Raw genomic sequence first — 57,671 nt, 5'->3', positions numbered from 1 at the left:
AGCGCGTCGACGCGGCGCTCGCGGATCGAGGCATGGGCCTCCTGGCGGGCAGCACGGTCGGCAGAATCTGCCGCTGCCACGCGTACGCGCTCGCCAATAACGCCGGCATTTTCGGGGGCGGCCGTCAGCGACTCCTCAAAGGTAATGCCCTCGTCGCCAAAGGTGAGCTCCATCGACTCGCGCGCTCCGCGGTCGGGAATGGCAAACACGCAGGCATAGCGCTTGCCCACGACTTCCTGAACGCGCGTCATAAAGCGGTTGTCCGAGCCTGCGATAGCCGGCTGCTCAATCTTGAGCTCTGCCGTAACCGCACCGCCGGCGCGGATCAGGCTCACGTAGTTCAGGCGCTGCTGAGCACCAAAGTCGAGCTGCTGGGCGCGCACGTACAGGCCGTCCAAGCGGTCAATCCCCGCCTCGCCGGCGCGCGCCTCGATATCCTCGTAGGCACGCAGGCAGTCGTCGAACAGCGAGCGCGGCTCGGACAGGACCACAAGCGCCTTGCCGCTCACGTGCGCCAACGGGCTCACGGTCTGGCCGTACATCACCGGCAAAAAGCGGTCGAGCTCGGGTGTGACGATACGCGCATCAACCATCTCGAGCAGTGCCGCCAGCTTGCTGTCGCTCTGGCTTGCGCGATAGAGCGCCACGTGCATGTTGTGAACGGCTTCGTCGGTAAGCGCCAGCTCGCGGCACGGGAAGATCTCGATGCTGTCCTCGTTGCCGATGGTTTGGCCCGTGGAGCTCACCATACGGCGAATGCGATCAATTTCGTCGCCAAAGAACTCAATGCGCACGGGCGCTTTCTCTTGTGCAGGGAATACCTCGACGGTGTCGCCGTGCACGCGGAACAGGCCGGGTGCGTCGGCGGCGCCGGCATTGGTGTAGCCCATGCCCACCAGGCGCTGCGGCACTTCGTCAAAAGGAATCTCCTCGCCCACCGCAAAGGTCGTGGACTCCCAGTAGCGGCTCTCGACTGGCGGCACGCAACGCAGCAATGCACGGGCCGAGGCAACCATGATGCAGTTGTCCCCGCGCACGATACGCCCCAGAGCCTCGCAGCGCTGCGCCACCACGGCATCGTCGGGCGCCTGCTCGCGCCACGGATAGTCCTTGCGCTCGGGAAAGCGGCACACGTGCGCCAGGCCCACGTAGGCGGCCAGGCTGCGCGCGGCGCGATCGGCCGCGTCCTCGCCGCTCACAATGTAGACCGTAGGGCGCGGGCGGCGCGCAAACTGAGCAGCCGCCATAAGCGTGCGGCCCGACTGCGACACGGCCAGCGTCACATCCTCGCCGGCGTCGAGCCCGGCCTCGACGGTTTGCAAGGCCTCGGCAGTGTAGAGCTGCGCGGCTATACGGTGAATGAGCATGCTGTTCCTCCGGCATCGCAACGCCAAAAGCCCGCCGAGGCAAGCTCGGCGGGTCGTGCGTCAAAAGTATTGATTATCATGGTAGCGCATGAGGTGAACACGCCAGCGCACGCCAAACAGCTACCCCAAAACGCGCATGCTCGGGCAAAGGTCTGCCAGTGGGCACTCGTCGCACTTGGGTTTGCGGGCATCGCAGATCTCGCGGCCAAAGGTGATCCACTGGTGGTTGACCGATTCCCAATACTCGTGCGGCAAAATCTTGAGCAGATCCTGCTCGGTCTTGAGCGGCTCTTTGGCGTGCGTCTTGGGACTCAGCATCAGACGGTGCGCGATGCGGTTGACGTGCGTATCCACCGCGATGCCTTCGACAATGCCAAACCCAACGTTGAGCACGATGTTCGCCGTTTTGCGTCCCACGCCCGGCAGCTTAACGAGTTCCTTCATGTCGGCCGGCACCTCGCCGCCGTAATCGGCGACGATCATCTGTGCGGCCTCCACGGCATGCTTGGCTTTGCTCTTATAGAAGCCGAGCGACTTAATGGTATCTGCCACATCGGCAACGCTCGCCCCCGCCATGGCCTCGGGCGTGGGCCACTGGGCAAACAGCTTCGGCGTCACCTTGTTGACCTGCGCGTCGGTCGTCTGCGCCGAGAGCAACACTGCTATGAGCAGCCTATAGGGATTCTCGTGGTCCAAAAAGCACTCAACCGGGCCATAGCGACGGTTAAGGCGCTCGCACACCTCAACGGCGCGCTCGCGCTTGGCGGCATTGGTCTCGCGTGGCATAACGACTCCTCGGATTGGCGGCATAATTACCTATGGGCACGATTGTCCCACGTATGGGGTCTTTACGCCTCCAAAAATGCGCCGGTCTGGCGGCCCCACAAGCTTGCGTACTCGCCACCCGCCTCGACAAGCTGCGCATGCGTACCGTCCTCGACAATCTCGCCGTCCGCCAGCACCACGATGCGGTCGAGCGCCGCCACGGTGGACAGGCGATGTGCCACCACAATGGAGGTACGGCCGCGCATCAGGTTCTCAAGCGCCTCCTGCACCAGCGCCTCGGACTCGCTATCCAGGGCAGAAGTCGCCTCGTCGAGCACCAGAATCGGCGCGTCGGTGAGGATGGCACGGGCGATGGCCACGCGCTGGCGCTGACCGCCCGAAAGCTTAACGCCGCGCTCGCCCACCATGGTGTCAAAGCCCCGGGGCAGGCGGTCGATAAACTCCAGGGCATTGGCCAAGCGGGCCGCTTCGCGGATCTGTTCGTCGGTGGCGTCGGGGCGGCCGTAGGCGATGTTCTCGCGAATGGAGCGGTGAAACAGCAGCGCCTCCTGCGGCACGTAGGCAACCTGGCGGCGCAGGCTCTGCTGCGTGCAGCGCGAGACATCCTGACCGTCCACGAGTACGCGACCGCCCTGTACGTCGTCCAGGCGCAGCAGCAACTTGGTGAGCGTCGTCTTGCCCGAGCCCGATTTGCCCACCAGGCCCACGCGCTGACCCGCCGCCACATGGAGCGTCAGGTCGTCGAACACGCTCTCGCCCGCCGCGGCGTCGCGGTATGCAAAGCTCAGGTGCTCAAAATCAATCGCGCCCTCGCCCACCTTGAGCTCGGGAGCGTTCTCGTCGTCTGCCACCAGACGCGGCTCGTCCAGCACGCGCGTCATCTCGGCCGCATCGCCCAGCGCGCGGTTAATGCGCTGCATCATGGAGCTTACGTAGTTCAGACGCATGGTGAGGTTGTACGTATAGGTAAAGATCATGACGAGCGCGCCGGCAGAGATGCCAAACCACGCGTTACCGCCCGCGACGAACACGCTCACTACGGCCATGGTGATGACGATAAGGCCCGAGGTCGTAAAGTTGCGCTGCATCATGGCGTGCATCGAAACCGTCTCGGCGTCGCGCGCAGCGCGGTCGGCAGCATCGAACAGGTCGCGCTCAAAGTCTTCGCGCCCACAGGTCTTGACGGCCAGGATGTTCGTGACGGCGTCGGACAACACGCCCGACAGCTTGTTCTGCGCGGCGGACGTCGCGGCCGAAAGCGGCATGATGCGCTTATACATGAGCCAGACAAACGCGATGTAGACGACCATAATGCCCACCAGGATCACGGTAAACGTCGGCACCACCGGAGCGAGCGCCGCCACCGTGCAGACAACCGAGGTGATAGTGGGAATGAGCGAATACACCGTCACGTCCACCAGCCCCGTGTAGCCGCTCATAAAACGGCTCGTCTGGCTCACAAGCGATCCACCAAAACGGCTGGTGTGGAATGTCATGGATTGATTGGAGAGCGTGTCGAAGCACAGGCGCGCCAAGTGATAGTTACCCGCAATCTCGAGCTTGTAGACGGTGTAATCCTGCAGCTTGGAGAGGATTTGGCCCACTAGGTTAACGAGCACAAGCGCCAGAATGTAGGGGCCAAAGACCTCAAACACCCGGTCGCCCGCCACGGGGCCGGCCTGGACGCGGTCGACGATAAGCGCCATCACGTAGGTGTTGGCAAACGTGAGCAAAAAGATGTAGCCCGCCGACGAGAGCACCGAGAGAAAGACGATCAGCGGCTGCGTGCGCGTGACGTCCCAAAAACGCTGCAGCGTGCGGCGCACGGTTGAGCGTTTGAGCGGACTGGTGCTTCTCTGTGACATGGGCTTCCTTTCACATATGGCGGGGCTAAACGTCATTGTTGCATACTAAAGCGCACTTCAGGCAAGCACGATGCGAAAAGCAGCGGGGTGCCCGCGTTTGCGCCGGCGCCCCACCGTCTTGTTGTAATTATTCCTCGTCTTCTTGGTCTGTGAGAAAGCCCGCGGGCGTGAGTCCCAAGATCTCATCAGCTTGGTCGGCGTCTTCTAGCGCGTCGATGTCCTTGAGCTTGCGCTCCATGACGTTGGTGCGCGTGGTGATGATGCCCTCGACCGTCTTTCCCGCGGTCTCGATTTGCTGCTGAGCGCGGCGCAGCGCCGCCTGATAGCGCGGCAGCTCGGCCTTGACGGCAGAAAGCACGCGCAGCACGTCATCGGTGCGTTTTTGCAGCCTAAACGTCTGGTAGCTCATCTGCAGGCTGTTGAGGATAGCTGCCATGGTGCTGGGACCGGCAACGTTGACGTGATAGTCGCGGCCCAGGGTCTCGATAAGTCCCGGACGACTGACAACCTCGGCGTACAGCCCCTCAAACGGCACGAACATAATGCCAAAGTTGGTCGTTGCCGGCACACTCAGGTACTTTTCGCAGATGTCCTTGGCCTCGCGCTTGACCATGGCGTCGAGCGTCTTACGCGCAGCGGCGACGGCCTCAGCGTCACCCGACTCCTGGGCGTCGAGCAGATGCTCATATGCGTCACCCGGGAATTTGGAGTCGATCGGCAGCAGCACGGGATCGTCCTCGTCTACCGGCAGCTTGACGGCAAACTCAACGCGCTCCGAGGCGCCGGGCTTGGTGGCGACGTTTTCCAGATACTGGTCGGGCGTAAGGATGTCCGCCAGGATTGCACCCAGCTGTACCTCGCCCAAAATGCCACGCGCCTTTACGTTGCCCAGCACGCGCTTAAGGTCGCCCACGCCGGTGGCGATGGACTGCATGTCGCCCAGGCCCTTGTACACGGCCTCGAGCTGGTCGCTCACCTGCTTAAACGATGCCGACAGGCGATCGTTGAGCGTGCGGGAGAGCTTCTCGTCCACCGTCGCGCGCATCTGATCGAGTTGCACGTTGTTGTCTTTGCGGATAGCACCCAGCTGAGCATCGACCGTCTCGCGCACCTTGTCCAGGCGGTGCTCGATGCCCTCGCGGTTGGCACCAAGTTGTTGGGCCGTCTCGCGGCGCAGGTCATCCATCCGGTCACCAGCTTGCGAAAACTCGCGTGCGATGTTCAGGTAACGTTGCTGCTCCACGGCCGCATCTGTCGTCTGCTGCTGCGCGATGGCATTGGCCGTGCGGCGGGTTTCGGCCAGCGCGACGTTCAGGGCATCGAGCGCGTTGTTGGCCTGCTCGAGTGCCGCCATCGCCTCCGCACCGCCATCGCTGCGCTCTCGCAGTTCGGCGCGAAGGCCCTTGAGCTGCAGGGCGCAAGCCACAGCCACTCCTACCGCTACCAAGGCGATCACGACCAGCACAATATCAACAGCAGACATAGACTCCGCCCAACGAACCCAATCGATCATCAATCAAAACCGCGATCAATCTTACCCCGCCACACGCACCGGGCGCCCGGCCCCTTCTTGGGCGCCCCTCTCCTCCGCATATTCCATAATGCGGCGCGCCGTCTCCCTGCTCACCTTTGAGTCATCGCCGGCTAAGTATGCGTACACGTTTCCCTTATTCAGATTCAAATCGCGGCAGAGACCGTAGCGCGTTACGCCCGATTCCCCTAGCGCTCCCAACGTTCTTTTTCGCATCAGAGCGTTGATCCTTCTGTCCGCCACTGGCTTTTCCTTCACCGCTCTATACGCACGCCAAACGTTGGCATAACGATTAGGGAGTTTGTCCTCGGCGCATAGAGATGCCAGGCTACCCGTTTGGGCGTACAAGGACAAAACGCCTCGGTAATCCTCTTCCATCCACGAACCCTCGGATAAGCCCAGAACGTATTCGGCTTTACCCTGCGCCAAAGCAAGCAAAAACAGGGGCTCCGCCACGCGCGGCGCAACCGTCGTCGCCTGCTTAACCAGTTTTCTAAAACTGAGCGACTGCTGTCCGGATAGCTCTCGGCAATAGCCTTTTAAGAATCCCTCAAAGGTCAGATTCAACCGAGCACCTCCTTTTTGTATTGCCTGTATGCGCAGACCATCTCTTGATAACTCCGCTCCGAAGGCGACGACGCCAGCGCCTCGCCCTCGTCGAATATAAGCCGTTCGAGCAGTCCCCAATCAAGTCGGTCGACGAATGCCTGGCTATGAAGATCGATGATGTCGTTCGGACGGTAGGCATAGAGCTTCATTACCGCTAGGTCTTCCAAGGATGGCGTAAAGTACCTGATAAAACGCGCCCCAATATCCAAGGGAATCAAACGATCTTCGTAATTGAATGGCATCTGATTACAATATGCCACCGCCATACCATTCACCTCGGGATATCGAGCTATGATCTCGCGGAGGCACCTGTCTGCCTCAAACACATCAATGTCATGTGTAACCGACCGATTCGTCACATCGTTAAGCATGAAGGCGCTCCCTCCCACCAATACAACGCTCGGTCTATCGTCTCTTGGACCTATTTCCAGCTCCGCCTCTTCGTCAATACCCAAAAGAGTCTGCTCTAAATCCTGCTTATGCATAGCAAATCATATTATTAATCATCATCAATAATACTATTCAGTCGCACGACAGGACCCACAGGATGCAAGAATTCTTCTCGTGGCGATAATCCCTGCACCCTAGAAGTCCTAATGTGACAAACGCTAACTCTCCCAGCCGGCGCGGATGGTTGTTACGACATCGCCCAGGCGCTGGCCGAGAGCTGTTAAATGTTGGAGCACTTCGCTGGGCGAGGCGCCGTTGAGAATGCACGTGAGGGCATATGAGGCCAAGAAGATTGCCGCGAGTCCCAACGGGATCAACACGATCATCGCCAGCGTACGCAGGCGCTGGACCCAGCGACGGCGACGCGCACGACGCTTGTCGAACGCAAGCTCCTGCGCATATGAATCTTGCTGTACGGAATAGGCTCCTGGGTCCACCTCACCCGCAAACGATACCGCGGTCGCGGCGTTTTGCGCAGGAGGCTGGACGGCTGCCCCTTGCATTTGCATCTCCATAAGCCGCTGCTGTTGGCGCAGCATGCGCTCGGCTTGTTGCTGCGGGGTCTCAAGAAACAGATCCATGTTGGCCTCCTCAATAGGAGCATTCGATGCTTGCGCCCAGCATCCCGCACCATCGCGGCCGCGGCAACTAAATCCGCGGCAATAGCCGCAAAGATTCTTTTGTCAGAAAACTGTCGAAAAGTTCAACAACTCCCCTACCAGCACTTTCTTTGAGCTTTTTTCGCCAGCAATCTTTTGCCCTTTCGCCCTTGCGCCATCCGACCAAAACCTAACCAAAAGCTTGACGGAAATTGTGAAGACAGGGACCCCAAACAAAACGTGCCGCCCCAAAAGGGGCGGCACACAAACTTCTTATCAGCTTTTCTGTAGCGAGCACGCGACGGCCCGAAGCCGGAGCGCAGCCAGCGCCACGCGCTAGTAGTTCACCACCTGCTCCTCAAAGTACGCCTTGGGATGGTTGCAAACCGGGCACACCTCGGGCGCCTTGGCACCAACATGCAGGTGCCCGCAGTTCAGGCACTTCCACACCTTTACGCCCTCGCGCTCAAACACCTCGCCCGATTCAATGCGCTCGACGAGCTTGTTATAGCGCTCCTCGTGAGCCTTCTCGACAGCGCCAACGCCACGGAACTTCGCGGCAATCTCGGCAAAACCCTCCTCTTCGGCGGTCTTGGCGAACTCGTCATACATCGTGGTCCACTCGTAGTTCTCGCCCGCGGCGGCATCGCGCAGGTTGTCCAGCGTATCCGGAACAGCACCGTCGTGCAGGTACTTAAACCACAGCTTGGCATGCTCGGACTCGTTGCCCGCCGTCTCGGCAAAGATATTCGAAATCTGAACGTAGCCGTCCTTTTTGGCCTTGGATGCATAGTAACGATACTTGGTGTGCGCCTGGGACTCACCGGCAAAAGCGGTCTCGAGGTTCTTCTTGGTTTGAGAATTCTCAAAATCCATAGGTGTACTTCCCTTCAATACGCGCCGCCCACAGACTTTGAGCGGCATATTTTTTAGGATACCCTCATGCCGAGAATCTAAACCTTACTATCCTGTTCTACAAATTCGCGTCATCACACACTCAGCCAGCGCTCGCCTTCGGCACGACAAAAGCCTTCGCGCTCCAGGTCGGCAAGAATGCCCGCAATTAAATCGCAACCAACCGGTTCGCGACCCGCTGCGGCCTCCATCTTGTTAACGCCTGCAACAGCTTCAACAAGCGTTATGCCCGCCGGCTGTCCGTCGCGAGCTGCAAGCAGCATGCGCACGATATGGGCACGCTTTTGCCGACGCGAGCCCTCAAACTTGGACTGGCGGCTGTAGCCCGCCGAGCGCCTAGACGGATTGGGCAGCGTCTTTTTGAGATACGCGCCGTAATCCAGCAGCGCGTAATACCACGCGCGCGGCGTATCGGCATCGTCGAGCGGCACGGCAAAGGGAGCGGCCTCATCCGCCGCCGCACCGGGCGCCGCCGGGCAGGCCGCCTGGATCAACGGCACCAACTCGCGATCGGGAACAGACGGAACGTCAGGAAAAAAGTGATGCAGAAAGACCGTGCGCACATTGGTCTCCAGGTACACTCCCGGAAGATCAAACGCAAACGACCGAATGCCCTGCGCCGTTGCGGGCCCAATACCGGGCAGCGCGACCAGGTCGCATGTATCACGCGGAAACTCCCCATCCCAGTCCTCCACGAGTCGCTGCGCGGCCTTATGGAGCGCCAAAGCACGGCGATTGTAGCCCATGCCCTGCCAAGCGTCCAAAACATCAGAAGGAGCGGCCTGGGCGAGAGAATGCACGGTCGGAAAGCGGTCGAGCCATGCCGGCATGCGCATCTCTACGCGTGGAACCTGCGTCTGCTGCAGCATGACCTCGGAAAGCCAGATGATGTACGGGTCGCGTGTGCGGCGCCACGGAAGGTCGCGATAACGCAGAACCCCTTCCGAACGAATCATCGAACGAAAGGGGTCCTGAATCATAGCTATGCTCCTTATGCGGCGCTACTCCTCCCGGCAAGCACACGCGCAAACGGCATACTCGGGAAAGGCGTCGCGGTCGGCGAACTTGGGATCGACGGCGGGGAACTGGCGGCGAGCGACGACATCGTCAAGCGAAACGGAATCGAGGTAGTCACGCATCAGCGCCTGGGCCCCAGCCCACAGGGGATGATAGCAGCACGTGCCCCTGCGTGCACAGTCGCCATCGAGTGCCGTGCAATCATTCATAACCATAGGGCCCTGAACGGCCTCGACGACCTGACGGATAGTGACCTCGCTCGGGTTGACCTTAAGACGCATACCGCCGTGGACGCCACGCAGGCTCTCCACAATACCGGCCTGAACCAAACCGTGTTGGATCGAGCGGGCAAACGAATACGGAACATTAACCTCTTCGGCAGCAGTGCGAACAGAAAGCAACCGCTCCGGCTCCTCGGCAAGCATCGCAAGCATGCGGAGGGCATAATCAGTCTTCCTCGATATGTCCATGTTTCCCCTTTCAAGGAATACGAACAGCTCGAACGGGCTCCGGGGCCGAGCTTACGTCGAGACGCTAAATAACCGCCGGGACAACCAAATAGTGAATTAGATGTCCGCTGAAGGTCGAATCCAAAGCAAATTGCATCAGACTAGGCCTGCAGTGGAATTTAGTATAACCTAACCCCCTGTTTCATTGAACGAGTGTTGCGCAACAAACCCCCCTTGTTTAAACCGATGTACTTAATTCCTTTCCGCATCTCGGAAGCAAGGAGCTGAATGAAAGGGACGGCCGAGCGGTTGTCCTATTAAACGCAAAAAGCCACGTCCAAAGACGTGGCTTTAATTGCGTTGGCGGGAAGTACGGGGCTCGAACCCGCGACCTCCGACGTGACAGGCCGGCGCTCTAACCAAACTGAGCTAACTCCCCAGGCAGTCGTTCGCGTTTGTTTCCGCTCGCGTGCGCTGCGGGGATTAGTATACACAGAAGTCTGTTCGCCGCGCAACAACTTTTTTGAAAATATTTTTTGGGTCCCTCCGGGAGGGTCTCCGGGGCCGGCTGGCGCGGGTTAAGTTTGCTGCTCTACAGTCCTGCGCAAGACGGAAAGCACATTAAGTGCTTTCCTTTGCGTGCGGAACTCGCGACAAACGTAACCCGCGCCAGCCGGCCCCGGAGACCCTCCCTGTCGTCACTATGTTCAACCAGTTTTGCGGGCGTGCGCCGCTGCGCGGCTAGCCCGCGTGCTCCTCGGCGGGGTTGGTCTGATTGTTCTTGTTGAAGCTCGGCCTTTGGCTCAAATGGAAACGGGGGATGTATTGTGCATCCCCCGTTTTTGTTGCGGTTAATCTAAGTCAATAAACTTGACGCTTAAGACCTTGCCGTCCTTGACGAGCATTCTGGCCATGGTGGGGCCTCGGGTGCCTCTGGGGTAGCTAGCACTGCCGGGGTTGAGGACCAAGCAGCGGCCTACTTGAGTTTCTTTGGTTACGTGAGTGTGACCGTTGATGGCTACGTCCACGGATCCCACCGGGAGGTCTTCGCGGTAGTGGGCTACGGCGAATTTGAGTCCTTCGTAGGTGAAGAGGGCCAATCGATCCACGTCGGGCCCGTAATCACGGTAGTAGTCGTTATTGCCCAGAACCGCTCGCACGGGGGCAATGGTTCGCAGATGTTCGTAGTCCATCTCCGACGTAAGATCGCCGGCATGGATAATCAGGTCCGCGCCGCTCAACTCATCTAAAAGCGCGGGCGACAGATAACCGTGGGTGTCCGAGATGATGTCGATACGCTTGGCGCTTGCACTGTTCATGGGATCCCTTCCGCAAAACGATTTGGTGCATTCATACAAAAAGCCCCGCGGCTCCGCAGACGATTTTGGTCTACAGGGCTGCGGGGCCGGTGTGCTAGAGGCTCAGGGCCTTCTTGAGCGGTACGACGCGACGGCGCGAAACCGGTACGCGTTCGTCGACGCCCGTAATGCCCAGCTGGATAGCGCCCGAGGGGACCGTCTCGACGTCGGTAACACACGCCAAGTTAACGATATAGCGGCGGTGAACGCGGAAGAAGCCAAAATCACAGAGCTTGGCCTCGAACTGTGCCAGCGAGGTCGTCGACAAAAAACGGTCGTCGACGGTATAGATACAGGAGTAATCGTCCTTGGCCATAATGAAGCGAATGTCGTCCACGGGGATGAGCACCTTGCGGCCGCCCTTCTCCACCGGGATGCGCTCGATGGTCACCTTGCTGTCCGCAACGGGCTTCGTGCGCTGCATGACCTTCTCGATTGCACGATCCAGGCGGGCTTCCTCTACCGGCTTCATCAGATAGTCGACGGCATCCACATCAAACGCCTCAACCGCATGATCGCTGTACGCGGTCACAAACACGATCGCCGGCGGATTCTTAAGCTTATGCAGCGCCTCGGCAAGTTGCAGACCCGAAGCGCCAGGCATCGAAATATCGAGGAACACGACATCAACGCGGCTCTCCATAAGCATCTCGATGGCGGAGCGAACGCTCGACGCTTCTGTGATCGTGCCGATCTTGCCCGTCTGCTCGAGCAAGAAGCGAAGTTCCGAACGGGCCGGGGCCTCATCATCCACAATCATCGCACGCAGCATGGGGATAAAACCTTTCGTCAACTAACTACGTCGGGCATACGCCAACCGGCGTTAAGCCCGTGACCAATTATTCTACTCTTGAATGTCGAAGATGCTCTCCGACAAATCGAGATGTAGGAGCACTTTAGCGCCCTTACCCGGCGCCGATTCGACGCGCGTATAGGAGTGCGGCCCATAAAAGCGATGAATGCGCTCCGAAATATTGTGCATGGCAACGCCGGCGCCGCCACCCTGCGGGGAGCTGGCGTCGGGACGGGCAGAGCGCTCGTCAAACAGTCTGGCAGCGATGCCCTCGTCCATGCCCACACCGTCATCGGCCACCGAAATCAAAATCGCATCGTCACCATCCCTGCGCACCGTCACGTCAATCTTCAGCGCACTGGCATCACCCATGCCGTGACGCACGGCGTTCTCGACAATCGGTTGGATCACAAATGCCGGAACCAGCGTGTCCTCGACGTCCTCGGACACGTCAAAGGTCGCCAGCACGCGATCCTCGCCAAAGCGCGCCTTCTCAAACGTCAGGTAGCGCTTGGTCTGTGCGACCTCGCGCGACACGGGAATGAGGGAGCCCGAATTGTCGAGCGTTGCGCGATAGAACGAAGAGAACTCGCGCAGCAGCTCGCGGGCGCGCAGCGGGTCGGTACGCGTAAACGATGCGATGGTGTTGAGCGTGTTGAACAGGAAGTGCGGGTTAATCTGCGCCTGCAGGGCACGCACCTCGGCACGGGCCGTGAGCTCCTTTTGCACCTCGAGCTCGTGAATGGCGAGCTGCGTGGACAGGATTTCGGCAAAACCCGAGGCGAGCGCATACTGGGTACGGTCGACGGCACGCAGGGTCTTGTAATAAAACTTGAGCGTGCCGACGGTGCGGTCGCCCACCTTGATGGGTGCGATGATGCCAGCGGGGACCTGGTTGTGTGAGCCATCCGAACCCACCACGTCCACCACGCGGTTGAACGACTGGACGATACCGTGTTCGATGACGTAGCGCGTGGCGAGCGTATGAATGGGAGAATTGGGCAGCAGCTTTTCCTCAAACTCGCCCGCGCAGGCCAGTACGTTGCTCTCGTCGGTAACGGCAACTGTCATGGCGCGTGTCTCGGGCAAAATGCGCTGGCACACCAGACGTGCTGACTCCTGCGTCAGACCGCCTTTAATGTCCTCGAGCATGGCCGAGGCCACCGAGAGCGTCTCCTCGGTGTACTGCGAGCGAACCGAATCGGGATTGAGCGTCAAAAAGATAAAGATACACAGGAAGATGCATAGCAGCGTACAGGCGACCACGGTCGCGATTGGCTCGATTCCAGTCGCCAGGGCAAAAACAAAGTACACCAGCACACAAATGGCGCAGGATACGGCAATGATGCGAAAGATTGACATTGAACTATCGCGCTGGGCGCGGCGGTCGATCATTCAGTCCCCTCCAGGATGCTGGTCAGCTGGGCGTCACGCCAGAGCCCATCCATAATCTTGGGCCAGAAGCTCTGGAAACGCAGGTAGCTTGCGGCGTTTTGGCGTGCGTAGGTCCTGGCCTCGTCAATACCGTGGCGCCAAATGCGTAGGTATCCCTCGTGCTCGCGGGTAAAAATGCTGCGGACCATGGCAGTCTTACGCACGCGATCGTCAAGCTCGCGCGAAATCCACGGGCCCGGATAGGGCATGAGAGACGCGGCTGTAACGGGAATGAGCTCTTTCTGATGCGCGGCAAACGTTAGCTTGGCACGTTCGTAGTACCAACGGTACACGTCCTGCATAAAGCGCGGCGAGCGTTTCTCGGACTCGGGCGGCAGATGGCGCACGGTCCACTCGTTATCAAACCATACGTCGTAGCCAAATATGCGCATATTAAAGAGGTAGTCCAGGTCCTCGCCACGAGTGATAAACGGGTCAAATGCCACGCGGGTAAAGGCGCGGGCATGGAGGGCCATAAGGCCGCCGCACACATAGTTTGAACGCGAAATACGGGTACCCGAGAGCGCCTTTTTCATCCAGCGATTGAACTCGATACGCTTGGTCCACCAACGGTGGCAGATGCCCACCTTGTCCGTGGGGGCCAGCGGCGATCCGTCTCGATCGTAAAAGTAGCCGCTCTTAACCAAGATTGGCAGGCCCTGACGCGTCTGCTGCCCCAACGCGTAAGTCGCGCGTTTCATAAAGTCGGCATCGATGACAGTCTCGTCGTCATCCAAAAAGATGACGGCATCGTGACCCAGCACGGCGGCACAGGCAAGTCCCATATTGCGGATGGCGCCATAGCCGCGCAGGCTCACGCATTCTCCCGAACCCTTGGGCGCAATCTGCGCTACGCGGTCGGCGATACGCGATGCCTGGGTATTGGTGACTACGGTAACTTTGAGCGTAGGGTGCGCGTCGACGATTTCGCGTACGCGCTTCGACACATCCGCCGTGGCCGAGATGGGACAGACCACCAAAAGGATGATTCGCGGAATATCGCGTACCTGCTCGAGCGAAGCAAGACAGCGATCGAGCTCGGGATTGGCGGCGTTGAGATTCGTCGAGTGGTCATAGACACCGGGAGCGTTTGCATGGGCATCATCGCCCGCCCAATATGTTGGAATCACAACCGTGGCGTTCATGCCTTCCCTCCCTGCAACACAAAAACGAGGCGCCGCCAAACACAGGCGACGCCCCGCGACCTAGCTGATTCCATCATACCCACTTGGGCAAATCATTGCTCGCAAGTCGCAATGTTTATTGCGGATAACCCCAAAAGAGTACCGCAGACAGGCACAATAGCCGCTCGCTCCTATGCGGCATGCTCTGCCGCTCGAGTCATGCGAGACAGGCGGGCCAGCAGCATAAAGCCAACGACCAGCAGCACAGCAATGGAAAGAACGCCCAGCGACGGGTTGCCGGTCAGCGAGGTGACGACCGACACCAGAAAGGTGCCCATAACGCTTGCATAGCGCCCAAAGATGTCAAAGAAGCCGTAGTACTCGTTGGACTTTTCCTTGGGGATGATGCGGCCAAAGTAGCTACGGCTGAGTGCCTGCACGCCACCCTGGAACAGGCCGACCATAATGGCAAGCACCCAGAATTCAAAGGCGGTCTTGAGGAAAAACGCGGCGAACAGCACAATGCCCATGTAGGCGGCGACCGCCACCAGGATCATGTTGAGCGTGCCCACGCGTCCGGCGAGCTTGCCGTAGATGATGGCGGACGGAAAGGCCACGAACTGTGTAACGAGCAGGGCCAGTACCAGCTGGGTCGAGTCGATGCCCAGAGCCGAACCGTAGCTGGTTGCCATGGAAATGACCGTGTGCACACCGTCGATGTAGAAGAAGAACGCGATCATGTAGACCAGCACGGTCTTGTTGTGGGCGATCTCGCGCATGGTGTGTACGACCTCGGAGAACACGCCGCCCACGATGTGGCCGATGGTGTCCTCGGGACCGCGCTCGCGACCGTACTTTTGCTTATAGGTGCGAATGAGCGGCAGGGTAAAGATGAGCCACCAGGCACCAGTGATGACAAACGACAGACGCGTTGCCAGCATGGTGGGGACGCCAAGAGCGGGACCACCCATGATAAGCGCCAGACAGATGATGAACGGCACGGTGGAACCGATGTAGCCCCAGGCATAGCCCGAGCTGGACACGGCGTCCATGCGCTCGTCGGTGGTAATGTCGGGCAGCATGGCGTCATAGAACGTCATAGAAGAGTTAAGGCCGATGGTGCACAGCACGTACACGGTCAAAAATGCCATGGCGGACATTGGGATAGCCTGCGCCAGGCAAAGCACCAAGCCCGTGAGGAAGAAGCCCAAGAAGAACTTGATCTTGTTGCCGGCGTAATCGGCAAGCGCGCCCAGAATGGGCATGAGCATGGCAATGACCAGCGAGGCAATCGTCTGCGCGCTACCCCAAGCGACTACCAGGTCGGCCGAGGAGGCACCGGTATTGATGGCGTTAAAGTAGATGGGCACCACCGAGGTGTTGAGCAACACGAGGGCCGAATTGCCCACATCGTACATAACCCAGTTACGCTCGAGCTTGGTGTATTTCATGGACAGGGACCCTTCGTATTCGCCCGATATGCAGTCCATTTATCGTACCCCAATTGCACAGAGGCACCGGTAAGGATTCGGCAAAGGGGCACGCACGAGCCCTACTCCTCGCGGTCGAACTCTTCATCAGCGCCGAGCACGCGACCGCTGTAGTTGATATGGCCGGTCACGGCCTCCATATCGCCGGTCTCGATAAAGCGGGTGACCGTGCACTCGTAATCGACCAGCGCGCGGTCAAAGACCTCGGGGAAACTCTCGTTCGAGACCTCATCGGTAAAGGGATTCTTCCACGTCAGATGGCCCAGATTGCCGGTGCGCTCGGGCGGCTCGGTCGTCACGCGGTGAGCAAGGCCATCGAGCAGGGAGTAGTCGTGTACTAGACCCTCGACCAGGGCAATTGCACGCGTCTTGGCCGAGCCCGCCGGTTCAATGGCGCGATAGAGCAGCTGCATGTCGGCAACGGCGGCACCGTACTCCCCCGCTGGGATATCGATACCGTACACACGCCCGGCAACATAGCTCATCAGCACGCCAGCCACGCGATTGATGCGGTCGGTGGTGACGATCTCGCCCGCCGGCGGATAGTCCTCGACCGTGGCCCCGTCGCGCTTGAGCTGCAGCATCAACACGTCCAGGTCACTTTCGAGCACCGCATGGACCTGGCTGCCCGAATCCCCCAGCTCGGGATCGGACTCGACAATGCCAAACTGCTGCTCGTAGACAAAGGGGTGGGCATTACGGTCGAGCACGTAGTGCGACAGCAGGCCCAGCGCAAAGGCGCGGCCCAAGTTGGCATCGCGCGGGAGCAGATGGGACACGCCGTCGCGCAGGCACGAGAACTGGCGCGACATGCGCGAGCGATGCATGGCCTGCGCCAGCAGCGTGCAGTCGGAAACGCGCGGCGTCAGGATGTGGAAGAAAAACGGGTCGGGACCCTGGTTGCCCAGGATAAAGGCAATGCGTTCCTCGTCGGACGTAATGACGCCCTGCGGCAGACGATCGATGCTTTCCTCGCCAAACAGATGATGCGTAATAAGCGCAGGCATAATGATCCTTTCGATTTCATTCGATGTCACCCATTATGCCCACCGCGCGGCCATGCCAAACCCGCGTCGGCAAACGATGGCATGCAGACTGCAGCCAGTCTTTTCCACTGCCCACGCCTTCTCCACTGCGGCCCCGATATGGAGCAGGGGTTATCGTTTAATATCAACATGTGCACCTCGCACCCAATTCCCGTCATACCATCTAATGAACAGGCAGCGCTTGCCTCGCATCCATTAAACAGCCTCACGTCACACGGAGACACCCATGATTACAGTCGCCGATATTTTGGCCCTACCGGCATTTGAGCAAATCAACCTAGTCGCGCCTATCAAAGACGCCGGAGAACACCGCGTCTACAACGTCGGCATCCTAGATTGCCCTCCCTCGATCAACGGCTACGACGCGTACATGCCCGGCGAGTTCATCCTCACCAATCTAGGCTTTTGCTACGATGACCCCGCCCTCTCCGACGCGTCGCTCATTGCCATGATCGAGCGGCGCGTCGCAGCCATTGCGGTCAAACGCGTGTACTCGCCTTGCTTCACCGATGCAGTCGCCCGAGCAAGTGTGCGTATGGGTGTCCCGGTGTACCTCTATTCCGGTGCTTACCACGAACGCGTCGCTTTCGAATCGCTCAATCTCCTTCAACGCGATCTTGACGCATCTGACAAAAGCGATGCCGTTGATCAGTTCTTGGTGGGAAGATCGAAGTCTCAAGTACGGCAAGAAATCAACAAACTGGCAGGTCTTACCGGCTCGACGATGCGTTGCATCGCCATCTCGGCTGAAAAGGATGACCGATGCTCACTGTACGCAATTCAAGATACACTTAACGATTTTCTCAACTCGTTTCGTCAGCGGCACGAAGAGGTCCAAAACGCTTGCGCATTTCGATACCACGACGCACTACTGGTTTTTGTCTCGTACGCTATCGATGAACAGCATGATGACATCTTCCATGACCTGGAGAATGCGATTCGAGGCGTTGGCGTCAACTATTATGGCGTGGGCGACCTAGTACCCTTGGGCGAGGCTGATATCTCTATTCGCCAGGCAACTATCCTGCTCAACGAAGCCCATCTGCGTGGAACACGCAGACTCGAGTGGTCGGACCTGTCAATGGACGCCTTCTCGTACGCGGCTCAGACCAACCCCATGTTCGAGCGCACCGCACGGGGCTTCCGTAGCCGTATCGAAAAATATGACGCACAAAACTCTACCGAACTAGTCCAGACGGCACGCGCCTTTGTGCACTGCAGCGGCGATATCGTCGACACCGCTAAGCACCTGCATCAACACCCCAACACCGTCCGATACCGTCTGCGGCGTATTCGCACACTCCTCGACATGAGCGACTCACGCGATCGCGAGTTACTCGTCTTCCTTTCGCTTGCATTCCTCAACAGATAAAACAAGCTGAGCCAAATCGTTATATCTCACAAAATGACTCTGAATATGCCTAAATGATTGGCCATACAAGTCCTCAATCGCTCCTAAAACCTGTTCATTTGTAAATAGTGACAAATAGACCCCTAGAAGACTTTGAGTTGGCACCAAAGACGCGACATCTTGGCGCTCCTAGACTTTGAGTCATGGATTCGACGTGCCGCTGCACCGGCACCCGATAACAGGTATCGATGCCCCAACCGGGGCGAACGAAACGCCTGACCTGTCTGGAGGGGCCCGCGCGGGCGTCCGTCGGGGATAGGGCAAGAACCGATGAAAGGGGACAAACTATGACTGAATCGGTTTTCCAGGGTCGCCACCTGCTCTCCACGAGGGACTACACCAAGGACGAGCTGATGTGGCTCATCGGCTTCGCCGAGCACCTCAAGGACCTCAAGAAGCGCAACATCCCGCACCGCTACCTCGAGGGCAAGAACGTCGCGCTCCTCTTCGAGAAGACCTCCACGCGCACCCGCGCCGCCTTCACCACCGCCTGCATCGACCTGGGCGCCCATCCGGAGTACCTGGGCAAGGGCGACATCCAGCTGGGCAAGAAGGAGACAGTCCTCGACACCGCCAAGGTGCTCGGCTCCATGTTCGACGCCATCGAGTTCCGCGGCTTCAAGCAGGATCACGTCGAACAGCTCGCCAAGTATTCCGGCGTCCCTGTGTGGAACGGCCTCACCGACCGCGAACACCCCACCCAGATGCTGGCCGACTTCATGACCATCAAGGAGCACTTCGGCGAGCTCGAGGGCCTCACGCTCGCCTACTGCGGCCAGGGTCGCAACAACGTCCAGAACTCTCTCATGATCACCTCCGCCATTCTGGGCGTGAACTACGTCAACGCCACACCCAAGGAGCTCGAGCCCGACCCCGAGATCGTCGCCCTCGCGCAGGAGTTCGCCGCCGAGTCCGGCGCCACCATCCGCGTCACCAACGACCCCGTGGACGCCGTCCGCGGCGCCGACGCCGTCTATACCAACGTCTGGGCGGCCATGGGCGAGGAGTCCCAGTTCGCTGAGCGCGTCCGCCTGATGTCCCCGTTCCAGGTCAACGCCGAGCTCGTCTCCCACATCGAGAACCCCGACTGGATCTTCCTGCACTGCCTCCCGGCCTTCCACAACGCCGAGACCGAGTACGCCGCCAAGATCAAGGAGGAGCACGGCATCGAGGCGATGGAGTGCACCGACGACGTGATCTACAGCGAGCACTCCCGCTGCTTCGAGGAGGCCGAGAACCGCATGCACACCATCAAGGCCATCATGGCCGCGACCCTCGGCAACCTCTATATCCCGCGCGTCTAGCCGCGCCACGGACCGACCGCACGCCGCGACCCGCCCCCTCCGGGCCGCGGCGCCTCATGTAAGGAAACACACCATGGCTGAAGAAATTAAGGAAAAGACGGCGAAGAAGAAATTCCAGATGCCGAACACGTACGTGATCCTGTTCGCCGTCATCGCCTTCATCGCCCTCCTGACCTGGTTCGTCCCCGGCGGAGCCTACGAGCTCTCCGAGGGCGGCGACGCCATCGCCGGCACCTACCACGTGGTCGAGAGCAACCCCCAGGGCCTCTGGGACATCTTCATGGCACCCATCACCGGCATGCTCGGTGGCGGCACAGTCTCCGGCGCCATTTCCATCTCCCTCACCATCATGCTGTTCGGCAGCTTGCTCGAGATGATGGATCGCACTTGCGCCCTCAAGACGGCCATTAAGCGCATCACCATAGCCAATCAGAACAACATGCATGCGCTCATCGCCATCCTCGTTATCCTAATGGCCTTCTTCGGCACACTCGAAGGCGCCTATGAGGAAGGCATCGTCTACTTCCTGATGTTCGTGCCCGTCATCCTGGCACTCGGCCTCGATACGGTCACCGCGATCATGATTGTCGTCCTCGGCACCCAGATCGGCTGCCTCTCCTCGATCATCAACCCGTTCTCCACGGGTATCGCATCGGGCATCGCCGGCATCTCCCCCGGCGAGGGCATGATTCCCCGCATCGCGATGTTCATCATCTTCACCGGCCTTGTCATCCTTCTCATCTGCCGCTATGCCGACAAGATCAAGGCGCATCCCGAGAAGTCCGTCCAGTTCTTCCGCCGCGAGCAGGACCTCAAGGAGTTCCCCGCCGCCGACGACGAGGACCTCACCCTCACTGGTCGTCAGAAGGGCGCGCTCGTACTGTTCGTACTCACCTTCGCTTTTATGATTGTCGGCTTGACTCCCTGGACCTCTCTCAATCCCGAGTGGACATTCTTCGAGGACTTTACCGCCTGGATCGCCGCCACCCCGGTCCTGCGCAACATCCTGGGCACCGACATCACCGCCTTCGGGAATTGGTACTTCCCCGAACTCTCGATGATCACCCTGATCATGGTCATCCTTATCGGCGTGGTTATGCGCTATGACGCCGACGCCATCATCGACACGATTCTCAAGGGCGCTTCCGGCCTGGTCTCCACCGCCTTCGTCGTGCCGCTGGCCCGCGGCATCCAAGTCGTCATGGACAACGGCCAGATCACCCCGTCCATCCTCAACATGTGCGAGAACGCGCTTGCCTCCCTGCCGCCCTTCGCCTTCGTCGTCGTCGCCCTGGTCTGCTACTTCCTCATCGCCTGCCTGATCCCCAGCTCCACCGGTCTGGCCGCCGCCACCATGGGCATCATGGGCACGCTGTCCACCTTCGCCGGCGTCGACGTCTACATCATGGTCATCATCTACCTCATGGCGCTCGGCCTGGCCAAGATGATCACCCCGTGCTCCATCGTCGTCATGACGTGCACGGCCGCGGCGCACATGAGCTACGGCGACTGGGTCAAGAAGATCGCCCCCATCGTCGCCATCCTGTTCGCCGCCTGCTGCGCCTTCCTCTGCGTCCTCGTGATGCTCTAGGCGCCCTCCCCCGCGGGGATTCTCGCGCGGCGGGCAAGCCCCTCCGTTTTTCCCGCCGCGCGCATTCCACCTAAGGTATGTAAGGTCTTACAGAAAGGAACCTGCCATGTCTGAAGAGAAAATCTACGTCTCCAACGCCACCAATCCGCTCAAAAAGGTCATGATGTGCTCGCCGAAGTACTACACCTTCAACGGCATCAACGTCATCACTTCCGAGTGGATGAAGAAGGGCGACACCGAGCAAAACGACATCATGGTCAAGGAATGGCAGATGCTCGTTGACGCCTACAAGGATAACGGCATCGAGGTCGTCGAGGTCGAAGCTAACCCCAAGTACGAGGTCATGACCTTTGCCCGCGACTACGGCTGCATGATCAAGGAAGGCGCCGTCATGGGCCACTTCCGTCATCCGGTCCGCCAGATCGAGGCCCAGTCCTATGAGGCAAAGCTCAAGGAGATGGGTGTCCCCATCGTCGCCCGCGTTAACGCAGGCTGCATGGAGGGTGGCGACTTCTGGATGATCGATGAGCATACGCTCGCCTGGGGCATGGTCGATCGTACCGATGAACAGGGAGTCGCCAGCCTCCGCCATCAGCTCGAGAAGTTTGGCTATACCGTCGTTGGCGTTCCCTGCCCGCCCGACAACCTGCACCTCGACATGATCTTTAACATCGTCGCCCCCCAAGTTGCACTCGCCTGCATTGACCAGCTGCCCTATAACTTCCTGCAGATGCTCAAGCGCCGCGGCTTTGAGCTCATCCCCGTCGCCAGTGAGGATATGTACAAGCACGGCTGCAACGTCCAGTGCATCGGCAACAACAAGGTCATCGCCATCGAGAAGAACAAGCACATTAACGACAAGATGCGCGCCCTGGGCATCGAGGTCATCGACGTGCCGCTCGACCAGATTCTGCACGCCGGTGGCGGTCCGCACTGCCTGACCCAGCCGATCGAGCGTCCGTAGTCCGAACGTTTCGCCTGGACAGTTTGTCCGAGCCTCTCATGGGGCGCCGCTCTGCTGGATTCCGGCGCAGCGGCGCCCCTTTTTACCCACAAGCCCCTCAAAGGGGAAAGGAAACACCCATGAAGATCCTGATCAGCGATTATGCCGAGAGCATGATGCCCCAGCACGACCTCGAGACTGAGACCCTCAAATCCCATCTGGGTGAGGATATCGATGTTGAGGTCTACGCGTATACCGACGAGGCGCGCGAGGAGTTTTATGAGCACCTTGCCGACGCCGACGCCCTGCTCACTGCGTTCATCAAGGTAGACAAGGAAGCGTTCGAGCACGCCCCCAAGCTTAAAGTTATCGCCATTAACGCAACCGGCTACGACAACGTCGACATGGACGAGGCTACCGCGCGCGGCGTCGGAGTCTGCCCCGTCGGCGAGTACTGCACCTGGGATGTTTCCGAAAGCGCCATCGCCTACATGTATGCCCTCAACAAGAACTTTAAGTTCTACATCGGGCAGATCGAGCAAGAGCATCGCTGGGACTACGCGGCGGCGCCCGAAGTCCCTCGCCTAGAAGACCAAACGCTCGGCATCTTTGGCTTTGGAAAAATCGGCAAGTGCACCGCCCGCAAAGCCAAGGGCCTCGTCAAGCGCATTGTGTCCAACGACCCGTTTATCGATCAGGATCTCTTTGAGCAAAACGGTGTTGAACAGGCAGAAATCGATGAGGTATTGGCCGAGGCCGACATCATCATCAATCATATGAACCTCAACGAGACGAACTACCATTACTTTGATGCCGAGAAGTTCGCCAAGATGAAGAAAAAGCCGATCGTGATCAATCTGGGCCGTGGCCTCTGCATGGACGAGCCCGCTCTTATCGAGGCGCTCGACTCGGGCCAGATTCGCGCATTTGGCGCCGATGTGCTCTACGACGAGACCCCCGACCTTGCCAATCATCCGCTCGTCGGCCGCGACAACGTGATTATCACGCCGCACTCCGCGTTCTATTCGTCTTCATCGTTGCGCGACCTCATGATCTTCCCGTGCAACAACATCGGTCATTTCCTAAAGGGTGAAAAGGACCAGCTTTTCAAGCTGGTTAACGACGTTCCCGTCGCAAACGTGCTGTAGGAGTCCAAACGGTTTCCAAAACATGTGGCCCAACGAGATGAAGGTCTGACCTTCATCCCGTTTTATTGCTCCCCCCTATCGCTAAAGCGACATACAGTCACCACAAACCTAAATAGCAGGGGCCACAAGACCAACAGCAAAGGGATCTTTAGGGGATAGTCCTTTAAAGTACCTGCATATATATGCAATAACGTATATCGCATTGTACGTTTACCGATAGGTCGGCTCGTTTGCGGAATACATGCCGCCAAAGACGTTCTCACATACTCCCCAGATGATACCATTGATATGTGATGCACGTATTATTAAACGCATCGCTTCCCCGACATGAAGGGTGCAGCCTTCAAGTCGACAACAGAGTCAAGACCTCACCACTAAATTTAGAGGCGCATCCCCCTCGCGGGGACGTGTTTCGTCGTGAAGGAGCTCGGTATGTTCGATAAGGCTGCCGCATCTGGCAAAGAGCGCAAGCCACGCCAGATGCCATCATCTTTTACCATCCTCTTTGGCTGCCTGCTGCTCGTGGCCATCGCCTCGTGGGTCGTTTCGTCATTTAGTCCCGATGTGCAGGCTGCAACTCTTGGCAACTTTATGGCCTCCCCCTTCTTGGGCTTCGAGAGCGCCATGCAGGTCTGCGTGTTCATTCTTGTGCTCGGCGGCTTTTTGGGCGTCGTCCAAAAAACGGGCGCACTCGACACCGGCATCGCCGTGCTCGTCCGCAGGCTGGGCAGCAACGACCTGTTGCTCGTCCCCGTTCTCATGCTCGCTTTTGGCATCTGCGGATCCACATACGGCATGCTCGAGGAATCCGTCCCCTTCTACCTGCTCCTGGCATCGGTCACGTTTGCCATGGGCTGGGATCCGCTCGTAGGATGCATGGTCGTCCTGATGGGCTGCGGCCTTGGCGTTTTGGGGTCGACGGTCAACCCGTTTTCGACCGGACTCGCACTCGATGCTCTCAAGGCGGCCGGCATCCCCTATGACCAGGGACTCATGATCGGTATCGGCCTGGCAATGTTCGCCATTGCCGAGATTTCGGGCATCATTTTTGTCATGCGGTATGCCAAGCGCGTTCGCGCCGACCGCGCCGCCTCATCGCTCACCCCCGAGGAATGGAAGACCGCAGAACGCCTCTACGGCGATAAGGACGGCGATTCCGCCGAGGACACGCACGTCGAGCTTTCCAAGATTCAAAAGCGCGTTCTTGTTCTCTTCGCCCTCACGTTTGTCGTCATGATTATCGGCTTTATTCCGTGGCAGACGTTCGGAGTTGGCCTATTTGATATCGGCGCCACAGGCGATGACCTCAGCACCGCATGGAGCGCGCTTTTGACCGGCCTACCGCTTGGCCAGTGGTACTTTACCGAATGCGGCATCTGGTTCTTCACGATGACGATCATCATCGGCAAGGTTGCCGGCATGCAGGAGAAAGAGCTCGTCGATACTATCCTTCATGGCTGTGCCGACCTGGTTTCCGTCGCGCTCGTCGTCGCCGTTGCCCGCGGCGTCTCCGTACTCATGTCCATCACCGGACTCGACGTGTGGATCCTCACCAACGCCGCCAACGCGCTCGCCGGCGTATCCGCCGCAGTGTTCGCGCCGCTCTCGTACGCCCTGTACTTTGCGTTATCCTTCTTGATCCCCTCGAGCACCGGCATGGCAACCGTTTCCATGCCCATCATGGGACCGTTGGCGGCATCGCTGGGCTTTGCCCCCGAAGCCATGATCGCAATCTACCTCGCCACACATGGTGTCGTAGCCATGATTACTCCCACTTGTGGATCCATCATGGCCGGTCTCGAGCTTGCTCAGGTAAGCTACGCAACTTACATCAAGACGGCCGCCAAATACATGGCCTTGCTTACCGTGATTACCGTTTCGTTTGTCACCGTTCTAATGCTCGTTTTGTAATCGCCAGGTACATTGCATATCGCATCTTTAGAAAGGGGCTCACAGAGCCCCTTTCTCTTAGCTCGATGATGAACTCTAGGCGCTGTACTTGTTTGGCTCGCCGAAGGTGCCGGCCTCGACAATCCAGCCGTCCTTCATGATGACGTCCATGTTGTCGGTGTTGAGCACGTGGATGTCGGCGGCGACGTCACCGTTGACGACCAGCAGGTCGGCGCACTTGCCGGCCTCGATGGAACCGGTCTCGTCCTCGATGTGGCACATCTTGGCACCGTTGAGGGTGGCGCAGGTGATGGTCTCGACCGGGGTGAAGCCGATCTTGTCGACGAACTCGTACATCTCCTCGATGGAGCAGGTGCCGTACGGGGTGACGAAGGAGAAGGAGTCAGAGCCGATCGTCATGACGACGCCGCGCTTCTTGGCCTCGCGCAGGCAGTCATAGTTGCGCTGCAGCTCCTTCTCGACCAGGGTACCCTCGTACTTGTCGTGCAGCTCGGGGACATAGACGGGAGGATAGGTGGCGTACCAGGTGGGCAGGAAGGCGATCGTCGGGGTGAAGAAGGTGCCCTGCTCGGCCATGAGGTCCATGGTGCACTCATCGATATCGAAGCCGTGAATCAGCTGCTCGCAGCCAAAGCGAACGGAATCGTAGGCAGCGGCGTGGTTGTTGTAGCAGTGGCTCCACACGGGGATACCGACCATCTTGGCCTCTTCGACCACGGCCTGGATCTCCTCGGAGCAATAGTGCTGGTCGCGACCGGAGTCCCAGCGCCAGATGCCGCCACCGGTAGCCCAGATCTTGATGGCATCGGGGTTCTCGCGCAGGCGACGACGGACGGCCTTGCGCAGATCCCAAGGACCGTCGACCTGGTCGCCCCAGGGATGGGATTCCTTGTTGAGCTCCTGGGTGCAGTGGTGGGAGTCACCGTGACCGGCAACACGGCAGAAGCCGAGGCCGGTGGCCAGAACGCGCGGACCCTTAAAGACGCCCTTGTCGATGCAGTCGCGAATCTGGATACCAAAGCGGCCGATCTCGCAGACGGTGGTGAGGCCGTGGGTGAGGCAGTCGTAGGCCTGCTTGACGGCGACGGCCTGCTTCTCGAGGAGCGGCTGCATGACCCAATCGGTGTCATCGTCGGTCAGGTTGCCCGAGAAGTGCAGGTGGGTGTCGATCAGGCCGGGAAGGACAGTCTTGCCGGCGGCGTCGATAACCTCAACGCCCTCGGGAAGGTCCTGCATAACACCGGCGTACTCGATCTTGCCGTTATCGTCGACGAGAACGAGGGAGTTCTCGACCGGCTCGGCACCGGTACCGTCGATGAGCTTGCCGCCAACGATTGCATACTTAGTGGACATGGTTCCTCCTTATGGATCCATATAGTGGGTGAGGCCGTGTTGGGTTAAGGCCTCACAAAGCTACCCAAGTGACGCCGGGTTCGGTACGCGGGAGAGAGGGCACCGCGCACCCAATCCGCCCCGGCTCGGCGTTACTTTTTACGGGAATTGGTGAAAGCCATGAGAGCCAGGCCAATAGCCAACCAGCCGATCACGATGCTCCACTCCACCATGTTGAGGGAGGCGGGAGAGAACGGAATCACGAGCAGGCCGATGATGATGGCGCAGGCAGCGATGGCGAGGCTGATGCCAAACTTGCCGCCGGGCACCTCGTAGGGACGAGGTAGGTCGGGCTCGGTGAAGCGCATGCGCAGGCAGGCAAGAGCGACCATGCCGCAAGAGAAGATGAAGGCGAGCGCCGACACATTGGTCAGAGGGATGAGCATGTTCTTGCCCAGGAACGGACCGACGACGGTGATGATGGCCAGAACGACGCAGGCGAGCTTGGGAGCGCCGGAATTGGGATCGACCTCGGCAAACTTCTCGGGCAGCTGGCCCTTGCGGCCCATGGCGAGCATAATGCGGCTCGTGGCGCCGTAGAAGGAGTTCATCGGGCCCATGGGTCCAAGCGTGGCGATGACGAGCATGGCCAGGTACAGGAGCATGTTGATGCCCTTAAGACAGGCAAGCGCGGGAACCGGGCTCTTAACAAACTCATGCCAGTCAAGGATAGTGCCGAACGAGTAAATGCAGACCATGTAGAAGCCGCCGGCGGCCAGCAGGGCCAGGGAGATGATCTTGCCGAACTTGTTCCAGTTAAGGCCCTCGGCTGCTTCCTCAGCCTGCTGAGGAATGGTGTCGAAACCGGCGTAGAAGAACGGGGTCAGAACCAGGACCGACACGATACCGGCGAACAGGCTGGTGCCCTCGGTGGCGGCCTTACCGCCGCCAGCACCGGCGACCTGGGAGAACACAGGCATGGCGTTGTTCGGCGAGCCGGTGAACAGCGAGACGCCCATGGCGAGTAGCATGCCGCAGAGCAGGGCCTTGGTCAGGAAGGCTTGGAGCTTGGCGGCCGAGCTGGCACCGCGGAAATTGAGGAAGATGACGTAGACTGCAAAGCCAAGCGCGATCAGCGTCGGGAACAGGTAAACGTCGGCGCCCAGGATGGTGTAGAGCTTGACGGCGCGCAGCCACTCAAGACCGGGCAGGCTACCGAACATCTCGGACACGAGAGTCGAAATGGCAATGGCCTCCCACGGGCACAGGATGCCGTTGCCCAGGGCCAGGAGCCAACCGGTGATGTAGCTCAGCGTACGGCCAAAGCTACGATCGACATACTCGACGATGCCGCCCGAGATGGGGATAGCAGCCGTAAGCTCACCGAAAACAGCTCCGACGGGCACGAGGAAGATTGCACCCAAGAGGAATGCGATCATAGCGGGAACGGGACCGCCGCCCACGACCATCCAGTCGCCGACCTGCAGAACCCAACCGGTACCGATGATGGCACCGAAACCGATGGTGAAGAAGTTCCAGAGCGAAAGCGTTTTCTTCATGCCACCGGTATCCTCGACTGCAACTTCTGCGTTCTTGTCCGCCATTGTTCCCCTCCTTTCCTTTCTGACGCCCCTTGGCGTCACCCCTTGCACGGCCTGTTTTGCCGCGCACTTTTTATTTCATGGCTTTAAGATACGGCCTTGGCACAGCAACGCCACTCGTAGCTCGACCGAAGGCAGAACTGCAAAACGAGCGGCGCCGTTTTTGGGACGAACGGCGAGGGGCGCCACTCGGTGCGGGCGTCCGTTTTGATGACGCGACTCAATCGCTCGCGGAGGGCGTCGCTTTATGACGCTAGGCTCGCTCCCGTCCATGCCGCTTACCGAGGTTTTGGTGTATGTCCTCATTTGCTGCACGTCTTTTTTGTAGGATGGACGGGTTATACATGAGACGAGGCGGTGCAAATGGCATACGAATACAACGGCGGCGAACGACAGCGAAACGTTCGCCTTGCCGGGCGTACCACGCCAGCATCCAGGAGTGTTTTTGACAACGACGGGCCGCAGCGTCCGCAGGATCGCCCCTCGTCGTCTATGCCGCAGAATACCAGCACGCGTCAGGCGGGTCGCCCATGCTCGGGTACCCGTCAACGCCGGGCCGAAGTGCCTCGGCGGCAGAAAATCGATCGGCGAAAGTCTGACAACCACATCAGCCGTTTCTTTTCGAAGCCCCGCGGCGGACGCGGCGCAAAGCAGCCACGGCCGCTGGGACGCGGCCGGGCCGCCAATCCGCAGATTCATCGTCTCTGTCTTGCCCTGTGCTCCATCATGGCATGTCTGGCATTTGTGTATCTGGGGTCGTGTGCCTCGCATGGCTCTGCCGGCCTAGAGCCCACCGCCGAGGAAAAGCTCCTCAAAGCCCCAGTCGCACCCGGCTACTCGTTTGCTTTTTCGACCCCACGTTCGCAGTGGAGTGCCGGCACCATTCCGCATATCTACCAGATCGACCCCGCATGGTCGGAGCTGCCCTACGCCGGCGGAACTATCCGCCAAAACGGCTGCGGACCCACCTGCCTCACCATGATCTACATCTTTAAAACGGGGCGCACCGATATGACACCGGTCGATATGTGCGCCCTTTCCGAGGCGGGCAACTATGCCCCCACCGGTGCCACCGAGTGGTCGTTTATGACGAGCGGCGCCGCGCAGCTGGGGCTTAACGGGACGCAGCTCTACAACAACCGAGACTCGATGGCCCAGGCCTTGCGCTCGGGTGCCCCCGTAATCGCCGTCGTGCGTCCCGGCACGTTTACCAACGTGGGTCATTACATCGTCCTCTACGGCATTGACGACGCCGACCAAATCGGTGTCTACGATCCCAATTCGCCCAGCCGTAGCGCCCGCCGTTGGGGGGTCGTAGAAGCCCTCAACGAAATCGAAGCCATGTGGGCCTACTACTAGTCATTGGGGACAGACTTAAATGACCAGCCATTAAATGACTAGCCACTGGGGACGGTCTTTGCAGACGACCGCTCGCGCTGCCGAAAAGGACTGTCCCAAGATGCCGGCAGAAAAGGAACGTCCCCAAGTGCCGGGTTTCCGCGGTCTTCAGCGCTTCTCATGAACAGTCACCTCAATAGCAAAAGCCCCGCAGTCGGAGCGGACTGCGGGGCTCATGAAGAGAGGCTAGTTTGTGGGCGCTTTGCCTGGCGCCCACAAGAGAGGCAACAGAGTAGAGACTACTCGTGGATGCGGGTACCGGAGAGGCCGGCCATGGTCTCGGCGGCCTTGTCCAGGGCGCCGATAATGCAGGTGCGGCCCTTGCGGGAACGGGCGAACTTGATGGCAGCACGGACCTTGGGCTCCATGGAACCCTTACCGAACTGGCCCTCGTCGGCCAGGCGCTCGGCCTCGTCGGCGGTGAGGTCCTCGAGCTCCTCCTGGTTGGGCTTGCCAAAGTTGATGGCGACATGCTCAACGGCAGTCAGCAGGAACAGAACGTCGGCGTCGCAGTCCTCGGCCAGCAGCTCGCCGCCCAGGTCCTTGTCGATGACGGCGGGAACGCCCTTGTAGCAACCCTTGTTCTCGTAGTCGCGGACGACGGGAATGCCGCCGCCACCGCAGGCGATGACGATGAACTCGTTGTCGAGCAGGTTGAGGATGGAGTCGGCCTCGACGATCTTCTTGGGATCGGGGGAGGCGACGACGCGGCGCCAGCCGCGGCCGGAATCCTCGACGAAGACCTTGGAGGGATCCTCGGCCATGAACTCCTTGGCCTGCTCCTCGGTGTAGAAGGGGCCGATCGGCTTGGTCGGGTTCTTGAACGCGGGATCGTCGGGATCGCACTCGATCTGGGTGACGACGGTGGCGGCGTGCCAACGCTTATAGCGCTTGTGCATCTCGCGGCCGATGCCCTGCTGCAGGTGATAACCAATGTAGCCCTGGGACATGGCGCCGCACTCGGGCAGCGGCATCTCGGGGGTGCCGATGGCGTCGTGGGCGGCGGCGAAGGCATTCTGGATCATGCCGACCTGCGGGCCGTTGCCGTGGGTGATGATGATCTCGTTACCCTGCTCGATGAGACCAAGGAGTGCGTGGGCGGTGTTGCTCACGGCCTCGATCTGCTCGACGGGGTTGTTGCCGAGGGCGTTGCCGCCAAGGGCGACGACAATACGATCGGGCTTGCCAAGAGGCTTAGACATTGCTGGAATCCTTTCTGTAAAAGGCCTACATCCCATTAATAACCCACGTCCGTGCAATACGCGAGTTTATTAAGGTTTATATTCTCTTTATCGCTCATTTTATTCATTTTGAAAACAGTTGAACGGTGAACGGTCGTTTTTACCCGTTCAGCGTAAAGATGCCCAGCTCAAGCATATCTAAGCTATTTACGTGCGACTTTATTTTGATATAGCAGGGATTAGACCAGATTATGCAAACTATATCTTTGCTAAACACAAAACAGACAGCGCAATATCTTACTCGCACTATACGAGATTCTATACATTTATAAGACGAGTATGCAGCCCTGCAATAACATAGCGTTTTTCATCCAACTTAGGGAATAGACGAGCACCTTTACCGCGCGTCGGCCGGCAGCCGGCGAGCCGTCTCGTCGATTGCCGCTTCCAGAAATTCAAAAACTGATATTGCGCGCGCAATTACGGCATGGTACTTTAGCGAAGAACAGCGCGGGCTGGGGCGACAGAGATCTGTCGTGAAGTTTGGGTTCGGCGACCCCGCTGCTGTCTTCTCCTTATCCGCCAGCGAACCCCTTGAGCGACGGATTGAGGAGGTCCTTACTATGACAAAAATGCTCAAGATCACCCTGAATGGCGAGACGTTTCTCGCCGACATGCTCTGGGACAAGGCTCCCGAGGCGTGCAAGCTGTTCGAATCGTCCTGTCCGGTCGAGTCACGTATCTTTTCGGCCAAGATCTGCGATGCCGAGGTAACCTATCCCGTATCGGGCCCCATCGCCAATTACGAGCACATCGAGAACCCCGTCTTTCACGAGCCAGCGGGCGCCGTGAGCTGGTATGGCGGCTGGTCGTCAATTTGCATCTTCTTTGACGTGTGCGAGCCCTTTGGCACCTGCAACATGTTCGCCCGCATCTGCAAAGCCGACCGCGAGCGCTTTGCCGCCGCCTGCCGCAATGTCTGGGACAACCAGGGCATGTACATTAAAAACGAAATCGTCGAGATCGAAACGGAGGCCTAAAGATGATGGATATCAACACCCTGCTCGCACTCGACCTTGCCGAGTACACCACTGCACTTGAGGCCCTCGCTGACCAAATGATGCTCGAAGAACCCCGTGACATCGACTACATGCGCCGCCGCAAGCTCGACACCGGCCGCGAATTCGCCGTCTGGAACTTCACCGTCGGCTACTGTATGAACGCCGCCGACGCTCTCTCCCTCCTGCGAGCCCAGGCCAACGAAAACGCCAACGACGGCACCGCCGGCCTCGCAACGATCAACAACAGCGCCGCGCGCCTGTGCGACTGGTTCTCGGGCGCCTTTGACGTCACCGGCAAAATGGATGACACTACGGCAATCCTCGCCCACAGCCGCGACCTCTACGCCCAGGTAGAGACTCACGAACAGTTCGCGGCCCTCACCCGTGCCACTGAGCGCTATCTGGTCCAGCTCCAATTTTGGGTCGACCGCCAGATTCCCTGGCCGGCTATTAGCGACCTCGTCCACGGCTACCGCCTACGCACAGAGAGCGGCGAGACAAGGTAAAAACAGCCAGGTAGCACCAACATAGTCCCACCACGGGACCCAAAGTAAGAATCAGAGGGCTGGAGACGCACGCAACAGCGTCCCCAGCCCCTTCGCAAAGTAGAGCGCTGTTTCAGTGGCTTTGAGACCTTATCGGACCTTTGCAATCTTCCAATTTTTGTATATTTACGACGTTATTATCTGCCAATTTTTGTATGATTTTAGGCGATTCTATCTGTCAATTTTTGTCATTTGGGGGTTTAATGCTACGCCGTAAGGTCACTGATAGGCTTTTGAGCTGGAAGAATAACTCCAATAAGGCATTACTTGTTACTGGTGCGCGTCAGATCGGCAAGAGCTATGCGATTCGCGCGTTTGGAAAAAGCAACTACGCTTCGTATTTTGAGGTCAATTTACTACTCGATATCGAAGCAAGGAATGCACTTGTTGGCGCAAAGAACTCCGTTGACTTTATCAACCGCGTAGCCCTTCTTGCGGATGCGCCGCTTGTTGAGGGCGATACGCTTGTCTTTGTCGATGAGATTCAGGAGTATCCGCAGATCGTTACACTCATGAAGGCGTTGGTCGAGGATGGGCGCTTTAGCTATGTCTTCTCGGGGTCTATGCTTGGGACTGAGTTTAAGGGGATCTCTTCTTTTCCGGTGGGGTATGTAGAGCACATTGTTATGCGCCCGATGGATTTTGAAGAGTTTTGTTGGGCAAACAGCGTTAGCGAGAATGTGCTTGCAGGCATTCGCAGCTGCCTTGTCGAGAAACATCCTGTCGAAAACTATATTCATGAGGCGATGCTCAAGAACTATAGAGCTTATATCGTTTGCGGCGGCATGCCGGAGGTCGTTCAGAATTATATTGATTCGGGTTATTCGCTCGTGAGCACACGTGAGCTTCAAACTCAGTTGGTCGATCAGTACAAAAGCGATATCTCAAAATATGCATCGACTCGAGCGTTTAACGTTCGGTCGATTTTTGAGCAAATTCCCGTTCAGCTTGAGGCGGAGTCTCATCGCTTTGTTGTTTCGTCTCTGGGTGAGGGAGCTCGCCTTAAAAAATATGAGCAGGATTTCCTGTGGCTTGTTAACGCAGGTGTTGGATTGATGGTCGCCAGGGTGACGGAGCCACGGAGTCCTCTCAAGAGGACGGAGAAAACGACAGCCTTCAAACTATACGAGTCTGATACAGGCATGCTCGCATCGCGATACCCCGGTAGCACTGCACGCGCTGTCTATCTTGATATGAAAACTCCCAACCTTGGTGGTCTCTATGAGAACGTGGTCGCGCAGGAACTCGTTGCCCTCGGGGCGGATGCATGGTACTACCAAACGCGTGAGGTCGGTGAAGTTGACTTTGTGATCGAAGGCGCCCACGGGCATGTTGTCCCAATCGAGGTCAAATCGGGCAAGAAAGTTCGAGCGCATGCGGCCCTCGATCGTCTGATGAGTGTAGGCGAGTACAAAATTCCCGAGGCCGTTGTACTGAGCCACGAGAATCTCAGCAAAGAGGGCAAGGTTCTGTACGTTCCAATCTACATGACGTTTTGTCTCGATGAGTTTATGGAAAAGGATGACCCCAATAACGATTTCTCGTTCGCACCCATATCTCTCTAGCCATTTGAATCCGCAATCCAGCCCCGCCCACGCATCAATGCATTTCCCAAGGTGCTGCGCGTTTCGCGGCAAAGCCGCGAAAAAGCAAAGGGATAAGAAGCGGCAACAGCCAAATCCTCCATCCATCCCCAAAGTAGCGCGACTTTCGCGGCAAAGCCGCGAAACAGCGAAAGGGGCAAAAGGCCCCCTCAGCCACGTCCTTCATTCAGCCCCACAATCCGAGGACGTAGTCGTAGCAGGATCTGAGGGCTAACCTTCGCGGACATTCCGCAGGACGAAAGAACCCCCGCCGCACGTAGTGCGCAGCGGGGGTTCTTTCATGTCCGAGGACGTCCGCGAAGGTTAGCCCTCAGATCCTGCGGTGGGAGACCTAGGCCTCGTTGTACACCGTCTTAAGCTTCAGCAGGTGAGCGTAGCGGTCCATAGCGGCCTGCTCGTTCTCCTTGAAGAGCTCCTCGGCGCGCTCGGGGAAGGAGCGCGTCAGCGAAGCGTAACGGGCCTCGTTCATCAGGAACTCCTGATAGCCGCCCGCGGGCTCCTTGGAATCGAGCGAGAACTTCTTGCCGGCAGCAGCCTCGGGGTTGAAGCGGAAGAGGTTCCAGTAACCGCACTCGACAGCCTTCTTCATCTCGGCCTGGCAGTTCTGCATGCCGCCCTTCTTGATGGAGTGCATCTCGCAGGGGCTGTAGCCGATGATGAGGGACGGGCCGTCGTAGGCCTCGGCCTCGTGGATGGCCTTGAGAGTCTGAGCCGGGTTGGCGCCCATGGCGACCTGCGCCACGTAGACGTAACCATAGCTCATAGCGATCTCGGCCAGAGACTTCTTCTTGGTCACCTTGCCGGCAGCGGCGAACTGAGCAACCTGGCCCAGGTTCGAAGCCTTGGAGGCCTGACCGCCGGTGTTGGAGTAGACCTCGGTGTCGAAGACGAAGACGTTGACGTTGTGGCCAGAAGCCAGGACGTGGTCCAGGCCACCGAAGCCGATGTCGTAGGCCCAACCGTCGCCACCGAAGATCCAGAAGGACTTCTTGGTGAGGTAAGCCTTGTCGGCGAGGATCGCCTTGGAAGCGTCGCAGCCGCACTTCTCGAGCTCGGCAACGTAGGCGGCGGCAGCAGTCTTGGAGGCCTCGGCGTCGTTGACGGAGTCGATCCAAGCCTGACCGGCGGCCTTGAGCTCGTCGGACGGACCGTCAGCGGCGATGAGCTCCTGGGTGGCGGCGATCAGCTTATTCTGGACGGCCTCGTAACCGATGGCCATGCCCAGACCGTGCTCAGCATTGTCCTCGAACAGGGAGTTGTTCCACGCCGGGCCGTGACCGTCCTTGTCCTTGCAGTAAGGAGCGGTGGCAGCGGGGTTGCCCCAAATGGAGGAGCAGCCGGTGGCGTTGGAGATGAACATGCGGTCGCCGGCGACCTGGGTCACCAGACGTGCATAAGCGGTCTCGGCGCAGCCGGCGCAGGAGCCGGAGAACTCCAGGTAGGGCTGCTTAAACTGGCTGCCCTTGACGTTGGCCGCGATGAGTTCCTTCTTCTCGGAGACGTTCTTGACCATGTAGTCCCAAACGGGCTGCTGATCCATCTCCTGCTCGGTGGGAACCATCTCGAGGGCGCCCTTGGGGCAGACCTTGGCGCAGTTGGTGCAGCCCATGCAGTCGAGCGGGGACACAGCCATGGTGAACTTCATGCCCTTGGCCTTGGGACCCATGGCGTCGAGCGTACGGGTAGCCTCGGGCGCGGCGGCAGCCTCGTCCTCGGTCATCGCGAACGGACGGATGGTGGCATGCGGGCACACATAGGCGCACTGGTTGCACTGGATGCACTTGGTCTCGTCCCAGTGAGGAACGACCACGGCGACGCCGCGCTTCTCGTATGCGGAGGCGCCCAGCTCAAACTGACCGTCGGCACAATCGACAAAGGCAGAAACGGGCAGGCTGTCGCCATCCATGCGATCGATGGGCTCGAGCAGGTTCTTGACCTGCTGGGCGATAGCGGACTTGGTCTCCTCGGAAAGCTCGACAGGAGCGGCGTCCTCGGCGGTAGCCCAGTCGGCCGGAACCTCGAACTTACGGAAGGCGGTAGCGCCGGCATCGATGGCCTTGTGGTTGGCGTCGACGATGGCCTGGCCCTTCTTCATGTAGGACTTGGTAGCCGCGTCCTTCATGTACTGCAGGGCGTCCTCGGCGGGCAGGACCTTGGCCAGCGCGAAGAAGGCGGACTGGAGCACCGTGTTGGTGCGCTTGCCCATGCCAACCTTGGCGGCCAGGTCGATCGCGTCGATCAGGTAGACGTTGACGTTGTTGTTCGCGATGTAGCGCTTGGCCACGGCGGGCATGTGCTCGGCGAACTCCTCATCGCTCCACTGGCAGTTGACCAGGAAGGTGCCGCCCGGCTTGACGTCGCGGACCATCTTGAAGCCCTTGACGATGTAGCTGGGGTTGTGGCAAGCGACAAAGTCGGCCTTGGTCACGTAGTACGGCGAGCGGATCGGGGAATCACCAAAGCGCAGGTGCGAGACGGTGACGCCGCCGGTCTTCTTGGAGTCGTACTGGAAGTAGGCCTGAACGTACTTGTCGGTGTGGTCGCCGATGATCTTGATCGAGTTCTTGTTGGCGCCGACGGTACCGTCGCCACCCAGACCCCAGAACTTGCACTCGATGGTGCCGGGAGCTGCGGTGTTGGGCGCATCCTCGGCCTCGGGCAGGCTCAGGTTGGTCACGTCATCGACAATGCCGATGGTGAACTCGCGCTTGGGCTCGTCCTTCTTGAGCTCCTCGAAGACGGCAAACGCGGACGCGGGAGGCGTGTCCTTGCTGCCCAGGCCGTAACGGCCGCCGACGACCTTGATACCCGTCTTGCCGGCCTCGTAGAGAGCGGAGACGACGTCCTGGTAGAGCGGCTCGCCGATGGAACCCGGCTCCTTGGTGCGGTCCATGACGGCGATCTTCTGGACGGTCTCGGGGAGAACGTCCACGAAGTGCTTGATGGAGAACGGACGGAACAGGCGAACCTTGACCAGGCCGACCTTCTCACCGTGAGCGTTGAGGTAGTCGATGACTTCCTCGAGCACGTCGCAGAAGGAGCCCATGCACACGACGACGCGATCGGCATCGGGAGCGCCGTAGTAGTTGAACAGGCCGTAATCGGTGCCGAGCTTCTCGTTGATCTTCTTCATGTAGCCCTCGACGACGGCAGGGAGCTCGTCGTAGACCTTGTTGCAGGCCTCGCGGTTCTGGAAGAAGATGTCGCCGTTCTCATGGCTGCCGCGGGTGTGCGGGTGCTCAGGGTTGAGCGCGTGGTCGCGGAAAGCCTGGACGGCGTCCATGTCGCACATCTCGGCAAGATCCTTGTAGTCCCACATGGCGACCTTCTGGATCTCGTGGCTGGTGCGGAAGCCGTCGAAGAAGTTGAGGAACGGGGTCTTACCCTCGATGGCGGCAAGGTGAGCCACCGGCGAGAGGTCCATGACCTCCTGGACGTTGCCCTCGGCGAGCATGGCGAAACCGGTCTGGCGGCAGGCCATGACGTCGGAGTGATCGCCAAAGATGTTCAGGGCGTGGGAAGCGACGCAACGCGCGGAGACGTGGAAGACGCCCGGGAGCTGCTCGCCCGCGATCTTGTACATGTTCGGGATCATCAGGAGCAGGCCCTGAGAAGCCGTGTAGGTGGTGGTCAGAGCACCGGCGCCCAGCGAACCGTGAACGGTACCGGCTGCACCCGCCTCGGACTCCATCTCGACGACCTTGACCGGGGTGCCAAAGATGTTCTTGCGACCCTGGGCCGCCCACTGGTCGACATGGTCGGCCATCGGGCTGGACGGCGTAATGGGATAAATTCCCGCTACCTCGGTGTACGCATACGAAACATATGCGGCCGCCTCGTTGCCGTCCATAGACTTAAACTTACGCGCCATATACCCCTCTCCTCTCATATAGGTATACAGGCCCCGGCGATTACCGGGATGTTGGCGTGATGGGATTTTCGCTGTTGCTTCCAGTCATCTGACAGGCGGACTCAGCAGCAGATACATGGCGTGGAGAGAAGGCATGCCGAGGCGAGGAGGCTGCACGCGCTCCACAGGCCCAGCTACCCGTCTTGCACATGATCGAGCGCCGCAAAGGCCGCATGCCGGATGCTCCCGGGCACGCCCCGGTGATGGGAAGCGCCCGCAACGGAAATCCGCATGCGAGTTTATTGTACCCCGCCGTCAAGTGTAATTTCGACAAATATAGGCGGGCGGTAAAGGTTTACCCCGAGCGACCATCAAGGGCAAAAATAATCCTTCCGTCACCGAGGGACCAAATGGCAGTTGCGGTGAAATAGGGACTGTTTTTGCCGGCCGTAGCCTTAAACAGTCCCTATTTCACCGCAACTTATTTAGGAGATGAGTCAGAGGGCGCCGAGGAGGATGGCGTAGGCTGTGGATTCTCCGAGCCTGAGCTCGTCACCGGGGTTGAGCTGAGCGGAGCGGCCGGGCTCGACCTGGGTGCAGACGTTCGTCGCGCCGTTTACCACCACAGTTCCGTTGGTGGACGACAGGTCCTCGACGTACCAGACATTTTGGTCATCGCACCACACGTGGGCATGGCGAGCCGAAACGTCATCGCCCACATCGGTGATATCGCCCTCCCCCGTCGCCAGCGCGCCGATCTCGACGCCCTCCTCACTCGGCTGAATCCAGCGCGGGGCGCTCACCACGTAGCCGTTTTGCACGCGCAGCAGTCCCAACGGGTGCGCAGGCGCCGCCTCGCGCTCGCCCGTGACCGTCGAGGTGCTCAGCGAGCGCGGCGTCGACGTGGCGCCGCCACAGGTCGCATGAGCGTAGTCGAGGGCATAGGTCACCGACGAGCGGACATCTGCCGAGCAGCCCACGGCGACAAACAGCACCAGGATGGCCTCGGCGCGCTCGGCGGGCATGAGCTCAGCCGCCTGCGACAGGCGCTCGAGCGCATTGCGATAGAGATTCGTGTCCTGATGGCATTCCTCGAGTGCCCGCACCATGGGCTCGCCAGCGGGGCCGCACACCATGTTGGTCACGGCCGCGGCGTCCATGGGATTGCGGCGGCGCAGGGCCAGCTGCGACATAATGCGCGCGGCCGAGGTGCCGTAATCGGCAAAATAACGTTCCTGCAGCGTGCCGACCGGCGCGCGCACGATAAAGCGCGAAACCCAAGAGCGATCGGCAGCACGGCTCTGCGGACTACGGCCGTCGACGAGCGGGCGGCTCGAGAGCACCAGGCCGCACAGTTCGATATGACTCAGGTGCGCTGCGCGCTTAAAGATGTCAAACATTGCCCCGCACGGGGTGAGCTCAGCTTGAGAAGCCATGGCTTAGCCCTCCTTGGTCGCAGAGATAGTGTCGGATACTTCGGCCGGCCCGCCAAAGGCGCGAGCAGCCGCGGCTCCGCCGGCAAGCGGCGTCGCCATGGAAATTTTCGCACGTCGCGCTGACACGACGGGAAGCTCAAAGGCAAACCCCATCGCCAGCAAAAACCACGTGAGCGCATAGGTTGCAATTAAGGCGGCAACGAAGCCGCTCGCTACGGCGCGCTGGGAAAACACGGTGCATGCAACCGCGATCAGCACCGGAACCTCGCAGGCAGAAAGCGCCAGTACGCCATGCAGGAACCCCGTGCGACGATCGTGTGCCATGGCGCCGGCAGCGATGCCCACCATGCCCGGCGGTGCCAACGCCAGTGCGGCGATAATGGCCGGCAGCTTCCCGGACCACATAAGCGGTCCCACGACGAGTGTCACATGGGCGCCCGACGCCAACAGCGCAGCTGATACCACGACCACAGCCCAAAGCACGCCGCATACCGCCGTCGCCCCAACCATCGCCGCACGCCGGGCTGTGTGCCCCGATACCTCCATCGGGCACGGCAAGAGCGGCTCGGCGCGAAGCGAGCGGGCGACATTTTGCGCATAGTGGTCGCAAAATGCCGAGAGCGCCGCCTCCACCGCAGCCGGCTCGGGACGATCTTCCTGATGGCAGGACAGGCAGGCCATGACCACGTCGAACAACTGGGCATCGACAAACGCCAGCGCATCGCGCAGATCCTCGGAATTTGGATCGAGTCCCAGCTGCTGAGCCTGTTCGGCCGCGGCAAGTGCCACATCGGGCTCGCGTCGCAGCAGTTGCGTCAAGTCGCAGCCGGGCGCGTGGGCGCCAACGGGATAATCGGGCAGCGTATCCATCTTGAGGCGATAAGGGCTGGCGATATCGCACGTCTTTTTGCGCGAGCCCGAAGTACCCGACGCACCCGGCGCCACTTCGTACGGCGCGACACCGGCGATGAGCTCGTAGACCGTACTCGCCGCTGCATAGACATCGATTGCCGGCGACATGCGAAGCATGCGCAGGTCGGGGATATCGTCGGTGAGCATCTCGGGCGGGGCGTAGGCCACCGTCGCGCGGCGCAACGTGGCATAGCGCTCGGTAAACGACGCCTTGCCGCCGGTGCCGGCCACCGCAGAGGCGGGCTCGAGCGCCAGCGAAGAGCCAAAGTCGATCAAGCACAGGTCGAAGGTGCCTTCGGCAAGCTGTCGGTCGAGCGGCAGGCGCGCCGTGCGCACCATAATATTAGCGGGCGAGATATCGCGATGGACGAACCCCTCGCCTACCAAGCTCATGCGGCAGAGCAGATCGAACAGGTCGCGACCCAGGCGCGCCGCCACGAGCGGCGACAGACGCCCGGCATCGTCCACGGCAAGGCGCGAGCGCAGGCGAGCGAGCGTCTCGCCCTCGACCCACTCCATGACAATCGCGGGCACGCCGTCAACCTCGCCCCATCCATACAGGCGGGGAAAGCCTCTAAGGCCCGAAAGGGCGCGATGGCATTCATATTCCTCGCGAAACGCCGCCTTGAACTTGGTGACCAGCGCCTCGTGGGCGACATCGTCATCAAATTCGTCGCGCGTTGGTAAGATGAGCTGCTTGAGTGCCACGGCCTCGCCCTGCGCGTTGACGGCACGCGTCACGCGGCCGATACCGCCGCGGCGCATGGTGGCGTCATCGGCAAACAGCATCGTAAAACGGCGCAGGTAGTCGGGAAGCTCATCCGGGCCCAGCGCAATGGCGGGCTCAAACCCTCCAACGCGCGCCAGGCGCAGGCCCACCATGGGATCACGGCTGAGCGACTGGGTTGCCACAGAAGCAAGGCTATTCGTCATAGGGCGATCGCCGCCACTTTGGTATTGAAGTTGTTGAGCGCGACGTCGTCATCGCCGTAATGCCCCACCCATTGGCACAGATTGGTGTAGCAGCCCCATAGGTTGGCGTATTGCTGATACCACTTTGACTTGGGAGAAAACGTTTGCCGGCCAAACTCGGCACGGATGACAAACATATCGTTGGCCAGGCTGTCGCACGGCCCGGTATCGCCTGTTGCGTTATAGGTCGAAACCACGCTATTGGCGCGGGCGACATAGCCATCGAGCATGTTGTATTTGGTCACGAGCCAGCTGTGAATACTCTCCTCCTCGGCAGCCGAGAGACCACCCGAGCCCGTGTCGCCGCCGGCACCGCCGTCCGTCGAGCTGCCACTCGAAGATCCACCGCCAGAGGCGGAGCCCGAACCGGAACCGCCGCCCGACGAATCGGAGCTGGAGCCAGACGAACCCGAACCGCCGGGCTTGCCTGTCTGTTGGGCGTCCTGCCCCTTCTGCTGCTCCGCCTCGTTAACGACAGAAGCCACGCTGTTATTGGAAAGCTTCGTAATGACCTTGTTGTTGGTGAGCACGATAGTCTTGCCGTTTGCCAGCGTGATCTCGTTGGACGCCCGCTCGCCCTCGTCCGCGGGATCGACGCCAAACACGGTGCGCCCGAACACGCTCGCCCACGCATATCCGGTTGTCGTTCCCAAGTCGCTTTTGGCCTTGCGCCCAATATACAGCTCGCGCGCAGCATACGCCTGTACCATGGACGGCACCGTCATGCCATAAGCCGAAACACCGGCTATGACCAGCACGAGCGAGCAAGACAGCAGCACGTACGCCCGAGGCGCCAGGCCCAGCCGGCGTCGCATGCGCACCGCGGCGCCATGCTTTGTCTGAGTGCTAGCGGGCCGCATGCGTTCTCCTCCAACAAAAACACGCCGCTTAAAAGCGGCGCATTCTTTCATATCCACATTTGAGTGTATCAGCGAACCCAAAAGGTTGTGCAACGAATGGGCAAATACGAGGTGCGAGTGGACCCATCCACGCGATAAGCGGATGAAAAGCAGGTTTGTTGCGCAACAAATGCATGAACGCGTGCCCAATTATGAGCGCCCCGTGCGGCAGGCCGACGGGACATGCCGCGGAGCTGACGTCGCCTAGATCGCACGACGGGCCTCGATAGCACGGCCGAGCGTAAGCTCGTCAGCATACTCCAGGTCGCCGCCCACGGGCAGGCCGCTCGCCAGACGCGACACCTCGACGCCCAGAGGCTTGATGGTGCGGGCAAGGTAGCTCGCCGTGGTCTCGCCCTCAATGTTGGGGTTGGTGGCGATAATGACCTCGTGGATGTCCTCGTGGCCCAAGCGCGCCAGCAACTCGCGGATGTGCAGCTGCTCGGGGCCGATCTTGTCCATGGGGCTGATCACGCCGCCCAACACGTGGTAGAGGCCGTGGTAGCTGCCCGTGCGCTCAATCGCCTGGACATCGCGCGGCTCACCCACCACGCAGATGCGGGTGGTGTCGCGCATCGAGTCTTGGCAGATGGAGCACTCGTCAGCGGTGGCGTAATTAAAGCAGCGGCTGCAAAAATGCACTTCCTGCTTAACCTCTAGAATGGCCTCGGCCAGGCGGCGCGCCTCCTCGGCGTCGGCCTCGAGCAGGTAGTAGGCGATGCGCTGGGCCGATTTGGGGCCAATGCCCGGCAGACGGCCCAGCTCATCGAGCAGTTTTTGCAGACTATGGTTGGCACTCATATATGTGCGCGTCTTAGAACGGCATGCCCGGGATGTTGAGGCCGCCGGCGATGGCGCCCATCTGCTTGTTGGCGAGCTCGTTGACGCCGCGGACGGCCTCGTTGACGGCAGCCATAATCATGTCCTGCAGCATATCGACGTCCTCGGGATCGAGCGCATCGGGGTCGATGGTGAGGTTGACGAGCTCCATCTCGCCGTTGACAGTCACCTTGACCATGCCGCCGCCGGCAGAGGCGTCGACGGTCTGGGACTTGAGGTTCTCCTGCGCGGCGGCAAGCTGCTCCTGCATCTTGCGGGCCTGCTTCATCATCTGCTGCATGTTCATACCGGCCATGATGGCTCCTTTACGTGTGGTCGCGCGACAAGCTGCAAGGGCAGCCGGGCACGGCGGGACTTTCAAACTCAAAAATCGTACCACGGCGCGGGGCAAACGAGCGGGGCGGTCGCGCTAACTCAGTCGATGTACATGTCCTCTAGCGTGACGCGCCGCCCAAGACTATGCAAGGTCGAATTATGCAAGGTCTCACAACTCGGCGTATATACCCGCCCGCATAGTTACTCCACCGGCTTGAAGATGGTGGACTGGCCAAAGACACTACGGATGAGGGCTTTGGCCTCGTCCTCGGTCTGCGGGATGCCCGGGGCTGCACCCTGGTGGCCGAAGGGACTGCCGGCACCGGGGTTGGACTCCCAAGGGGCAGCGAGGGCGTCGTCACTTGCAGGAGCGGACGTCGCAGCCGCGGGAGCTGCGGCCGAAGCGGCAGGGCTGGGCGCAGGCGCCGCGGCAGGCATGTCGAACGGAGGAAGATCTTCCCCGCTCGCATCGCCGGCGAAGCCGCCGACCATGGCGTCGTCGTAGGGTACCTGCTCGGATTCCCATGGCGCAGCCTGCACAGACGGCTGAATCTTGGGAGCAGACGCGCACTCGGGCACTCGGGGCGCGGGCTCGGTCGGGAGCTTGCCCGTGGCAGGAGCACCGGCAGGGTTGTCGGAACGCAGCCAGGGGGCCTTGGCCAGGTCGGATGACTTGGGTGCAGGCGCGGCAGCGGGCTTGGACGCGGGGATCGGAGCAGCCGGTTTGGGCACGGCGGGTTCAGTCACCGACGGGATCGGTGCCGCTACCGGTGCTGCTTGCTGCTGCGGCGCGCTGGCGCTCGAGGATACAGGGGCCGCCGAGGACACGGGTTGCGGGTCCGCAGATGCCGCAGCCCGTGCAGATGGAGAATGCTCCTCATGTTGAGGAGCCGGCCTGACACCCCCATCCAGGACATAGTCGACGGTGCGACGACCGAAGACCGCACTGACTGTCGGCAAAAACACCGCCTGTGTATCAGCACGCCCGAGCATCTTGATAGCAAATGCCGTAGGGAACGAGACCGTGAGCTTAGAACCATCGTCTGCCGTAGCGCGAGCGTTCAACAGGAGTGCCGCATAAGAAGGTTGTTGGGCCTTGACGCGCTCGACGACCTCGACCCATTTGCGCTGGAGCTCGCCGGCATCCTCTACCGCAGGGGTCTCGGCGGCGCCGGCGGCAGCAACCTGAGCGGCAGTGTTGGGCTGGGGCTTAGGCGCCGGCGCAGCGGCAGGTACGGGAGCCGAAGCGGCGGTGGGCTGGGGCATCGGAGCCGGGGCAGGCTGAGGCGCAGACGCAGCGGGCTTGGGGGTCGGCGCGGGCTGGGTCGCCGGAGCGGCGGCGCCGCGATCCCAAGGCATGCCGCCCTGGCGCGCGGGCGTAGCAGTGGGAGCGGCGGATGCCACAGGGGCAGCAGCTCGGGCACCCGAGATCAGCGTCGGTTGTTGTGTCGCCACAGGTGCAGCCGCGACAGCCGCGGGCGCAGCACCACCGGCAGCAGCCACGCTCGCCGGCACCGCGGCGTTGGCGACCATGGCCTCCAAGCGTGCCACGCGCTCGGCCAGGGCCTCAATGGTCAGATCGGCCTCGGGACGTGCCAGGCGCGTGCAGGCGATCTCGAGCACCAGGCGCACGTCGCTCGCACCCCTCATCTCCAACGCGGCATCGTCGAGCACTGTCAGCACGCGGGCCAGACGGTCGGCCGGATGCCCGCCAAAGGCAGCGGCCTCGGCAGCAAGCGCCTCGGCCTGCTCGGCCCCGCCCTCAAACAGCTCGGCACGGATACCGGCAACGCAGGCCACATACACGTCGCGCACGTGCGCCACCAGGTCGCGCGTCAGCTCAAGCAGGTCATTGCCCTCCTCGACCTGTGCGCGAATGAGCCCATAGAGTTCAGCAATATCACGCTCGGCGATGGCGCGGGCAAACTCGCCCAGGATCTGGTCCGAAACCTCGCCCAAAAGCGAGCGGGCATCGTCCGCATGCACGGCGCCGTTGCCAAAAACGCTCAGCTGCTCCAGCGTGGAAAGCGCGTCGCGCATGCCGCCCTTGGCATGGCGCGCCACGATGGCCAGCGCCTCGTCGTCGTAATCGAAGCCCTCCTGCTCGCACACGTAGGACAGGCGATGTTCGATATCCTCGTTGCCGATGCGGTGGAAATCGAAGCGCTGGCAGCGCGAGAGGATGGTCTCCAGAATCTTTTGCGGATCGGTGGTGCACAACACAAAGATCACGTGCGCCGGCGGCTCCTCGAGCGTCTTGAGCAGCGCGTTGAACGCCGCCGTCGTGAGCATATGGACCTCGTCGATGATATAGATCTTGTACTTGCCACGCACCGGGGCAAAGTTAACGGAGTTGATGATCTCCTCGCGCACATTGTCCACGCCCGTACGGCTTGCGGCATCGAGCTCGTAGACATCGGGGTGGTTGCCCTCGGCGATGAGCTCGCACTCTTCGCAAGTGCCGTCGGGCATGCAGCCGCTTGCGCCCTCGGCGCGCGCCGCCTCGGCATTGCGGCACAGCAGCGCCTTGGCCAGAATGCGCGCCATGGTGGTCTTGCCCGTGCCGCGCGGTCCGCAGAACAGGTACGCGTGGGACAGGCGTCCCTCGGTGATGGCGTGCTCGAGCGTCGAGACGATATGCTGCTGGCCCACCACGGAGTCGAAGGTGAGCGGGCGATACTTTCGGTACAACGATTCCATGGGTGCTCCCCCGGGTATACTGAGTTTTGTTGCCGCGACGGCCATGCGGTCGCACGGCATACTGCACTCATAATAACCCGTACGGCGAGCCCGCCGCGATAGGAGTCCAAAGAGCATGGCAGACGCAGAGAGCAACCTCGTCCCCTCCGAAGCAGCCGACCAGGTCGAGGTCGCGCTCGAGAAACAGGCAGCAGCCGACGACGGCATCCTGTACCTCAACGAGTATCAGTACGAAAACGACCTCGTCACCGACTTCGCCCGCTTGGTCGCCTCGCCCAGGCGTCGCGGCTCGCTGTATGTCGCCGCGGCAATTGCCGCGCTGCTCGGCATCGGCATGTTGGTGGCCGGCGGCAACTGGATCAAGTTTGGCGTCGTCCTGATCGTGTTCGGCGCCTTTTTGGCCTGGTGGAGCAAAAACCTGCACCACACGCTCGCCCGCGACTTTATCGACGCCGTCGAGGCCGACAAGTCCATGGGTGGCCGCTATCGCCGCGTCGCCGCCAACGAGGACGGCTTGATGGTTTGGGGCAAGAGCGGCAAGTCGCAGTTCTTCCCGTTTGAGAAGCTCGACCACGTACTCGACGGCGAGCGCATCTTTGTTGCCATGTTCGCAGACCAGGGCGTGACGATCCCCAAGGACACCTTTGTTCGCGGCGACGCCGAGCAGTTTGGCTCCTTCCTTAAGGCGCGCATCAACAAAAAGCTCCGCATCGAGACCAAGAAGAAGAAAATGAAGGCCGAGAAGGCTGCAGCCGAGGCCAAGCAGGGAGACAAGGCAGACAAGCCCCAGGACAACAAGGGCAAGCAGTGCAAGCAGAAGAAGGGCAAGAAGAAGCGCTAAGGCCAAGTCAGACAGGCAGCCTCGCATCCCGCTATCCTCCCCATGCACCAGAGCGTGCTACACTAGCAGCATCTATGCCACCGCGAATGGCTCGGCCCCGCGCCCGCCGCTCGCAAACGAACTTTAAACGCACGAGGGTTGGCCATGCCGCTTTTCTCGCAACATACCGCCCGGTTCTCGCCGGACGTCCCTTTGGAGGGCACCAGCTCTCGCGAGCTGCTCAAGCGGTACCAGCCGCTCGAGACGCTTGCGACCGGCGGTTTTGGCTCCATCGAGATTTGCCGCGACACGCACCTGCGTCGTCGCGTGGCCATTAAGCGCATCCCTCTTATCAACGGCTCCGGCATGCCCGCCAGCGACATCATGGATGTACTGCGCGAGGCACATACCGCCGCCATGCTTCAACATCCCAATATCGTGCAGGTTATCGACTTTACGCATGACACCGCCTATGCCTACCTGGTCATGGAGTATGTCGACGGCATGTCGCTGGCCGAGTTTTTGCATCGCGTGGACGGCCACTCGCTCACCTTTGGCGAGGCAGCGACCATTGCCGACGCGTTGGGTCAGGCGCTCACCTTTGCCCATGCAAACGGCGTGCTTCATCTGGACATAAAGCCCGCCAATGTGCTCATTGACCACTCGGGCAATGTAAAGCTCACCGACTTTGGCATGGCGCGGCTGTCATCTGCCGGCGGCTTTGGCGGATCGCGCGGCGGCACCATCGGCTACATGCCGCCCGAACAGCTCGATATCGAGACCGGCACGGTCGACGAGCGAGCCGATGTCTTTGCCCTTGCCTGCGTGATCTACGAGGGCCTGTGCGGCAGCGCCCCCTTTATGGCGGCAACGCCTGCCGACTCGCTCGACCGCATCATCGGCGGCGCCACCTACCCCAGCGAGCTGATCCCGCACTTTCCCCCGGGAGCCGAGGCAGCGCTCATGAGCGCCCTCTCCCCTATGCCGCAAGACCGCCCCGATAGCATCGAGGCATTCTGCGACCAACTCCTTGCCGGCTTGGGGAGCGTGCGCGAAGGCCGTCGCAGCTTGGAGCAGATGGTAAGCGAGCTTTCGGACGACGAGCACGCGGCAGACGATATGGAGTCGCTGCCTTACGAGGATAACGCCATCGAAGTCGACCCCGCGCTCGGTTGGGCGGGCACGCGCTGGAGCTGCGCGCGCGATTACACCATGCGCGGTCTCTCGGCGCTAACGTGTGCAACCTTCAGCTTTTTGCTTATGCAGACAGCGGGCGTCGCGGCGCTTCCCGGGCTGGTCGCCGCGGCCATCGCTATTGGCGCGGCGGCAGGCTTGGCACCGCAGATCGGCTCGGCTATCTCGGCCGTGGGCTTTTTGGTGCTCATGGCCAACGCCACCATGCAGGCGCAGGGCATCTTGTCGATGCTGCCGGTCGCGGTCATTTTTGCCGCCGCCATGTCCGGATGGTGGATTGCCTGGGGACGCACCGAAGCGGCCGCGAGCGCGGTACTCACCTGCGCGCTTGCGCTAGGTTGTCTAACCGGCGACGCCATCCTTGCCGCCGGGGCCGCCGCGGGCTTCGCGGCGTTTTGGCTCGGCCCGGCAAGCGCCGCTGCCGCCACGGGTATAGGCGCGCTTTTTGCCCGCCTGGCCGCAGCTGCCCTCCCTACGGGAGGCGTGCTGGGGCTTGGCAATGTCGCCGCAGCGCTGGGCGACGCGTTCCTCTGGGCCGCCTTCGCACTGATCGCAGCAGCAGCCGCGGCAACGTCGCTGCTGCTCAATGCCCATGCCAAGCGCGCCGAGCAGGGGTCAAACCTCGCCGCCATCGTCGCAATTGCCGTCGCCGGTATCGGCTCGGCCGTATCGTTTTGTCTTGCACACCATATGGAAATTGCCAGCCTTGCGGGCACGGTCGTCGCCAAGGCGGCGGTTGCGGGAATCCTATCCTCTATAATCGTTGGGATATGCCTGTATTTGCTCGGATACCAAAGAACCTATACGGAGAGTGATCTTTCGTGAACTTCCTGAACATCTTCGAGGACCACGTGGCCGGCATCTTCGGTGCCACCCGTGCCCCGTTCTCCTTTAAGAAGCTTGCCAAGCAGGCTGCTCGCGACATGGAGGATCAAACTCTGGTGATCAACGGCGTCAACACCGCGCCGGCGCTCTATACCATCCTGATCGCCACCGATGACGATCCCATGCTTGCCCCGTTCTATCCCGAGCTTTCGCGCGAGGTGCGCGAGTTTGTGAAGGCGCAGGCCGAAAAACGCCGCTACGTCTTTGTCGGCGAGCCCCTTGTTCGCTTTATGATCGACCCTCAGCTGCGCGCCGGCAAGTTCTCGGTCTTTGCCGAGAACGTCGACGCTCCCACGCTCGGCCGTCTGTACGAGGAAGAGCGCGCCTATCAAAATGGCCTGGGACAGAACAGCTCGGCCACAAGCCGTGCCGCAAGCGCCCCCCGCGCCGGTCAGCAGCAGTTTGCATCGCCGCAGCAACACCCGACCGCCATGCCCCAGCAGCAGCCGACACCCCGCGCTGCCACTCCCGACCCGCTCGCTGTGGCTGACCCCTTTGCACCCAATGTCCCCGATCCCGCAGCCCCCATCCCTGTGCCGCAAACCGTCTCGCGCGACGCACTTGCCGGTATGGGCGGAGCGGCTGCCACTGGCGCCGCCGTGGGCCTTGGCGCTGCGACCAGCATCGCCTCCAACATGGCAAGCCCCCGCGCCCCGCAGCGTCCGCTCGCCCAACTCGTCGACGTCGTGAGCGGCGAGAGCCACAACATCACCTCCGCGCAGGTGACCATCGGTCGTGAGCGCTCGGTATCCGACATTGCCCTGCGCGACCCCAACGTGTCGCGCCGTCATGCCCAGCTCACCTTTACCGGCTCTGACTGGTCGATCGAGGACCTCAACTCCACCAACGGCACGCTCGTCAACAACCGCCGCATCACGCGCTGCCCGCTGCGCAACGGCGATCTGCTAACGTTTGGCCTGAGCACCTTTGAATTTAGGGGTTAATCGCTTATGAACATCGATATCGTCCTTTTTGCAGGCCGCATCGTACTGGTCGTCCTGCTTTATATCTTCTTGTTCGCCGTCATGAAGACCGGCGTGGGGCTCGTGCGCGGCCAGCGCCGCGACTCTGCCATCTGGACGATCGATGTGGACAAGGGCCCGCGCGGCATCCGCGGTATTCACGTGGATATGCTTGGCCCCGTCATCGTCGGTCGTTCGCCGTCATCTGACATCTGCATCAACGAGCCGTTTGTCTCTGCCTCGCATGCGCGTTTTTCGCTGCAGGGCCCGGCACTTATTATCGAGGACCTCAACTCGCTCAACGGCACCCTTGTTAACGGCCGCCAGCTGGTGGAGCCCGCAACACTGCGCGAGGGCGACGAAGTCCAGATTGGCGACGTGGTCATGAAGGTGAACCGTCGATGATCGACGAGGAGAACAAGTCCGCAACCATGTCCGAGGCACTGGCTGCCCCCGCGGCCGTGCCGGCTCATGCCGCCCCGGCGGGCCCTGCGCCCGTGGAGCCCGAGGACACCGTGTTCTCCCTGCCTCTTTCGCATGTAACGCAAGACCATCCGATGCCCACCGATGGCCAGGATGAAGATAATTCCACCGATGCCCCCATCGGCGCGCACGCCGTTGCCGATCAACCTTCGGCACCGGAAACTACACCTGCGCCGGCCCACTTTGCCGAGTCTGTCGCCGCGGCAATCGATGAGAGCGCCGCGGTGTTTTTGGCCCCCGAGCCCACGGCACCGGTGTTTCCCGTAGTTCCAGCACCCACCGCAGCGCCCGAGCCCGCATCTACACCGGCACCCGCGGCGGCATCCTCCCCCGCGGCCGCATCGGCGCCCGAGGCCGTGCAGCCTACGGCCGAAGAGATGCCCGTCGCAGCGACGGAGGACGCCTCTCAGCCCCACAGCACGCCCGCGCCCGCGCACTTCGCGGCACCCGAGCCCGCAGCCGTCGCCCCGCAAGACGAAGAGCCTGCCGACAACACAACCGAAGTGCCCGCCACGTCTAAAGTCGACGACCCGAGCAACGAGGCCAACGCCGTCTCGCCCGGCGACACGGCCGAGATTGATGTCGCCGCCGTGGAGGCCAAGCTCAAGGACCCTGGTTCGACCATGAGTTTTGAGCCGCTGGCCGACGAGCGCATCGAGACCGATTCGACCTACGATGCCGGCACCACCACGCAACTCATGTGGGGCGCCCGCTCCGATGTTGGCTGCGTGCGTCCGCACAACGAGGACTCCTACCTGGTACAGTCGCCGCTCTTTTGCGTGTGCGACGGCATGGGTGGTCACGCCGCCGGCGAGGTAGCCTCATCCATCGCGGTCGAGACCATCGCCAAGACGGCGCCACAGGCTGCCGACGCCGCGCGCCTAGCCGCAGCCGTCGAAGCTGCCAACGCCGCCGTCATCGAGGCCGCACTCAACGGCCTGGGCAAGCCCGGTATGGGCTGCACGGCGACCTGCGCCTATATCGAAAACGACATGCTCGCCATCGCCCACGTGGGCGACTCGCGCGCCTACCTGCTCCACGAGGGCACGCTCATCCGCGTGACCCGCGACCACTCCTATGTGGAGGAGCTCGTGGACGCTGGCGAAATTACGGCCGACGAGGCGCGCGTCCATCCCAACCGCTCGGTTATCACACGTGCACTGGGTTCGGACCCCGCCATGTATGCCGACCACTTTACCCTGCACATCGAAGAGGGCGACCGCCTGATCCTGTGCTCGGACGGCCTTTCGAGCATGATTCCCGATAGCGAAATCGAAAACATCGCCACGCAATCGTCTACGGCGCAGATTTGCGTCGATAACCTGGTAGACGCCGCGCTCGCTGCCGGCGGCCACGACAACGTGACGGTAGTCGTTGTGGACCTGGTCGACGACGGCGTCATGCGCGAGGCGAAGCGTGTTCGCCGCCGCAACGTCACCATTGCCGCCATCCTGGGCATCGCTTTTGTGCTGGCGGCAGCCATCTGGGCCTACGCGGGCGTCACCGGCTCGTATTACCTGGGCACCTACAAGGACACCGTCGCGGTCTACCGGGGCATTCCCGGCAAGCCGCTCGGCCTTAAGCTGCACTGGCTCGAGAGCACGACCGCCATCAAGCTATCCGACCTACCCGAAGACACGCAGAATCGTCTGAAAGCAGGCATTCCGCAAACGAGTGTTGACGACGCGCAGGACACTATCTCCAAGTACCGTCATCAAATCGATGAGGAACAGACCCGCCAGGTGATCGACGCGCAAACGATTCGCGACAACACCGACCAGGAATCGACTTCCAAATCGAATTCCGAAAAAACCGCCGAACAGTCCGCCGAGGCCGAAGCCTCCGATAAGAATTAGAAAGGGAGTGCCGCTTATGAGTCGCCGCAACACCGAAATGCTCTTGCTCATCGCCTCGGCGTTCCCCGTCATCCTGCTGTATGCGATGTACGTGCTCACCGCAGGCGCTTCCATCTCGTTTGAAACGCTCGCCGTGCCGATCGGTCTTTTTGCCGCCTTCGCCGCGGCGCATATCGCCGTGCGCATCCTGGCGCCCGGTGCCGATCCGGCCATCCTGCCCATCGTCTTTGTGCTTTCGGGCATCGGCATCACGTTCGTAACGCGTCTGGCACCCGCCCTCGCCATCTCGCAGCTCGTCATTCTGTTTGTCTCGGTGGCACTGATGGTGGGCACGCTCGCGATGATCAAGAATCTCGATGTGGTCATGCGCTACAAGTACACCTTTGGCATCATCGGCATCATCTTGCTGATGCTGCCCATCTTTATCGGCACCACCATTTCGGGCTCCAAGCTGTGGATTCGCATCGCCGGCTTCACCATCCAGCCCGGCGAGTTCGCCAAGATTTTTATCGTATTGTTCTTGGCCGGATACCTAGCCGAAAACCGCGAGCTACTCTCCATCTCCAATCGCAAGATCTTGGGCCTCAAGGTCCCGCGCCTGCGCCTGCTGCTACCGCTGTTCGCTGTGTGGGGTGTATGCCTTCTGGTCGTTGTCTTCGAGCGCGACTTGGGCTCCGCTGTGCTGTTCTACACCATCTTCTTGCTGATGCTCTACGTCGCCACGGGACGTTTCTCGTATGTCGTCATCGGCCTTGCGCTTTTGGCAGTGGGTGCCGTGGGCGCCTACAGGTTCCTGTCGCATGTCCAGGTACGTTTCCAGATCTGGGCCGACCCCTTTAAGGATGCCCAGGGCCAGGGCTACCAGATTGTGCAATCCCTTTTCTCGTTGGCTGACGGCGGTCTTATCGGCGTTGGCATCGGTAATGGCATGGCCAATAACATCCCCGTCGTCGAGTCCGACTTCATTTTCTCGGCCATCGGCGAGGAAATGGGCCTTTTGGGCGGCGGCGCCGTACTCGTCCTGTTTATGCTCTTTGCCGTGCGAGGCCTGACCACGGCCGCCCGCGCTAAGTCCGACCTTGCCGCATTTAGCGCCACGGGCCTCACGGCCGCCATTAGCTTCCAGGCCTTCTTGATCGTTGGCGGCGTTACCCGCCTGATTCCGCTGACCGGCGTCACCCTGCCCTTTATGAGCCAGGGCGGCTCCTCGCTGCTGGCGAGCTTTATCATTGTCGCGCTTTTGCTGCGCGCCGGCGATGAGGCCACCGGTCGCGAAGCCGAGCTCACCGGTACCGGCACCATGGCCGCCATCACTGACGACCAGGTCGCTTCTGCCGCGGCGCATGCCGGCACGCGCTTCGCTTCTTCGTCTTCCTACGGCCGTGGCAGCCACTCCACCGGCTCGCGCATGCGTCGTCGCCTGCTCGATACGCCCGAATCTGGCGTGCTCGGCCGCGTGGCGCTCGCCAACCGCCTAACCCGCGCGGTGTTTGCCTTTACGGCCCTGTTCGCCATCCTCATCGGCAACCTCACCTATGTCCAGGTCATCAAGGCCAAGGATTACCAGGATATGCCGACCAACAATCACACCATCGCCCGTTCCAAGTACATCCAGCGCGGCTCCATCATCACGTCCGACGGCGTGACGCTGGCCGAATCGCTGCAACAGGAGGACGGCACCTACGTACGCTCCTACCCTAACGGCAACCTGGCCGCCCATGTGGTTGGCTATGTGAGCCAGCAGTACGGTACCGCCGGCATCGAGAGCGTGATGAACGACACGCTCACCGGTTCCAAGGATTACTCCAGCTGGAACAACGCCATCGCGTCGCTCGCGGGCCAAAACCAGCCGGGCAACACCGCCAAACTTACCATCGACTCCCGCATCCAGACGGCCGCCGAACAGGCTCTCAAGGGCTTTAAGGGCGCCGTTGTGGTCATGGACCCGCGCACTGGCGCGGTGCTCGCATGCGCCAGCTCGCCCACCTACGACAACACCAACATCGACGCCCTGCTGCAATCGGGCGGCGGTGAGGATGGTTCTATGTACGACCGCGCCATGGACGCCCTCTATACTCCGGGCTCCACGTTTAAGGTCGTCACGCTTTCGGCGGCACTCGAGACCGGCACCGCAAGCCTTTCGAGCACTTACCAGGCGCCCGGTTCCATGGATATCGGCAATGCACCGGTCACCAACTCCGCCAATGAGAGCTACGGCACGATTAGCCTGCAGCAGGCCTTTGCCGTGTCGTCCAACGTCGTCTTTGGTCAGGTGGCAAACGAGGTCGGCGCCAGCTCACTCGTACAGTTCGCCAACGCCTTTGGCTATGGCCAAAAGCTCGGTCAGGACCTAACCACCACAGCGTCCATCATGGCCGACCCCTCGCTCATGACCGAGTGGGAAACCGCCTGGGCCGGCGCCGGCCAGCCCGTCGGCATGGACCACACGCCGGGTCCGCAGACCACCGTCATGCAGAACGCCGTTATCGCGGCGGCCATCGCCAACAGCGGCGTCGTCATGGACCCGTTCTTCGTTGCCCAGGTGCTCGCCCCAGACGGAACCGTGGTCAAGACCACGCAGTCCCGCTCACTGGGCCAGGCCGTCAGCGCCACCACGGCCGAACAGGTCAAACAGGCCATGCTCGACGTTGTTCAATCCGGCACCGGCACCGATGCCCAGATTCCGGGCGTCAAGGTTGCCGGCAAGACCGGCTCTGCCGAGACCGTCGGCACCAAGGTCAACTCGATGTTCGTCGGTTTTGCGCCTTACGATTCACCCACGGTCGCCATCTCGGTAGCCTTGGAGGATTACGACAAGCACGACGTCGAGGCGGCAAAGATCGCCGGCATCGTCCTGACCGCGGCACTTGCCGCCCAGGGAGCGTGATGCCCGTGATCGATGCGCAAGCATGGGGCGTGCCGCGGCCGATAACGCTAGCGGCAATGCGCCACACGGCCCCAGCGGCCTCAAATTTGGTACTACACACATCGTTGAGCGAATAGTCATGTTAGGAGCAGGAATGGAACAGAGGGTCCTCGGGGGAAGATACCTCCTCAAGGATAAGGTAGGAACGGGCGGCATGGCGACCGTCTACCGTGCACAGGACCAGGTCCTCGACCGCACGGTAGCTATCAAAATCATGCTGCCGCAATATGCCGGCGACGCCACCTTTGCCGCACGCTTTAAGCAGGAGGCCCAGGCAGCCGCCGGCCTCTCCTCCCCCTATATCGTCGGCGTCTACGATTGGGGCAAGGACGGCGACACCTATTACATCGTCATGGAATACCTGCGCGGCACCGACCTTAAGAGCGGCATCAAGAGCCACGGCGCCCTTGACCCCAAAAAGGTCGCTCAGATCGGCTCGCAGATCAGCTCCGCACTTTCGGTCGCCCACAAGCACGAGATCATCCACCGCGATATTAAGCCGCAGAACATCATGGTGCTGCCCGACGGCAACATCAAGGTCATGGACTTTGGCATCGCGCGCGCCAAGAACAGCCACCTTACGCAGGACAACAACGTTTTGGGCACCGCCCACTACGTAAGTCCCGAGCAGACCCGCGGGCAGGATCTAGGCCCCACCTCGGACATTTACTCGCTGGGCGTCGTGATGTACGAGTGCGCCACCGGCCGCGTGCCTTTCGACGGCGACGATGCCATCTCGGTCGCACTCAAGCAGGTCAACGAGCTGCCCGTGCCGCCGAGCCAGATCAACTCCGGTGTCGATGCCGATCTTGAGCGCATTATCCTCAAGTGCATGGAAAAAGATCCGGCTAACCGTTTCCAGACGGCCGACGAGCTGCGTCAGGTGCTCAACAGCTACCTGTCTGGTCGCGCCGTCAACGTGCCGGAGCCTACGCGCGTTATCGGCGCCGTTGGCGACCTGGGTGCCACCAAGACCCGAGAGCTATCCGACCAGACGCGCGCCATGGTACGCCCCGTCTCGGGCGTAAGCGGACAAAATAACGCTCGCAGCTCCGTCTCGGGTTCAACCGGCTCTTACGCCACCGAGCAGCCCAAATCCAACAAGAACAAGATCATCGCCGCCGTAGTTGCTGCGGTAGCCGTAATCGGCGTCATCGTGGCCTTTGCCACCGGACTCTTTGGCGGCGAGCAGGTCCCGGTTCCCGATGTGTTGGGTAAGGACCAGGAGACCGCCGTCGAACTGATTAAGGATGCCGGCCTTGACGTCGGAACCATTGACCAGAGCTACAACGACGACGTCGACGAGGGAAAGGTTGTCGAGCAGACTCCTAACGGTCACACCAAGAAGCCCAAGGGCACCAAGGTGAATCTGGTAATCTCCAAGGGTCCCAAGCCCTCCGAGAAGGTTGATGTCCCGCAGCTCGTTGGTCTGACCAAGGACCAGGCAGAGGCGGCGCTGGCAAGCGTCGGCCTTAAGGGCAATGCCACCGAGGAAGCCAACGAGGCCGAAAAGGGCGAAGTCTTTGAACAGGGCACCGATGCGGGCAAGGAAGTCGAGAAGGGCACGACCATTTCGTACAAAGTCTCGAGTGGACCCGACACCACCTCCGTTCCCGATCTGACCGACATGACCGAGGCTCAGGCACGCAACGCCCTCGATATGGCCGGCTTCGGCGTCGATGTAACCTACCAGGAGAACGATTCCGTCACCGAGGGCACCGTCATTAGCTGGAACCCCAGCGGTAAGCAAAAGCCCGGCGCCACGATTACCGTCGTCATCGCCAAGAAGTCCGGCAAGGCAAACGTTCCGGGCAACCTGTACGGCAAGAGTATCTCCTCCGCCGTCACCGCGCTCAACAACGCCGGATTCTACAACATCGCATTCTGCGATCAGAACGGCAACCCCGTGAGTGGTAACGAAAACGCCACCGTGACGGGCGTCTCCCCCACTGGCAAGCAGTCCACCGACAGCACGATCACGCTGACGGTTTCGATTTCTGGCTCTGGCACCGATTCAGGCGACGATTCCGGCACGACCAACTAGCCATCGAGACCATTGCCCACAGCGGCTGATGCCGCAAACATATTCGCTCACAGGCGCCCGCTTGCTCCCCCAGCAAGCGGGCGCTTTCTTTATCCGAAGCAGTGAAAACTACGGTATGCCTTTAAACCAGAAGAGCCCGGTACCGTGGTGGTACCGGGCTCGATATTGCTCTGGTGCCCCCGGGCGGATTCGAAAACTCCCCCCGCGGGGAAATCGGTGACGCGGGTGTCGACGGCCCGAATCCGGCCCTTAGACCAGAAGAGCCCGGCACCGTGGTGGTACCGGGCTCGATATTGCTCTGGTGCCCCCGGGCGGATTCGAACCGTCGACACCCGCTTTAGGAGAGCGGTGCTCTATCCCCTGAGCTACGGAGGCATGTTGTACTAGTGTAGCAGATTTGCGCCACTGCCATGCAGCGCATAGCCACTCTTCGAAGTTACGGTGGAACAGCCTTCCGGAAAGCGTGTCCCACTATCCAGACGAATTCTGGGACGGGCTTTCCGGATGGGGCCTCTCTAGGAAACTACGACCCGAAATTTGAGCTCGAAACGGGATATGGTTTCCCAAATGAGCCTGTTCCGGAAACTGCATCCCAGAATAGGCGCGGGACTGCGGACAAAAAGTTGGACCGTTGAGGTCCGGAACGGAGTCCGCATGGCATACAGTAGGAGAATGGTGGAGAGGGCCAGGGCGCTTCGCGGCGCCGGGCTCACC

At 60.7% G+C, this 57,671-nt stretch carries 44 protein-coding genes and 2 tRNA genes (1 of these 46 running past the window's edge); 17 read left to right on the top strand and 29 right to left on the bottom strand.

Annotated features, from left to right (window positions below; all coding sequences use genetic code 11):
• The 17 genes from mfd to ACTQ40_RS05845 all read right to left on the bottom strand — a co-directional run.
• Nucleotides 1–1,367, bottom strand: partial view of a transcription-repair coupling factor gene (gene mfd / locus ACTQ40_RS05925; protein ID WP_441563591.1) — the 5' portion only. Its footprint begins 2,266 nt before the window's first position; 1,367 of the gene's 3,633 nt are visible here — the first part of the coding sequence; it begins with the start codon at nucleotides 1,365–1,367; the stop codon falls past the left edge of the window.
• A gap of 120 nt (nucleotides 1,368–1,487) precedes the next feature.
• Nucleotides 1,488–2,153, bottom strand: coding sequence for an endonuclease III (gene nth, locus ACTQ40_RS05920; protein WP_427719497.1), 666 nt, complete (start codon nucleotides 2,151–2,153; stop codon nucleotides 1,488–1,490).
• Nucleotides 2,154–2,215: 62 nt separating this feature from the next.
• Nucleotides 2,216–4,018 (bottom strand): ABC transporter ATP-binding protein, encoded by a 1,803-nt coding sequence (locus ACTQ40_RS05915; protein ID WP_441064177.1) that lies wholly within the window; start codon nucleotides 4,016–4,018, stop codon nucleotides 2,216–2,218.
• Nucleotides 4,019–4,145: 127 nt separating this feature from the next.
• A complete protein-coding gene (locus tag ACTQ40_RS05910) occupies nucleotides 4,146–5,501 on the bottom strand; it encodes a DNA recombination protein RmuC (RefSeq protein ID WP_441563590.1) in 1,356 nt (451 codons plus the stop codon).
• 51 nt (nucleotides 5,502–5,552) lie between these two features.
• Nucleotides 5,553–6,116: a transcriptional regulator gene (locus ACTQ40_RS05905; RefSeq protein ID WP_154518499.1), complete on the bottom strand. Its 564-nt coding sequence runs from the start codon at nucleotides 6,114–6,116 to the stop codon at nucleotides 5,553–5,555.
• A complete protein-coding gene (locus tag ACTQ40_RS05900; protein WP_441563589.1) occupies nucleotides 6,113–6,643 on the bottom strand; it encodes a DUF6036 family nucleotidyltransferase in 531 nt (176 codons plus the stop codon). The genes ACTQ40_RS05905 and ACTQ40_RS05900 overlap by 4 nt, the downstream gene beginning before the upstream one ends.
• Before the next feature lie 123 nt (nucleotides 6,644–6,766).
• Nucleotides 6,767–7,189, bottom strand: a complete 423-nt coding sequence (locus tag ACTQ40_RS05895) for a hypothetical protein (RefSeq protein ID WP_441563588.1) — start codon at nucleotides 7,187–7,189, stop codon at nucleotides 6,767–6,769.
• Nucleotides 7,190–7,543: 354 nt separating this feature from the next.
• Nucleotides 7,544–8,083 carry a rubrerythrin gene (gene rbr, locus ACTQ40_RS05890; protein ID WP_154518486.1) on the bottom strand — a complete coding sequence of 180 codons (540 nt, stop codon included), beginning with the start codon at nucleotides 8,081–8,083 and terminating at the stop codon, nucleotides 7,544–7,546.
• 113 nt (nucleotides 8,084–8,196) lie between these two features.
• Nucleotides 8,197–9,102 (bottom strand): adenine glycosylase, encoded by a 906-nt coding sequence (locus ACTQ40_RS05885; protein WP_441563587.1) that lies wholly within the window; start codon nucleotides 9,100–9,102, stop codon nucleotides 8,197–8,199.
• Nucleotides 9,103–9,123: 21 nt separating this feature from the next.
• Complete coding sequence (locus tag ACTQ40_RS05880) at nucleotides 9,124–9,609, bottom strand: RrF2 family transcriptional regulator (protein ID WP_154518481.1); 486 nt, start codon at nucleotides 9,607–9,609, stop codon at nucleotides 9,124–9,126.
• A gap of 340 nt (nucleotides 9,610–9,949) precedes the next feature.
• Nucleotides 9,950–10,027 (bottom strand) — tRNA-Asp (locus tag ACTQ40_RS05875).
• Nucleotides 10,028–10,439: 412 nt separating this feature from the next.
• Entirely contained in the window at nucleotides 10,440–10,907 is a 468-nt protein-coding gene (locus ACTQ40_RS05870) for a YfcE family phosphodiesterase (protein WP_441537355.1), read from the bottom strand.
• Between the two features lie 94 nt (nucleotides 10,908–11,001).
• Nucleotides 11,002–11,718, bottom strand: a complete 717-nt coding sequence (locus tag ACTQ40_RS05865; protein ID WP_154518646.1) for a LytR/AlgR family response regulator transcription factor — start codon at nucleotides 11,716–11,718, stop codon at nucleotides 11,002–11,004.
• Nucleotides 11,719–11,790: 72 nt separating this feature from the next.
• Nucleotides 11,791–13,134 (bottom strand): histidine kinase, encoded by a 1,344-nt coding sequence (locus ACTQ40_RS05860; RefSeq protein WP_441057233.1) that lies wholly within the window; start codon nucleotides 13,132–13,134, stop codon nucleotides 11,791–11,793.
• On the bottom strand, nucleotides 13,131–14,318 hold the full coding sequence (locus ACTQ40_RS05855; protein ID WP_441563586.1) for a glycosyltransferase: 1,188 nt from the start codon (nucleotides 14,316–14,318) through the stop codon (nucleotides 13,131–13,133). Before ACTQ40_RS05855 ends, ACTQ40_RS05860 begins: the two co-directional genes overlap by 4 nt.
• Nucleotides 14,319–14,488: 170 nt before the next feature.
• Entirely contained in the window at nucleotides 14,489–15,748 is a 1,260-nt protein-coding gene (locus tag ACTQ40_RS05850; protein ID WP_427719512.1) for an MFS transporter, read from the bottom strand.
• Between the two features lie 101 nt (nucleotides 15,749–15,849).
• Nucleotides 15,850–16,794: a zinc dependent phospholipase C family protein gene (locus ACTQ40_RS05845; RefSeq protein ID WP_441563585.1), complete on the bottom strand. Its 945-nt coding sequence runs from the start codon at nucleotides 16,792–16,794 to the stop codon at nucleotides 15,850–15,852.
• 265 nt (nucleotides 16,795–17,059) lie between these two features.
• Here ACTQ40_RS05845 and ACTQ40_RS05840 point away from each other — a divergent pair, with 265 nt between their 5' ends.
• From ACTQ40_RS05840 to ACTQ40_RS05815, 6 genes are all read left to right on the top strand, one after another.
• Complete coding sequence (locus tag ACTQ40_RS05840; protein ID WP_441057227.1) at nucleotides 17,060–18,205, top strand: helix-turn-helix domain-containing protein; 1,146 nt, start codon at nucleotides 17,060–17,062, stop codon at nucleotides 18,203–18,205.
• 326 nt (nucleotides 18,206–18,531) lie between these two features.
• Entirely contained in the window at nucleotides 18,532–19,548 is a 1,017-nt protein-coding gene (gene argF, locus ACTQ40_RS05835; protein WP_441057225.1) for an ornithine carbamoyltransferase, read from the top strand.
• 73 nt (nucleotides 19,549–19,621) lie between these two features.
• Nucleotides 19,622–21,139, top strand: a complete 1,518-nt coding sequence (locus tag ACTQ40_RS05830; protein ID WP_441057223.1) for a YfcC family protein — start codon at nucleotides 19,622–19,624, stop codon at nucleotides 21,137–21,139.
• 106 nt (nucleotides 21,140–21,245) lie between these two features.
• Complete coding sequence (locus ACTQ40_RS05825; RefSeq protein WP_441057221.1) at nucleotides 21,246–22,103, top strand: dimethylarginine dimethylaminohydrolase family protein; 858 nt, start codon at nucleotides 21,246–21,248, stop codon at nucleotides 22,101–22,103.
• A 119-nt stretch (nucleotides 22,104–22,222) separates the two neighbouring features.
• Nucleotides 22,223–23,230, top strand: a complete 1,008-nt coding sequence (locus tag ACTQ40_RS05820; RefSeq protein WP_441057219.1) for an NAD(P)-dependent oxidoreductase — start codon at nucleotides 22,223–22,225, stop codon at nucleotides 23,228–23,230.
• Nucleotides 23,231–23,662: 432 nt separating this feature from the next.
• The gene (locus tag ACTQ40_RS05815; protein ID WP_441563584.1) at nucleotides 23,663–25,141 is read left to right on the top strand and encodes a YfcC family protein; all 1,479 of its coding nucleotides are present in this window, start codon (nucleotides 23,663–23,665) and stop codon (nucleotides 25,139–25,141) included.
• Between the two features lie 75 nt (nucleotides 25,142–25,216).
• On the opposite strand, the gene ACTQ40_RS05810 is transcribed toward ACTQ40_RS05815, so the two are convergent.
• Together ACTQ40_RS05810 and ACTQ40_RS05805 are read right to left on the bottom strand one after the other, a co-directional pair.
• On the bottom strand, nucleotides 25,217–26,494 hold the full coding sequence (locus tag ACTQ40_RS05810; RefSeq protein WP_441563583.1) for an amidohydrolase family protein: 1,278 nt from the start codon (nucleotides 26,492–26,494) through the stop codon (nucleotides 25,217–25,219).
• Between the two features lie 131 nt (nucleotides 26,495–26,625).
• Nucleotides 26,626–28,077 (bottom strand): APC family permease, encoded by a 1,452-nt coding sequence (locus tag ACTQ40_RS05805; RefSeq protein WP_427719517.1) that lies wholly within the window; start codon nucleotides 28,075–28,077, stop codon nucleotides 26,626–26,628.
• A 723-nt stretch (nucleotides 28,078–28,800) separates the two neighbouring features.
• Here ACTQ40_RS05805 and ACTQ40_RS05800 point away from each other — a divergent pair.
• Nucleotides 28,801–29,433 carry a C39 family peptidase gene (locus tag ACTQ40_RS05800; protein WP_441563582.1) on the top strand — a complete coding sequence of 211 codons (633 nt, stop codon included), beginning with the start codon at nucleotides 28,801–28,803 and terminating at the stop codon, nucleotides 29,431–29,433.
• Nucleotides 29,434–29,711: 278 nt separating this feature from the next.
• On the opposite strand, the gene arcC is transcribed toward ACTQ40_RS05800, so the two are convergent.
• Complete coding sequence (gene arcC, locus ACTQ40_RS05795; protein WP_006235166.1) at nucleotides 29,712–30,674, bottom strand: carbamate kinase; 963 nt, start codon at nucleotides 30,672–30,674, stop codon at nucleotides 29,712–29,714.
• 602 nt (nucleotides 30,675–31,276) lie between these two features.
• Between arcC and ACTQ40_RS05790 the strand changes: the two genes are divergently transcribed.
• The 3 genes from ACTQ40_RS05790 to ACTQ40_RS05780 all read left to right on the top strand — a co-directional run bounded on the left by ACTQ40_RS05790 (nucleotide 31,277) and on the right by ACTQ40_RS05780 (nucleotide 33,824).
• Nucleotides 31,277–31,693, top strand: a complete 417-nt coding sequence (locus tag ACTQ40_RS05790) for a DUF3830 family protein (protein ID WP_441563581.1) — start codon at nucleotides 31,277–31,279, stop codon at nucleotides 31,691–31,693.
• Between the two features lie 5 nt (nucleotides 31,694–31,698).
• The gene (locus ACTQ40_RS05785) at nucleotides 31,699–32,220 is read left to right on the top strand and encodes a hypothetical protein (protein WP_441563580.1); all 522 of its coding nucleotides are present in this window, start codon (nucleotides 31,699–31,701) and stop codon (nucleotides 32,218–32,220) included.
• 242 nt (nucleotides 32,221–32,462) lie between these two features.
• Entirely contained in the window at nucleotides 32,463–33,824 is a 1,362-nt protein-coding gene (locus ACTQ40_RS05780) for an ATP-binding protein (protein WP_441064199.1), read from the top strand.
• Here ACTQ40_RS05780 and ACTQ40_RS05775 read toward each other — a convergent pair.
• From ACTQ40_RS05775 to dnaX, 8 genes are all read right to left on the bottom strand, one after another.
• On the bottom strand, nucleotides 33,821–34,003 hold the full coding sequence (locus tag ACTQ40_RS05775) for a hypothetical protein (RefSeq protein ID WP_427729279.1): 183 nt from the start codon (nucleotides 34,001–34,003) through the stop codon (nucleotides 33,821–33,823). The two genes, ACTQ40_RS05780 and ACTQ40_RS05775, sit on opposite strands and share 4 nt — an antisense overlap.
• A gap of 191 nt (nucleotides 34,004–34,194) precedes the next feature.
• Nucleotides 34,195–37,734 carry a pyruvate:ferredoxin (flavodoxin) oxidoreductase gene (nifJ, locus tag ACTQ40_RS05770; RefSeq protein WP_427794097.1) on the bottom strand — a complete coding sequence of 1,180 codons (3,540 nt, stop codon included), beginning with the start codon at nucleotides 37,732–37,734 and terminating at the stop codon, nucleotides 34,195–34,197.
• 476 nt (nucleotides 37,735–38,210) lie between these two features.
• Nucleotides 38,211–39,149 (bottom strand): FHA domain-containing protein, encoded by a 939-nt coding sequence (locus ACTQ40_RS05765; RefSeq protein WP_441563579.1) that lies wholly within the window; start codon nucleotides 39,147–39,149, stop codon nucleotides 38,211–38,213.
• Between the two features lie 3 nt (nucleotides 39,150–39,152).
• Nucleotides 39,153–40,994 carry a serine/threonine protein kinase gene (locus tag ACTQ40_RS05760; RefSeq protein WP_441563578.1) on the bottom strand — a complete coding sequence of 614 codons (1,842 nt, stop codon included), beginning with the start codon at nucleotides 40,992–40,994 and terminating at the stop codon, nucleotides 39,153–39,155.
• Nucleotides 40,991–41,893, bottom strand: coding sequence for a hypothetical protein (locus ACTQ40_RS05755; protein WP_441563577.1), 903 nt, complete (start codon nucleotides 41,891–41,893; stop codon nucleotides 40,991–40,993). The genes ACTQ40_RS05760 and ACTQ40_RS05755 overlap by 4 nt, the downstream gene beginning before the upstream one ends.
• Before the next feature lie 243 nt (nucleotides 41,894–42,136).
• Nucleotides 42,137–42,733, bottom strand: coding sequence for a recombination mediator RecR (recR, locus tag ACTQ40_RS05750; protein ID WP_099432550.1), 597 nt, complete (start codon nucleotides 42,731–42,733; stop codon nucleotides 42,137–42,139).
• A 13-nt stretch (nucleotides 42,734–42,746) separates the two neighbouring features.
• A complete protein-coding gene (locus tag ACTQ40_RS05745) occupies nucleotides 42,747–43,067 on the bottom strand; it encodes a YbaB/EbfC family nucleoid-associated protein (protein WP_427719331.1) in 321 nt (106 codons plus the stop codon).
• 221 nt (nucleotides 43,068–43,288) lie between these two features.
• Nucleotides 43,289–45,787 carry a DNA polymerase III subunit gamma/tau gene (gene dnaX, locus ACTQ40_RS05740; protein ID WP_441563576.1) on the bottom strand — a complete coding sequence of 833 codons (2,499 nt, stop codon included), beginning with the start codon at nucleotides 45,785–45,787 and terminating at the stop codon, nucleotides 43,289–43,291.
• A gap of 115 nt (nucleotides 45,788–45,902) precedes the next feature.
• On the opposite strand from dnaX, the gene ACTQ40_RS05735 reads away from it, so the two are divergent.
• The 7 genes from ACTQ40_RS05735 to pknB all read left to right on the top strand — a co-directional run bounded on the left by ACTQ40_RS05735 (nucleotide 45,903) and on the right by pknB (nucleotide 56,957).
• On the top strand, nucleotides 45,903–46,628 hold the full coding sequence (locus ACTQ40_RS05735; protein ID WP_427719328.1) for a hypothetical protein: 726 nt from the start codon (nucleotides 45,903–45,905) through the stop codon (nucleotides 46,626–46,628).
• 144 nt (nucleotides 46,629–46,772) lie between these two features.
• On the top strand, nucleotides 46,773–48,626 hold the full coding sequence (locus tag ACTQ40_RS05730; protein ID WP_441563575.1) for a serine/threonine-protein kinase: 1,854 nt from the start codon (nucleotides 46,773–46,775) through the stop codon (nucleotides 48,624–48,626).
• Entirely contained in the window at nucleotides 48,623–49,630 is a 1,008-nt protein-coding gene (locus tag ACTQ40_RS05725; protein WP_441563574.1) for an FhaA domain-containing protein, read from the top strand. Before ACTQ40_RS05730 ends, ACTQ40_RS05725 begins: the two co-directional genes overlap by 4 nt.
• A gap of 6 nt (nucleotides 49,631–49,636) precedes the next feature.
• The gene (locus tag ACTQ40_RS05720; protein ID WP_055250779.1) at nucleotides 49,637–50,053 is read left to right on the top strand and encodes an FHA domain-containing protein; all 417 of its coding nucleotides are present in this window, start codon (nucleotides 49,637–49,639) and stop codon (nucleotides 50,051–50,053) included.
• The gene (locus tag ACTQ40_RS05715; RefSeq protein WP_441563573.1) at nucleotides 50,050–51,987 is read left to right on the top strand and encodes a Stp1/IreP family PP2C-type Ser/Thr phosphatase; all 1,938 of its coding nucleotides are present in this window, start codon (nucleotides 50,050–50,052) and stop codon (nucleotides 51,985–51,987) included. The genes ACTQ40_RS05720 and ACTQ40_RS05715 overlap by 4 nt, the downstream gene beginning before the upstream one ends.
• 16 nt (nucleotides 51,988–52,003) lie before the next feature.
• Nucleotides 52,004–54,874, top strand: coding sequence for an FtsW/RodA/SpoVE family cell cycle protein (locus tag ACTQ40_RS05710; RefSeq protein ID WP_441563572.1), 2,871 nt, complete (start codon nucleotides 52,004–52,006; stop codon nucleotides 54,872–54,874).
• 133 nt (nucleotides 54,875–55,007) lie between these two features.
• Entirely contained in the window at nucleotides 55,008–56,957 is a 1,950-nt protein-coding gene (gene pknB, locus ACTQ40_RS05705; RefSeq protein ID WP_427795137.1) for a Stk1 family PASTA domain-containing Ser/Thr kinase, read from the top strand.
• Between the two features lie 299 nt (nucleotides 56,958–57,256).
• Here pknB and ACTQ40_RS05700 read toward each other — a convergent pair.
• A tRNA-Arg gene (locus ACTQ40_RS05700) sits at nucleotides 57,257–57,332 on the bottom strand.
• Nucleotides 57,333–57,671: the final 339 nt, after the last annotated feature.

This window comes from Collinsella sp. Sow4_D11, assembly GCF_052116465.1.
Classification (GTDB): domain Bacteria; phylum Actinomycetota; class Coriobacteriia; order Coriobacteriales; family Coriobacteriaceae; genus Collinsella.
Note: the sequence above shows the minus strand (reverse complement) of the source record. Positions and strands in the feature narration are given on the sequence as shown.

What these genes read in the sequence shown, in the direction of transcription:
- nth (WP_427719497.1), bottom strand. Translation starts at nt 2,153, where the DNA reads ATGCCACGCGAGACCAATGCCGCCAAGCGCGAGCGCGCCGTTGAGGTG.
- ACTQ40_RS05915 (WP_441064177.1), bottom strand. Translation starts at nt 4,018, where the DNA reads ATGTCACAGAGAAGCACCAGTCCGCTCAAACGCTCAACCGTGCGCCGC.
- ACTQ40_RS05910 (WP_441563590.1), bottom strand. Translation starts at nt 5,501, where the DNA reads ATGTCTGCTGTTGATATTGTGCTGGTCGTGATCGCCTTGGTAGCGGTA.
- ACTQ40_RS05900 (WP_441563589.1), bottom strand. Translation starts at nt 6,643, where the DNA reads ATGCATAAGCAGGATTTAGAGCAGACTCTTTTGGGTATTGACGAAGAG.
- ACTQ40_RS05895 (WP_441563588.1), bottom strand. Translation starts at nt 7,189, where the DNA reads ATGGATCTGTTTCTTGAGACCCCGCAGCAACAAGCCGAGCGCATGCTG.
- rbr (WP_154518486.1), bottom strand. Translation starts at nt 8,083, where the DNA reads ATGGATTTTGAGAATTCTCAAACCAAGAAGAACCTCGAGACCGCTTTT.
- ACTQ40_RS05885 (WP_441563587.1), bottom strand. Translation starts at nt 9,102, where the DNA reads ATGATTCAGGACCCCTTTCGTTCGATGATTCGTTCGGAAGGGGTTCTG.
- ACTQ40_RS05880 (WP_154518481.1), bottom strand. Translation starts at nt 9,609, where the DNA reads ATGGACATATCGAGGAAGACTGATTATGCCCTCCGCATGCTTGCGATG.
- ACTQ40_RS05870 (WP_441537355.1), bottom strand. Translation starts at nt 10,907, where the DNA reads ATGAACAGTGCAAGCGCCAAGCGTATCGACATCATCTCGGACACCCAC.
- ACTQ40_RS05865 (WP_154518646.1), bottom strand. Translation starts at nt 11,718, where the DNA reads ATGCTGCGTGCGATGATTGTGGATGATGAGGCCCCGGCCCGTTCGGAA.
- ACTQ40_RS05860 (WP_441057233.1), bottom strand. Translation starts at nt 13,134, where the DNA reads ATGATCGACCGCCGCGCCCAGCGCGATAGTTCAATGTCAATCTTTCGC.
- ACTQ40_RS05855 (WP_441563586.1), bottom strand. Translation starts at nt 14,318, where the DNA reads ATGAACGCCACGGTTGTGATTCCAACATATTGGGCGGGCGATGATGCC.
- ACTQ40_RS05850 (WP_427719512.1), bottom strand. Translation starts at nt 15,748, where the DNA reads ATGAAATACACCAAGCTCGAGCGTAACTGGGTTATGTACGATGTGGGC.
- ACTQ40_RS05845 (WP_441563585.1), bottom strand. Translation starts at nt 16,794, where the DNA reads ATGCCTGCGCTTATTACGCATCATCTGTTTGGCGAGGAAAGCATCGAT.
- ACTQ40_RS05840 (WP_441057227.1), top strand. Translation starts at nt 17,060, where the DNA reads ATGATTACAGTCGCCGATATTTTGGCCCTACCGGCATTTGAGCAAATC.
- argF (WP_441057225.1), top strand. Translation starts at nt 18,532, where the DNA reads ATGACTGAATCGGTTTTCCAGGGTCGCCACCTGCTCTCCACGAGGGAC.
- ACTQ40_RS05830 (WP_441057223.1), top strand. Translation starts at nt 19,622, where the DNA reads ATGGCTGAAGAAATTAAGGAAAAGACGGCGAAGAAGAAATTCCAGATG.
- ACTQ40_RS05825 (WP_441057221.1), top strand. Translation starts at nt 21,246, where the DNA reads ATGTCTGAAGAGAAAATCTACGTCTCCAACGCCACCAATCCGCTCAAA.
- ACTQ40_RS05820 (WP_441057219.1), top strand. Translation starts at nt 22,223, where the DNA reads ATGAAGATCCTGATCAGCGATTATGCCGAGAGCATGATGCCCCAGCAC.
- ACTQ40_RS05815 (WP_441563584.1), top strand. Translation starts at nt 23,663, where the DNA reads ATGTTCGATAAGGCTGCCGCATCTGGCAAAGAGCGCAAGCCACGCCAG.
- ACTQ40_RS05810 (WP_441563583.1), bottom strand. Translation starts at nt 26,494, where the DNA reads ATGTCCACTAAGTATGCAATCGTTGGCGGCAAGCTCATCGACGGTACC.
- ACTQ40_RS05805 (WP_427719517.1), bottom strand. Translation starts at nt 28,077, where the DNA reads ATGGCGGACAAGAACGCAGAAGTTGCAGTCGAGGATACCGGTGGCATG.
- ACTQ40_RS05800 (WP_441563582.1), top strand. Translation starts at nt 28,801, where the DNA reads ATGGCATGTCTGGCATTTGTGTATCTGGGGTCGTGTGCCTCGCATGGC.
- arcC (WP_006235166.1), bottom strand. Translation starts at nt 30,674, where the DNA reads ATGTCTAAGCCTCTTGGCAAGCCCGATCGTATTGTCGTCGCCCTTGGC.
- ACTQ40_RS05790 (WP_441563581.1), top strand. Translation starts at nt 31,277, where the DNA reads ATGACAAAAATGCTCAAGATCACCCTGAATGGCGAGACGTTTCTCGCC.
- ACTQ40_RS05785 (WP_441563580.1), top strand. Translation starts at nt 31,699, where the DNA reads ATGGATATCAACACCCTGCTCGCACTCGACCTTGCCGAGTACACCACT.
- ACTQ40_RS05780 (WP_441064199.1), top strand. Translation starts at nt 32,463, where the DNA reads ATGCTACGCCGTAAGGTCACTGATAGGCTTTTGAGCTGGAAGAATAAC.
- nifJ (WP_427794097.1), bottom strand. Translation starts at nt 37,734, where the DNA reads ATGGCGCGTAAGTTTAAGTCTATGGACGGCAACGAGGCGGCCGCATAT.
- ACTQ40_RS05765 (WP_441563579.1), bottom strand. Translation starts at nt 39,149, where the DNA reads ATGGCTTCTCAAGCTGAGCTCACCCCGTGCGGGGCAATGTTTGACATC.
- ACTQ40_RS05760 (WP_441563578.1), bottom strand. Translation starts at nt 40,994, where the DNA reads ATGACGAATAGCCTTGCTTCTGTGGCAACCCAGTCGCTCAGCCGTGAT.
- ACTQ40_RS05755 (WP_441563577.1), bottom strand. Translation starts at nt 41,893, where the DNA reads ATGCGGCCCGCTAGCACTCAGACAAAGCATGGCGCCGCGGTGCGCATG.
- recR (WP_099432550.1), bottom strand. Translation starts at nt 42,733, where the DNA reads ATGAGTGCCAACCATAGTCTGCAAAAACTGCTCGATGAGCTGGGCCGT.
- ACTQ40_RS05745 (WP_427719331.1), bottom strand. Translation starts at nt 43,067, where the DNA reads ATGGCCGGTATGAACATGCAGCAGATGATGAAGCAGGCCCGCAAGATG.
- dnaX (WP_441563576.1), bottom strand. Translation starts at nt 45,787, where the DNA reads ATGGAATCGTTGTACCGAAAGTATCGCCCGCTCACCTTCGACTCCGTG.
- ACTQ40_RS05735 (WP_427719328.1), top strand. Translation starts at nt 45,903, where the DNA reads ATGGCAGACGCAGAGAGCAACCTCGTCCCCTCCGAAGCAGCCGACCAG.
- ACTQ40_RS05730 (WP_441563575.1), top strand. Translation starts at nt 46,773, where the DNA reads ATGCCGCTTTTCTCGCAACATACCGCCCGGTTCTCGCCGGACGTCCCT.
- ACTQ40_RS05720 (WP_055250779.1), top strand. Translation starts at nt 49,637, where the DNA reads ATGAACATCGATATCGTCCTTTTTGCAGGCCGCATCGTACTGGTCGTC.
- ACTQ40_RS05715 (WP_441563573.1), top strand. Translation starts at nt 50,050, where the DNA reads ATGATCGACGAGGAGAACAAGTCCGCAACCATGTCCGAGGCACTGGCT.
- ACTQ40_RS05710 (WP_441563572.1), top strand. Translation starts at nt 52,004, where the DNA reads ATGAGTCGCCGCAACACCGAAATGCTCTTGCTCATCGCCTCGGCGTTC.
- pknB (WP_427795137.1), top strand. Translation starts at nt 55,008, where the DNA reads ATGGAACAGAGGGTCCTCGGGGGAAGATACCTCCTCAAGGATAAGGTA.